We start from the raw sequence: 57671 nt of genomic DNA, 5'->3' as shown, positions 1-57671 counted from the left end.
CTGTAGTGGCAAATTGTTTTGGTCTTCCTGGAACATCAAGTCTGCCAACTTCTTTAATAAGATTTCTCTCTATAAGTTTCTGGACAGCTGATTCACTCTTTACTCCTCTTATTTCATCAATTTCTATTCTTGTTACAGGCTGTCTGTATGCAATAATGGCAAGACTTTCAAGCGATGCCTGTGAAAGTGTCTGCCTTACATTCTTCTTTAGAAGCTTCTGAATATAATCACTATTTTCAGGTTTAGTTACAAGCTGATAACAATTATTTAATGAAATAAGCTTTATTCCTCTATCTCTGTTATTGTAATCTTCTTTAAGTAATTCTATTACTATTTCAGTCTGACCTTCTGAAATATCAAGAATTCTTGATATTTCTTTAAGCGAAATAGGTTCTCCGCATACAAATAACAATGATTCTACTGCAGATTTATATTTACCTTTATTAGATACTTCTTCAAATTCAAACTGTGAAAATTTAATCTTGTCCATCTGTTTCTACTCTTTCTATAATAATATTTTCAAAATTTTCTGATTGTATAATTTCAATACTTCTCTGCTTAATAAGTTCAAGAAGTGCTAAGAATGTAACAATCACTTCCATCTTACATTCGCATTGTGACGCAAGTTCATAAAAAAAGAAATTTCTTTTTCTATGTAGCTTATTTAAAATAACATTGTACTTATCTTCTATCTTATACTTATCTACTGGAATTCTTTTCTCAATAACATTAGTTGTATTCTGTTTCTTTTTATACTCCTCTACCATTTTACAATAAAGTGAGTATAAGTCTAATATAGTCTTATCATTTATAAAATCTGATTTATTGTCAAACTTACTATCATCTATTACTTCCGGCTTTTTGGGATAAATTGTTCCCGCATAAAGACTCTGCTCTTCAAAATATCCTGCAGCTTCTTTAAATAGCTTATATTCTAATAGTCTTTCCACAAGGTCTTTTCTTGGATCTTCTTCAACTTCCTCAAGTTTTGGTTTAGGAAGAAGTGTTTTAGATTTTATTTCAAGTAGAGTTGCTGCAACTACTATAAATTCAGAAGCTATCTCCATATCAAATTCTTTCATCTTATTTATATAGTCTAAATATTGTTTAGTTATTTCATATATTTTTATATCATATATATCCATCTTATTCTGCTTAATTAAGTGGAGAAGCAGATCAAACGGTCCATCAAACTGTCCAATCTTAATATTTGGTAATGACAATGTTTTTTCCTCCAAACGAATTAAACTCTATACATAATAATATCAATATATGTTTGCAGTGTCAAAGTTCATTTTCGAATATATGTTTTATACATTAAAAAAGTTTCTCACTACTTTTCTATAGTGAAAAACTTCTTAAGTTGCAAGCATAATAATGCCTTGATATTCTGATATTATAGTATTGTAATATCAGAATATTATAATACTATAATGCTTTTATACTCCATTTTTAAATAGGTTTTTCAAATTAAATTTTATATTATCAAACAAGTTACCTCTTCGTACATCTCTATCTGAATATACCTTTACTTCTCCAAGTTTCTCATTATCAATATAAAATTCACATTTTCCTATTTCTTCACCTTGATTATATTTTTTCTTTTCTTCATTAAGAGTTATTCTTCTCTCAATTTCATCTTTAGAACCTCTTGGCATTACTATATTTAAATCATCCTTTGATTTTAATATAAAGAATTTTTCACCGTCTTTATCTAAATTAACTTTTGTAATATCTTCATCTTTTCCTATAATCTTTTTATTCTGAAATTTGGAAAATCCATAATTTAAAAGCATGCTTGCATCTCTATTTCTAATCTTATATGTAGGTGCGCCCATAATAACTGAAAGCATTCTTACACCATCTCTAACTGCAGTTGCAGATATACAGTATTTAGCTTCATTAGTAAAGCCTGTTTTTAAGCCATCACATCCCTTAAAGAAACGTACCAATTTATTATGATTAACAAGTTCGATAGGAGATTTTCTTCCCTCACTTATATTATCCATATATGTTCCTGTATATTTTAGTATGGTAGGATGCTTTAATAATTCCCTAGACATAATTGATATATCGTATGCACTAGTATAATGATTTTCCATTGGAAGTCCTGTACAGTCTCTAAAATTTGTATCATTCATCCCTAGTTCTTTTGCTCTCTTGTTCATCATTTCAACAAAAGCCTCTTCTGTTCCTCCAATATATTCTGCCATTGCAACTGCAGCATCATTACCTGATGCTATAGCAATACCTTTAAGTATTTCTTCAACAGTTCTTATTTCACCAGTATCAAGAAGCATTGTGCTTCCTCCCATTTTCTTAGCATTTTCACTGGCAGTTATTTTATCACTTAATGACATTTTGCCACTATCAACAGCTTCCATCGCAATCAGCATTGTCATTATTTTAGTGACTGATGCAGGGGCAAATTTTTCATGGGCATTTTTCTCATATACAATTTTTCCTGAAGAAGTTTCCATTAATATAGCTGATTTAGCTTCAACCTGTATTTCTTCGCTGCATTGTACCTCTTTTGGCAGACACATAATAGAAGTTGCTGCTATTAATATTTTTGCTACAATTCTTCTTAATCTTTTGTTCATAATGCATTTCCTCCTCTCGCATATATTTTGACCTTTTTTCTCTTTTATATCGCAAGAAAATATAATCTATAATTCTATAAAATTAAAAAGATAGAAAAATTTATTCCTACTATCTTTTTTATACAACAAGGGATATTAATTTATATATTAAGTTTTAATATAACCATTTTTAAAATATTAGGCAAAAGAAATGTCTCAAATATAATGGCTACAACAATAGGTACTGCAATAGATAACGATGCATTAACATATTCATTAATAAATTCAGTCTTGTTAATTTTCTGAAATTTATTTTTTAACTTATCATATGAATACGATGAGGCTATTGTTGCAAGCATAATAAAACATGGTAAATATATTAGATTCTGAGGTACTATACCCACAAGAGATACACACAACCCTTTGACGTTAAACATTTGAATAAACACAGTAAATGTGTAACCCATCATATATCCTTTAAAAAGCATAATTAAAAAAACAAAAGGTGATCCTAATGCCCAATTTCCTAAAATAAATATTATCATAAATATTGTCAAGTTAGATAAAATTGAACTTAACAACACTTCTTTATAAGATATATCCCTACTAGATATAAATGTAAATAACTCTTTAAAATACGAATTCAAATCAGATGTATTACCTTTAGTATACGCTACAGAATTAACTCCAAGTATAATTCCTGTCAAAAAAAATGCTATTGTTATTATCAAAAATACATTATTCATTCTGATGTTTCTAAATTTGTTTTTAAAATACATGTTCATCATAATACCTCCTAAAATAACTTAATAATATATATGAAAAATATTATGATGGTATACTAAAAACTTTATATTTCAAGATAACTTAACACAGCAATAGTTTTTGCATCAGTTATTTCTCCTCTTCTAATCATCTCTTTAAATTCTGTGATTTTTATTTTCTTTACATTAATAAATTCATCATCATCCCTATTTATCTGTCCTTTATATAAGCCTTCTGCCTTATAAAGATAAATATATTCATCACAAAAACCTGGAGAAATCGCTATCTTTCCTAAAAATTCAAACTTTTCAGCTTTCAGTCCCGTTTCTTCTTCTAATTCTCTTATACCACATATTTTAGGGTCCTCGCCGTTTTCTCTTTTTCCTGCTGGAAGTTCTAATGTTACTTTATCAATAGGCTTTCTATACTGTTCAACCAGAAGAATTGTATCATCGTCAAATAATGCTGCAACTGCAACTCCACCTGGATGTCTAACTATATCTCTTGTAGAAGTATTTCCATTTGGAAGTTTTACTACTTGTTTTATAACTTTTATAAATGAGCCTTCATACTTTAAATCTTCTTCTATAGTTTTCTCTTCTAAATTCATATATTCTCCTTTACCTTACCGTGAATTTTTTTATGTATTATATCACAAATTTATATAATACATAAAAATAAAGCACTATCTAATTTATTAATTTCCACTTTATGAAAATTAACACTATCAGTGCTTTTTTAAATAAATATTTATAATCTTAACAAGCGATGTTAATTAAAACTACTATTTATCTTAAGATAAATTATTATATAAGAATGGATTTATTTTAAAATTTAGCTTACTTTATTTTGTAGTCTAAGCTTGTCTGCTACCATAGCAATAAATTCTGAGTTAGTTGGCTTACCTTTATCATTGTGTACAGTATATCCAAATAACTTATTTATAGTTTCTACCTGTCCTCTGCCCCATGCAACTTCAATGGCATGTCTTATAGCTCTTTCAACTCTAGATGCAGTTGTATTATATTTCTTAGCTATTGATGGGTAAAGTTCTTTTGTAACTGCTGATAATAATTCAACGTCATTAACTACCATTGTAATTGCTTCTCTAAGATACATATAACCTTTAATATGTGCAGGAACACCTATCTCGTGAATAATATTTGTTATTTCACCTTCTAAATCAGCTGGATCCTTTGATACTTCGATTCTTGATGCTTCAGGCTGAACCATTTGAATAGTTCTGTTAGTATCTTCTATAGAACCATTTGAAAACATTTGTCTTATTCTCTTTGTAAGGACTTCCATATCAAATGGCTTAACAACATAATAGTCTGCACCTAATGTTATAGCATTCTGTGTAATTTTATCTTGTCCAACTGCAGATAACACAATTATTTTAGGTATTTTGTTTAATTTCATTGTACTAAGTCTTTCTAATACACCTAGCCCATCTAAATGAGGCATTATAATATCAAGCACGATTAAATCAGGATTTTTTTGCTGTATCAAGTCTAGCGCCTGAAGTCCATCGTTTGCAATACCAGTCACAACCATATCTTTTTGATTTAATAAATAATCATTTAAAATGTTACAAAATTCTTTATTATCATCTGCTATTAAAACTGAAATTTTTGAGTTTTCCATATATTTCTCTCCTTCTTGATTCCATTTACTTATAATATTTAATTCGACAGTCGCTTGTAAATTCCTTCCAGGTTTTAAATATTTTTTTATAAGAAGATGCCATTAGTGACACCTTCTTATATTATACCACAATATTCTAATTAATTATATGTGCTTCTTCAAGCATCCATTCAATATATATTCCATATCCTACATCTGCTCTGTTTACAAGCACATGTGTAACTGCTCCGACCAGCTTATCGTCTTGAATAATAGGACTTCCACTCATACCCTGAACAATTCCACCTGTTTTGTCAAGAAGTCTTTTATCAGTAACTTTTATAACCATGCTTTTTGTATCTGGAGAATCCTGATTATATACCTTAATTATCTCTGCATCATAAAGTCTTGGTCCGTTTTCGTCAATTGTAGTAAGAATCTTTGCTTTTCCTTCTTTAACTTGCTTTCTTTCCATAATCTGCATAGGTTGAGAAGAAAATTTAAACTTATTATCAGGATCAAGCTTTCCATAAATTCCCGCATAGGTATTAGCATCAATATTACCTCTTCTGTCATTTTCATTAATAAAAATACCTTTTAATTCACCCGGAGCACCTTTTGCACCTTTTTTTACTCCTATAATTGAAGAATCTAATACTTCACCGTTTCTTACCTTTAATACAGAATTAGTATCAGCATCTGTAATAGGATGGCCTAGCGCACCATAAATGTTACTTTCTTTATCATAAAATGTTAATGTTCCAACACCAGCTGTTGAATCTCTAACCCACAATCCTATTTTTTTTGAATTATCAACAGAAGATAATATAGTTTTAATATTTCGTTCTATTGTTTTGTCATCTCGTTTTATTTCTACTGTTAAATTATCTGACTTACATTCATTAACTACTTTCTGTAATTCTTTTGAATTTAAAACTCTTTTACCATCAATTTTTATAATTGTATCACCTATTTCTATTCCTGCCTTTCTTCCTGGACTTTCTAATCTTGTATCTTTAATCTCTATATCTGAAAAACCAACTACAAGAACTCCTTCTGTATTCATCCTTATACCTATTGGAAAACCGCCTACATATAATTTTATATCCTTATTTTTTGAAGCTTTAGTACTTGTAGGTATATAATCCATTAATATATTGTTTTTATTATTATTTTTTTCATTTAATGACGAATTTTTAAACTGCAAACTGGTAATTATACTATTAAAGGGTTTTATTTGATTAAAATTTATAGATGCTAAAGTAATTATTAGTATTAGAATAATAGGAGTTAAAAAATTTTTAAAATTGTGATGTTTATTCATTTTAATCTCCTCCTTTTCTTAATTTTAATTTGCCCTTCTTTCATTTTGAATATTCTATAGTAACCTTGTTATTATAGTCAAAATGATTAAAATTATACTAATAAATACTAAAAAAAAAGAGAATTGATTATTTATCAATTCCCTTAGTGTATTTACAACATATTTCTTTTTTTCTATCATTGGCATATTCAATCATCGATTTTGCGTTTTCTAAAGATGAGTGAAGCATTTTAGTACCTCCAAGCATTTTAGCAACTTCATTTATTTTTTGTGACTCATTTAATCTACTGATATTTGAATATGTCTTTTCATTTTTAAATGTTTTTTTAACAAGATAATGATTGTCTGAAAAACATGCAATCTGCGGAAGATGAGTTATACAAAAAACCTGATGTTTTACTGCAATCTCATACATTTTTTCACCAACACAGTGAGCAATTCTTCCACTTATACCTGTATCAATTTCATCGAAAATAACAGTTGGTACATTATCTTTATCAACAAAGACTGACTTAATTGCAAGCATTATTCTTGATAATTCTCCACCTGATGCTACTTTAGTAATTGGTTTAAATGGTTCTCCAGGATTTGTTGAAACAAAGAATTCACATTCATCTGTTCCATTACTTTTAATGGTATCAGTAGATATCATATCTATTTTAAATTTACATTTTTCAAGTCCAATATATTTTAAGTTATCATGTATAGCCTTTTCCAGACGGCTTGAATTTGCAACTCTCAAGTCGTGAATTTCTCGACCTATCTTAATCAATTCATCGCATAGCACTTTTTCTTTATTTTTTAATTCTTCAATCATAGCTTCAGAATTTTTCATTTCTTCAAATTGCTTAGTGATTTTATCTTTATATTCTAAAATTTCCTCAATAGAACTACCATACTTTTTCTTAAGGTCTGCTATCTGATATAGTCTGTCATTGATTATATCAAGTTCATTCTGATCAAAGACTATCTCATCACACATTTCTCTTAATTCTCTCGAAGACTCTTGAAGCGAATAATAAGCATTCATAATGTCATCATTAATCTTAGATAATTTCTTTGAATATTCCTGAACACCAGAAATTTCTCTACTTATTGTATACAGATTATCAATAACAGAAGAACTGTTATTTGAATCCCCAAGTAACGAATATGATGTACATACTGCTGTATTAATTTTCTGTGCATTTGATAAAAGCTTAAATTCTTCATTTAGATGATCCTCTTCATTCTTTTTTAATTTTGCTTTGTCAATTTCATTAATCTGAAATTCTAGAAAGGCCTGTACTTTATCATTACTTTCTGTTCCACTAATCCTCTCTATATCTTCTCTGATTTTTTTTAAGTTGTTATATTCCTCATGATACCTTGTAAGGATATTTCTAATTTTACCATAATCATATGAATCTACCATAGGAATATAGTTATCTTTATCAAAAAGCAGCATATTTTGATGTTGTCCATGAATATCTATTAGCTCTTTTGACAGATTTCTTACAGCTGATACTGTTGAAGCTCTTCCATTTATCTTTATGATACTTTTACCATTCTGGAAAATTTCTCTGCTAATACACAATGTATCATTATATTCTATATCAAGCTTTTCTGCTATTTCTTCATTTTTTTCTCTATTCAGTGCAAATACTGCCTCAACATAAGCTTTATTTTCGCCAGTTCTTATTATATCCTTACCAAAACGTCCACCTACTACAAAGTCAATTGCATCAATTAATATAGATTTACCAGCACCTGTCTCGCCATAAAGTACATTAAATCCATTAGAAAAGTCCACTTCTTCATTTTCAATTAATGCAAAATTTTTTATTGATAATTGTAAAATCATTGTATCACACCTTAACTTAAAAATACTTTTAAAGAATCAACAATCTTTTGGGCGTCTTCGTCAGTTCTAGAGAGAATAAAAATAGTATTATCACCAGCAATAGTACCCGCTACATTTGTAAAGTTTAATGTATCTATTGCTTCTCCAGCGGCTGAACCAGATCCAGAAAGAGTTTTAACTACAACAAATTTATCGACTCTTTCTACATCAAGAAGAGTATTGAAGAGTATCTGATTCATCTTATTTTCAACCTTATTTCCTTGATTAGATATAACTGCATACTTATATTTTCCTTTATCATCAAGAACTTTTGTTAGTTTTAAATTTTTAATATCTCTTGATATTGTTGCCTGAGTCACATCAAATCCTCTATCTTTTAAATTTTGTACAAGTTCTTCCTGTGTTTCTATACTCTTTTCTTTAATAATTTCTAAAATAGCATCCTGCCTTTTTTCCCTCAAATTCTATCACCTACTAATTTAAATGTTAATTATTTTGCTTTTTAGTACATCATAATAGTTTACTTCTTTTAGCATAATAAGATTGCAATCTCTTTCAGCTTTTCTTACAGTAAGATCAAAATCATTCTCAAGAAGATTAAACTTCTGTCCATCAGTTGAAGCATATAATATGCTGTCATTAGCTGATGCTGTTATAGTTATTTCGCTGTTTTCATCGATTATAATTGTCCTCAATGATGGAGAATGAGGACAAATCGGTGTAATGCTTATTTGTCTTAAAGTAGGATATACTATAGGTCCTCCTGCTGAAAATGAATAAGCAGTTGAACCAGTAGGGGTTGATATTATAACGCCATCTCCTTTAAACTCCATGCATTCATCACCATTTATCTTTATCTTATACTTTGCCATTCTTGACAAAGTACCTCTGCATACCACAAGGTCATTAAGCGAATAAAGAACAACATCACTACCTGAACCTTTAATATAGCTCTTAAGCATTAATCTTTTTTCGATTCTGAAATTATTTTTTAAAATTTTACTTATATTTTCTTTGAATTCATCATATTCAATTGTAGATAAAAAACCTAAATGTCCTATATTAATTCCTAGAATAGGAGTATCCTTATACTGTGAAAATTCACGTCCGGCTCTAAGAATTGTTCCATCACCACCAAAGACAAGTATCATATCAAGATCTTTATCAACGACATCTTCTCTTGTAGCAATTTTATATATTTCAATATTACTTGCATTTTCTTTTAAAGTTTTAACAGTTTCGTTGAAAATTATTCCATCCTTATCTTTAGATTCATTTATGTTAATTCCTACTTTTTTCATAAATCCTCCTAAAGTGATGAGTGTGACTTTGCTACTACCTCATCAATTTCTGAAATACTGAAATTGCTCTCTGCATTCTTATTTTTAGTAAGATAAATTAAATATTCAATATTGCCTTCTGGTCCCTTTATTGGCGAATATGTAAGTCCTAATATCCTAAGGCTGTATTCATCTGCTAACTTAACAATCTTCTCAATTACTTCCTTATGAGTTTCAGGATCTCTAACAACCCCTTTTTTACCTACCTTTTCTCTTCCAGCTTCGAACTGTGGCTTTATAAGTGCTGCAACTTCACCTTTTTCTGTTAATAAATCAAGAACTGGAGGAAGTACTGTTTTTAATGAAATAAAGGAAACATCTATTGAAGCAAAATCTGCATACTCTCCAAGTTGGTCATGTGTAACATATCTTACATTTGTTCTTTCCATACATACAACTCGTGGATCTATTCTAAGTTTCCATGCAAATTGTCCATATCCTACATCAATTGAGAATACTTTTTCTGCGCCATTTTGAAGCATGCAATCTGTAAATCCTCCTGTTGAAGCACCAATATCAAGACAACATTTACCTTCAACACTAAGTCCAAATGCTTTTATAGCTTTCTCTAACTTAAATCCACCTCTGCTTACATATGGCAAATCCTGTCCTTTAAATTCTATATTTGAACTTACTTTAACCTTAGTCCCACATTTGTCTACTCTAAAACCATCAACAAACACTTTTCCTTCCATTATAAATACTTTTGCTCTTTCCCTTGACTGAGCAATTCCTTTTTCAACAAGAAGTATATCTAATCTTTCTTTTTTATCACCCATTACTTTTCTCCCTCGTTATTCACATTTATAACCATATCTGCTATCTTTTCAGGGCTTAATCCGTAAATATCATATAAAGAATTAACATCACCTTGAGGAATTATCTTATCTTCATAACCTAAATTAACTATAGTGTTATTATACTTCTTCTGTGACATATATGATACTATTTCTCGTCCCATTCCTCCATCTAGAATATTATCTTCAACTGTTATAATCGTATAACCTTCTCTGCATATATTATCAATAGCATTATAATCAAGTGGTTTAATTATATTAGCATTAATTATCTTTATTGATATATCGTTATTTCTTTCCCTTATAATCTTGTCAGCTTTAACTGCATGCTGCACCATTCTACCAGTTGCAATTACAGCTATTTTTTGTCCATTCTTAACAGTTTCCCAATTTCCTTCAGATATTGATTCTGATTTAATCATTTCGATATCTTTAAGATCTCCTCCCCTGCTATATCTTATAGCTACAGGACAGTTTTGTTTTAATGCCCAATTTAAATACAGACCTACTTCACTCGTACATTTAGGGCTAGCAACTTTAATATTCGGCATGATATTTAGATATGATATATCAAAAATCCCTTGGTGTGTTTCACCATCAGAACCAACTATACCTGCTCTATCTATAGCAAATACTACAGGTATATTCTGCAAACACACATCATGTAGTACTTGATCAAATGCTCTCTGCAGAAATGTAGAATAGACTGCAAATACAGGTTTAAGTCCCGATTTTGCCATTCCTGCTGCTAAAGTAACAGCATGCTGCTCAGCAATTCCTACATCGAAAAATCTTTTTGGAAATTCAATTGCAAATTTGTTTAATCCAGTACCCTCAGGCATTGCAGCAGTAATAGCAACTACTCTGCTATCTTTCTTTGCACTTTCTATTATTGCTTTACCGAATTCATTAGAATATGTTACACTGCTACTTTTGCTTAAACTCTGTCCATTTACTGGATTAATAGGTGCTATACTATGGAATTTACTTGGATTCTGTTCTGCATATTTATACCCTCGTCCTTTTTGGGTTATAGTATGAATTATTACAGGTCCATCAACATTCCTTGCTCTGAATAAAACGTCGCAAAGATATTTTATATTGTGTCCATCAATTGGTCCAAAATATTTTAATCCCATATCTTCAAAAAGCATACTTGGCATAACAAGCTGTTTAATACTGTCTTTAAACCTATCAATTGAGTTAGCAACACCCTTACCAAAATTAGTCTGATTTAGAACTTCATTAACTTCTGTCTTTATTTTATTATAACCATTTCCCATTCTTAGTTTGCTTAAATATGTAGATAATCCTCCAACATTTTCAGATATAGACATTTCATTATCATTTAATATTATTATCATTTTAGTTTTGTTATATCCAACATCGTTAAGCGCCTCTAATGCCATTCCACCAGTAAGTGCACCATCACCAATGACAGCAATAATATTATTATTTTTTTTCAAGATATCTCTCGCTCTAGCCATACCAAGTGCTGCAGAAATCGATGTACTACTATGACCTGTATTAAAGAAATCATATCTACTTTCACAACATTTAGGAAATCCGCTTAATCCATTAAGCTGTCTTAAAGAATCAAATTCATCTTTTCTATCTGTGAGTAATTTATATACATATGACTGATGGCCTACATCCCAGATAATTTTATCTTCATCCATATTAAATACTTTTAATAAACTTATCGTAAGTTCAACAACTCCAAGATTAGATGCCAGATGACCACCTGTCTTAGAAACTTTATCAATTAAAAATTTTCTTATATCATCTGCTAATATTGTAAGTTCCACATTATTCAATCTTTTTAAATCATAGTAACTATTTAACCTGTCTAATATACTCTGTTCCATAAAACATCATTCCTTTATTAATTTTCTCTCATCAGAAGAAACTTAGTTAAATCCTGTAATTCAGTACTGTCTTTTTGAATATCACTCAACAGATTTATACAATCATTAGTTAAATCGCTACATATTTTTTTACACTTATCAATTCCATAGAAAGTGATATAATTATTTTTATCGTGTTCTGCATCAACATGAACTTTTTTACCAAGTTTTTTTTCATCTCCAACAACATCTAAAATATCATCTTTTATCTGAAATGCTAAACCAAGCTTTTCTCCAAATTCATCAAGTTTTCTAATATCGTCTTCAGAAGCTCCTCCTAAGACTGCTCCTGCAAGAATTGCAGCTTTAATTAATGCACCCGTCTTATTTTTATGCATATATTTTAATTCATCAAGAGTCATTTCTTTTCCTTCACCAAGTATATCTACTATCTGTCCTCCGATCATTCCTTCAGCACCAGCTGCATTAGAAATTAATTTTGCCGCTTTTACAGTTTCAGCCTTATTATGCTCAACAGCATAATCAAACATAACATTCATTGCTTCATTTAATAAAGAATCACCTGCAAGTATTGCAACTGCTTCTCCAAAGACTTTATGATTTGTAGGCTTTCCTCTTCTAAGATCATCATTATCCATTGCAGGAAGGTCATCATGTATAAGGGAATATGTATGTATCATTTCAATGGCACAGGCCATTGGGAGAATTGACATGCATTCATTTTTGTACATCTTATAAGTGAGCATCATTAATATCGGACGTATTCTTTTTCCTCCTACATTCACACTATATCCCATAGAGTCATAAATAGTCTTATTATAACTGCCCTTATTTAGGAAATACTCTTTTAGGTATTCATCAATTTTTGTTTTGAGTTCTTCTTTATACATAACCTACTCCTTAAAATCTATCTCACCATATTTATCATCTATAATTTTAACTTTTCCTTCGTATGCATTAAGTGTCTTATAGAGTTTATTCACAAGCTTAAGTCCTTGTTCATATTTTTTCATTGCTTCATCAAGATCAATTTCCTTGTTTTCAAAATCATCAACTATCTGTTGAAGATTTGCCATCATTTCTTCATAACTTTCTATTTTCTTAGGCATAATACACCTCTAATTTATCAATTTTTTATTAATTTCTCCATCGCTTAAGATAATACGTACTTCCCTGCCTTCTTTAAAGTCATCTACTTTATATAATGTTTTTCCTTCTTCATCTGTAATGATAGAATATCCTTTTCCAAGTACAGCATATGGATTATAAGCCTGAAGAAGAGTATTGCAATGATGAAATTTGTCTCTTTTTTCTTTAATAATATCATTTATATTCCTTTTAAGCATAGACTCTGCATCATTAATCATTTTTTTATCATTAACAATAGTCTTTAATGGACTATTATAATTTAAAATACTCTTATAAAGCTTTAATGAAGAATACTCATCAGCTATCATCTTATTTAATGATTTTTTAATCAGTGACATATACTTTTCTATTTTATCATTAATATCCTCAATATTAACTACACATACCTCCGCTGCTGCTGATGGTGTGGATGCTCTATAATCACTGACAAAATCTGCTATGGTAAAGTCAGTTTCGTGTCCAACTCCTGAGACTATTGGTATTTTCGAATCAAATATTGATCTAGCTACATTTTCTTCGTTAAAAGCCCACAATTCCTCTATTGAACCGCCTCCTCTGCACACTATAATAACATCTACTGAATTGTTGTTATTAAAATACTCAATACCTTTACATATGTTATCACTAGCTCCTTTGCCTTGAACAAGACTAGGATATATTATTAAATTAACATTAGTATTCCTTCTTTTAGATACTCTTATAACATCTCGCACTGCAGCACTTGTAGGCGATGTTACTATTCCGATATTTTTTGCTATATATGGAATTGGCTTCTTAAATTTATCATCAAAAAGCCCTTCATCTAAAAGTTTTGCTTTAAGCTTATTATACTTTTCATATAACAGACCTGCACCAGCCTTCTTTATTGAAATACAGTAAAGCTGGTATGATCCCTCCTTTAAATATATACCTATTTTACCCTTGACTTCAACACTTTCACCATCATATGGAATTGAGTCTAACATATTTACATTACTGCTGAACATCACACAACTTAATTTTGAATTTTCATCTTTTATTGAAAAATAAAGATGCCCACTAGAATGTAATTTTAAATTTGAAATCTCACCTTTTACGGTGAGATTATTTAAAATAAAATCCTTATCTGTGATTTTCTTAATATATTCATTTACTTCACTAACAGAGAGAGTTTTTAAATACATTTTTTCACTGCCTCACATAAATTTTTGAACAGCAAAGCTGTAGTTAGCGTTCCTACGCCTCCTGGCACAGTTGATATATAAGATACCTTATCAATTACATCATCGAAATCTACATCACCTGTTATTTTACCATTTAATGATGATGTTCCTACATCTATGACTACTGCACCTTTTTTTATAAAATTACTGTTTATATATTTTGGTTTTCCTATTGCACTTATTAATATATCTGCCCTTGATGCAATCCCTTCAAGATTTCTTGTTCTTGAATGACATAATGTAACCGTTGTATTCCTATCAAGCATCATCATTGCTGTAGGTTTCCCTACAATATTACTTCTTCCTATAATAACAGCTTCTTTTCCTTCAAGTTCAATACCAAGACTATCAATAATTGTAGCTACACTGTTAGCAGTACATGGGTAAAATATTTTATCACTTTTAAACAGTCTTCCCATACATATATCTGTAAGACAGTCAATATCTTTATTAGGATTTATAGCATTAAGAACTTTCTTTTTATTAATATTACCAGGAAATGGCAAAAGCACCATTATACCATGAATAAGTTTATCATCATTATATTTTCTAATGCATGAAAGAAGTTCTTCTTCTGTAACATTTTTATCAAAATTAGCTTTTATAAAGTTAATACCAAGCTCTCTTGCAGTTTTATCCTGCATATTATGATAATAAATTGATCCATAATCATTTCCTACCAGTATAGAAACAACTGTTGGTGTTATATTATTGTCCTGTTTAACTTTCTGTACTTCTTCTATAACTTCACTTTTTATCTTTAGAGATATCTGTTTACAATCTATAATCTTTCCCAACAGCATTCACCTCAAAATTATTTATTCTTAACTATATTATCTAAAATTGCATTAACAAATGATACTGATTTATCATCTGAATATTTTTTAGTTATTTCTAATGCTTCATTTATTGCCACTCTGTCAGGTACTTCATCTAAATAATTTATTTCATATACTGCAACTCTTAATATTGCAAGATTAACTTTCGATATTCTTTCTATCTTCCAGTTAACTAATGACTTTTCAATTATTATATCTATATCTTTTTCATTTTCCTTAATTCCACCAAGCACCTTAGTTATATATGTAAAATCACATTCGTTTAAACCATCATCCATGTTTTCCTTGAAGTTTTCTATTGTTTCTTCAATTGTATCCTTATTAATCATCATCTGATATGATAATTCCACTGCTATTTCTCTTGACTTAATTCTACTGCTCATTAGTTCCTCCTAAAATTTACACACTGATTATCAGTTACTATTCTTAACATTGAAACACCCTCTGATAAGCAGAGGGTGTAAATTATTCATTTACTTTTTCTTCATTAACCTTTGGTACTATAATGTTCTGTACCAAAACATTAACTGCTGCTACACTAAGTCCTGTTAAAGCTTCAACTGTGTTTTTTACATTTTCCTGAACTTTGTTCAATGCTTCTGGAATTTTTATTCCATACTCAACTCCAACAACAATTTCTATAACTGCTTTATTGTCTTCAACGCTTACCTTAACAGCTTTTCCTGAGTTCTTCTTATTAGTGAAAATCTGAGTAATACCACTAGCACCACCTTGAGATCCTTGTGCTACACCTTTAACTTCAGATGCAGCGATACCTGCAATAACACTTACGACTTCATCAGATATCTTAACAGTACCTATGTTATTTTCATTATTTTTTAACTCTTCCATTTGGTATCCCCTCCTGCTTCTATAAGCATTTCTAGTTTATCTTACGTTCATTATATCAAATTACTTTTTGTTTTACAATTACTATTGTTTACGTTCTATCATCACATTGCTCTTTCCTGTAATATTCTTGACAACATCCTGAATTTGTATACTTTGTTTTTCAGTAAGTTCATCTTTACTCTTTACAATTACTTTTACCTTATCCTTATCAATAAAGCATAAAGCATCATCAAATCCTTTAGCTTTAACTTCAAGTTCTATTTTTGTTTGATTATTTTTGGCAATAGTCATTTCAGTAAGCTGCTTTGAAGCATTTTCCTTGTTCTCTTTAGTAGCACTGTTGTCATTGCTTATCTGTTTTAATGTCTCCACAGTAGTTGCATTAGACTGTTCTCTTGAATTTCTAGCTTCATAGAAGTAATCATTTTTTGAATTGTTTTCACCCTTCTGAGCCTTATTCTGGTTAAACGCTATAGTTTCACTTAAGTTTCCAGTTCCATCATCAAGTTTACCATTAATTTTAGCTGATAGTAATGCTGCACTCACTATAAGTGCAAGTAATGTTAAAATTATGCCTGCCTGTTTTTTATTCATTTTATAACCCTCCCATTTCATTCTAATGAATTATATGCTATTTTTTCATAGGATATACATTGACTTTATCTAAAGAAAGTCCATATAAATTTGATACTGCTTGAGAAATCTCATACTTTATTTTACTATCATCTGCACCTTCAGCTACTACCATAACTCCAACTACCTTGGGTTTATAAGTTTTAACTATCAGTGGTGCACTTTGTCCATTTTTATTTTCCATAACTACCTGGCTGTTATCAGTCTGTTGATTTGTAGTTCTTTTTCCTCCCTGATTATCAGTTTCTTCAGTAACGCTTGTCTGTTTGTTTGAATCCATTGCTGGCACTTTGGTTTCATCACTTTCAAAACTCATCATCACCTCCACACTACCTATGCCATCAATTTTCTTTAGTATATTTTTTAGATCAGTTTTCTGCTGAGCTTCATAATTCTCAACAGTCTGATTTTTTCCATTCTGATTTTGCTCATTACTAACATTGGCAGATGCTTTCTTATTTAGTGTTAAATCATCTAAAAAGAAGCTGATACAAATATATATTAAAATTAATGCAAGAAGAGATATTACTAGTTTCCATCTATTTTCTTTTTTCATAATAGTATTAAAGAAATTCTTATCCATATTCTATATCTACTCCATTTCATATATTTTTATTCTGCTGTCATCTGTTTTTAATATTTCTTTTAAGTAATTTCTTACATCATTATAGTTGTCAACTTTTTTATCATTTTGTAAATCAATTTTGTCAATCTTCTTGATTGCATGATCTTTGATGCCTACTTTAACTTCTTTAGTAGTTAAAGTATATTTTTCTCTGTTAAAGCTACCTGTAAAATCAACTTTAAAATCCTTGTTGGTAAATCTTTGATTAAGAAGTCGCTGTACTGATATACTTATTTCCTTATTAGTATAATCATCTTTATTTACTTCTTTTTGTACTGTCTTATACGTATTATCTGCTGATATATATTTCTTTATCTGTTCTGTAAAATCATCAGATCCTTTGCTTATAAATCCAACGATTGGCTTTACTATAGCCACTGTCAAAATGATACTAAAAACGAACTGTGCATACTTTTTTAAGCTATTATTAGGAAGAATCATTTCTACAGCAGTTATAAAAATAATTATTGCCGAAATACATATTACCCACTCTTTTAATGCCGCCAAAATATCATCCCCCTATTATTAATTTACCAGTATTAGCCATGATGCATAAAAGTATGAAGAAAATTAAAGTAACACAGAATAGCATACTTGAAACAAGCACAAGCGAATCAGAAGCACTTGAAATACAGTTTACTATTCGCTTATCTACAATGGGCTCAATAATAGCTGCTGAAATCTTATATACAATTACTATGGAAATAATTTTTATTACCGGAAACAAAAGCATTAAAAGTATTATTATAAGTCCAAGAACACCAAAAGCATTTTTAAGCAGAAGTGCATAACCTGCTACAGTGGAAATAGAATCTGAAATTGCTTTTCCTACTATAGGAATAAAGTTATCTACAGCAAACTTTGCTGTCTTTAAAGTAACTGCATCAAATGTACTTGCTGTCATGCTCCTTATAGTGATAAGTCCTACAAATACTGTTAAAATAATTCCCTGAAGCCATAAGGTAATCTGTTTTATAAACTTTGCAAGCTGTTCTACTTTATGTTCGGTAGAGATATTGTTTACAAAACAGAGAACAAAACTCATTAAAATTAATGGGAGTATTATGTCCATATATATTCTTGGTGTTATAGTGACTGCAGCTGCTACTATAGGATCAAGTGTTGCTGCCTGAGATATTCCACCAGCTGTAGTAATAAGCAAAATTAACACAGGCATTATCGCTGACATAAAATCAGTTATATCCTTTATAGCACTTTTAGCTATATTTACACTAGAAACAAAGTTCTTAGTGAGAAGAAGTATTATAAGTACATAACAGCTATAAAATGCAATATTAGCTATTGAGCTTCCTGTAAAAGAATCTTCAATGTTTTTTAGCAGAGCACTTATTATTGCTATAACTATGATTGAAATCATTATTTTTACACATACATAAAGCTCTTTAAATAGATTTTTGCTTATAAGATCTATAATAGTACTGGCTGATATACTACTTTTGCCATCCTTTAAATACTTGTTTATGAATTCCCTTGGATTTAGTGATTTTAAAATTGATTGTTCTGATGAATCTTCTTCAATTTGTTTGTAAAAATTCTCTATAGTGATATTATTAAGCAGATCATCTGTATCGTTCTTTTTTTCTTCACAACAGGCATATGAAAAGCTGCATATGAAAAATATTAAAATGGTGACTATAAATAATACAACCTTTTTCATAAAAATCTCCTACAATATTTTAATTATAGCTTCAAGCAGAGCTCTCAATATAGGAATTGATAATCCAAGTATGAGGATTTTACCTGCAAACTCAACTCTTGAACCTATGTTCGCTGCTCCTGCATCTTTGCATATATCATTTGTTAAGGAACATAAAAATGCAATTGCTAAAATCTTAAGCACAATTCCTAAATATAAAGTATCAACTCTTGCTTCTTTTGATATTTCTCTGATAAAGGTAATAATGTCATTGAACTGAAAGATAATGATTCCTATAATAACTAAAGTGTATGCTACCGATATTAAGCTTGAAACTTCACTCTTTCGATCCTTAAAAAGCAGGTAAATAAACAGTGTCATCATTGCTATTGCAACTATTTTAAATATAACCATAAATATTTCCTCTTAACTCTTAGAAATAAAACATTGTTTTCACAGTGTCAAATAATTTAACAATCATAGTAACCACCATTCCTAGTATTATTACTATTCCTGCAATATTCACAACTGTAGCTATTTCTGACTTTCCACTGCTTTTAAGTATCATATCGATAATAATAATTATTATTCCTACAGCAGCAATTTTAAATATCATACTTAATTCAAACATATATTACCTCCTATATTAAAAATATTGCTATCATCAGACCTATACAAAGCCCCAATGTTCTATACATCTTTATATTTTTATCTGCTTTATCAGAAGCACTTTTTAGATTATTCTTTAAATTCTCTACTGCCATATCAAATATCTTCATCTGTCCATCTAAATCAGTTGTACCAAGAGATCTACTAAACTCTACTAAGATATCAAAATCTTCTTTTTCTAGAGAGAACTCGTTTTTATTCGTCTTTATTGCTTCTATGAATGCTTGTTTAATTTCATATATTCTTTCATCATTTAAGTTTATAGCTATATCATTAAACAAATCAGAGACTGGAGGATCTACCTTCTGTGATACTAGATTCATTGCTTCTGATAAAGGTGTTAGTCTATAAAATATTTCATTTTGGAGATATACAATGGAATTTAAAATACCTTTCAAATGCTTAACACGGTATTTTGCATTTTCAGAATATTGAAATCCTATAAGCGTTGAAAGAATAACTATCATTATAAGAATGAAAATCTTAATAATCATTGAATATATCCTCCTTTTTTCTAAAATCATAAATACTTCTCACGTGCCCAACTCCTTTTCTGTTATCTAAAACTATCGCTCTGTCTAGTATTCTGTTTTCAATTATTCTTTTAAAAACGCTTCTTCTATATATATCTTCAACGCTTTCTCCATGTATTGATGTGATAACACTAACTCCACAAAGAAAAGACTTTTCTACAGCTCTAATATCTTCTTCTGTACCTATTTCATCAGATATTATTACATCTGGCGACATACTTCTTACAGCCATTATCATTCCATCGCTTTTTAAACATCCATCATACACATCTGTTCTTACCCCCACATTCATCTGCGGTATACCAAGATAGGACCCTGCAATTTCACTTCGTTCATCAACTATAGTTACCTTTTTACCTTTCAAATTAACTTCCTGAAAACCATCGGATATATTCCTTGCTATATCTCTTATTAATGTGGTTTTTCCACACTTAGGTGGTGAAATCAAAATAGTGTTTAATACTCTACCCTCTCTCGTGATATACTTCATTATTCTATTAGAACAACCTATCTTTTCTTTCGCTATTCTTATGTTTAATGAATATATATTTTTTAATGATTTAATTATTCCATTATCCACTGAGTATTCTCCTGAAATGCCTATTCTGCAACCTCCGCTTACAGTAATATATCCTTGTTTAATCTGCTCATCATATGCATACACAGAATAATTACTTATTCTCTGAAGAATTTGTTTCATTTCTATAGGATGAATATTTTCTTTAATAATATATTCTGTATCATTAACATTTAGAATAACAGGCTTATTGATTTTCAGACGTACTTCCTGAAGTCTGCCGTCTTTATCAATGTTCCTTACTTTTTCTGCTATCCTAAGCGGAAGAAGTTTCAAAATTGTTTCCATGCCACCACCCCTTTATCTATCTATTTAAATATTATTAAGTTATTCAAATAAATATTCATAAAAAAACAAGCTGTGTAAAAATAATATAAAAATTATTTTTACACAGCTTTATAAAACATTTTATTTTTCTAAAAGGTTAGCACCACAATCGGGACATTTTATCACATCATTATTCTTAATGGCACTCATTTCAAGATACAGTTTTTTACCGCAGTTTTTACATTCAATTTCATCATAATTGTCTGAGATATCTTCAAGATCCTCTATGCTCACTTCTTCAAAAAGCTGATCCTGTAGTTCCGATACATCATCATTAAGAAAATTTACTGTTTCTTTAATTGAATCAATTGCTCTTTTCAGCTCACTAATTTCTTTAGATAAAATTTCCATAACCTCTGCTGCAGCTTTAAATACTTCAGTATTTTCATCCTTATGATTCTCAAGTATTTTATATAGAGTTTTTATTTTTTCGTTTATATTGTCCACTCTATCACTTCCTTTATATTAAATAAGCTAAGTTCAAAAGAACTTAGCTTTAAATATGAAGCTTAAACTCTTTCCATGTATTCGCCAGTTCTTGTATCGATTCTTACAACATCACCTTCATTTACGAATACTGGAACGTTAATTACAGCACCTGTTTCAACTGTAGCTGGCTTAGTTACGTTTGTTGCTGTATTTCCTTTAACTCCTGGTTCTGCATGAGTTATTAATAATTCAACAAAGTTTGGAGCTTCAACTGAGAAAGCCTCTCCCTTGTAGAACTTAATTACAGCAAGCATGTTTTCCTTTAAGAACTTTATAGCATCTTCAACTTTTTCATAATTTAAAGGAATTTGTTCAAATGTTTCCTGATCCATGAAATAGTAAAGTTCTCCATCTGAATATAAATACTGCATTTCTTTTCTTTCGATTACAGCTTCCTGGAATTTAGCAGTTGGGTTAAAAGTTCTTTCAGTAACTCCTCCTGCAATAACGTTTCTTAACTTAGTTCTAACAAAAGCAGCTCCCTTACCTGGTTTAACGTGTAGGAAGTCAACTACTGTAAACACTTGTCCATCTAATTCAAAAGTTGTACCTTTTCTTATATCTCCTGCTGATATCATAATAAATATCCCTCCAAAATTTTATAATTTCATTTATATTATAACCAACTATGATGCTTTAATTCTGTAATTAATGTATTTTATTATAAATATTAATTATAAATTCTTTAAGCTTATTGGTTAATTCCTTTGTTATTTCTATATTCACGTAGTCATAACAATGATATTTTATCAAATTGCTTTATTATTTGCAATTATTTTCACTAATTTATTTTATTCACCATAATCATGCCCTATTTTATTTTGAGCTCTATTTCAACATTAAGATTGTTATTATCTCCACTAATACTATAAATATCAAAGTTTTGCTGTTCCTTCTGCAGCAAATTAACAAATTGTTTTACACTACTGTATTTGCCATTTATACAGCCGACAACATCCCATGTACTATCTTTATATAACAATTTTTTTATTCTTAGGCCATATTTAGATGTTATTTTTATAATATCACAGTATTTAAATTTATTCGCATTAATATAAGTGTTTATTACATTTTGCTTTCTTACTACGTTCTCGTTTGTATCATTCTTGTTTATAAAACTCTTTACTCTAACTGTCACCAACAACAAAGTACATAACAGTATTATAGATATAATTAAATATGTATTTCTTTTTCTTATCACTTCAACACCAACTTTAACATAATCTTTGAAGAATCACCTTCAACTTCTTTCTGCTTAAAACATTTAGTATTATTGATTTTATTATAAAGTTCATCAAACATATCAGGATTGCACTCTAATTTTATACAATTGTTGCTATAGTCAATATGTCTGCATAACAGAAGTAAGTCGTCATTATTTATAAATTTAACTATTTGATTTTTTGCATTCATCTTATCTTGTGCTACTCTTTCTTCCTCTGTTCTCTTTTTATCACAAAAGCTGCTCTCTGCCATTTTCCTGTCATCATACTTTTTTTTCTCACTCCAATACAATGACATTAATACAAGATTTAATATAACTAAAAGTATAACTATTCTTAACAGTTCAGACGATTCTTTTTTTATCTTTCTACTGACCATTTCTTTTGTTCTAAAATTTTTATATTGATAAAGCATTTTTGTCCTCCTTAAGATACTTTGAAATAAATGGTTCCTTTTTCAAACTCTCTATATTACTGATAACATTAAACTTAAAATTTTCTTGTAAGTCCTTATTTATCATATCCATATCACTGTGTATTAGATGTTCAATACTATCGACAGCTTTATTATCAATCATTCTACTATAGATAATAGATTTTCTTCTTGTATATATTAGATATATTACTGACTCTATTCTATAAACAATACATAAAACATTATCTTTTGCTGTATTTATACCATACTTTTTATTAATAAAAAATTGTACTGGCATTATATCGCAGTTACTAGAAATTGCTGTATCTTCTAATTGTTGCTTTATACAATAGATAATCAGATGAATACTTGGTCCTACAACTATCTTGTAGTGAAAAAGCATATTTTTATCATCTGAAAATTGTTCTATAACACTGATGATTTTTTTCTTTAATCTAAGGCAGTCTCTTAATTTCAATTTTTCAGTTCTGCATAAAATATTTCTTGCGAGATAGTAACATTTATTCGACTTTCCTCTATGAACTTCCAGCATATTAGTAATATGATTAATAACAATTTTCATTCACTTACCTCCTCTTCTATATTTCTTTCTATCACTTTTCTTTCCAAATCTGCTTTTTCTACTTTATATAGAGATAACTTTAACAATATTGATGCTAAGAAAAGCACAAGAAAAAAGATCATTAACATTTCAATAGTTATAAAACCTTTTTGCTTTCCTACTGATTTACGTGAATACATTTTTTCATCATCTCGCCAGTTTTTAATTTTATATTTATATACAGAAGATTCCCTTTAATATTGCATTCAAAGCTTTTAACTTCAGCAATGTAGTATTCATTACGCATAAAATATGAAATTGCACCTCCAATATTAAATTTCAAAACTCCATCTTCTCTCTTTATTGAACAATATTTACTGTTTGACTTATTATTAAAACATAATAAGCCACCTGAAAAATGAACATCTCTTGCACTTCCAGCATTCACATACTTTTCTATAGTATTCATAGTTGAATACAGCTTATTTACTCTAAAAGATGTTTTATTTTCTTCATCTGCTCTCTTTACCATTGATGCCATTACAATAAGTGTGGAAAAAATAATAATTGCTGAAATTGATAAGTACATAACTGTTTCTAAAATTGTCATTCCTTTTGTTTTACCTAAATTTGACTTCTTCCACATCAGCATAATTTACTCCCATTTTATTATTAACATATTTTACATAGAGATTTTTATCGCCTTTTAATTCAATCTCAATATACATATTTTTATCATCGATATTATTTTCAATAATATCTGATAACTTTTTCTTCTCAATTGTATCTTTTTCAATCTCTTTTCTATTAATATACTTTTTGTCACTAAGGCTGTTTTTCTCAGACTCCTGCATTGAATACTTTATTTCCTTTGCAATACTCTCAATATAAAAATTCATTTCCTGTTTTTTCTTGGAAATAATCAGATTTTTCTCATATGCAACAATTAAGCTTATTGCAGCTATAGATAATATTGAAAACACAGCAATAGCAGCCACAAGATCAAGAGTCATAAAACCTTTTTTTTTAATGTATTTTCTCATCAGGATTTCCTACTCCAATCGCTATCTTATAATATTTTTTATTATTATCAATTAACACAATGGTTCCTGCTGTAGGAACACCTTGATTATTAATTTTTATTTCCCATTGTACCTGTTCACTAGTACAATAAAAATGAACATTTCCCATAAGCTTTTCTACTCTTATAGGTTTTGCATAACCTGTTTTGTTAAGATAGAATAAATACTTATCTGCTTTAGGTTCAATTAAGATTGTTCCTTCTTGATTGTTTTTCAAACAGTATAACCTTGCTGATGTCAGCATATCATCAATATTTCTAATACTCATTACAACATTCTGCTCATTCTCAATATTTTTAATAAACTTATACGATAATGCACTGGCACATAATATACATGATAAAATAGATAGAACAATTACTATTTCAATCAATGTAAAACCTTTCTTTTTCACCCTTGTATACCTCCATATATTGATCCGTAAACCATAATGAACATAACAAGAATTATAATACCTAAAAACAGTAGTGAAACTGGTTGGATAAGGCTAGTTATATGAAAAAGCTTCTCATAATACTTCTCTTCAAGACTTATACATATTGTATGGAGTTTTTCATCCAGCGTACCAGTATTTTCTCCCATTGCTATAAGCGAAGAAGTAATTTTTGAAAAATCAAAACATTGTCTTATTGATTCACTAAGCGTGTTACCTCTACTGAGAAATGTGTAGAACTTAGCTATTTCAGTATTAGATACTATACTGCTGTCAAATGAATTAAATTTTTGTATTCCCATGTTAATAGGTATACCGCTAATTGATAATAAGTACAAAAGACGTATAAAGAATAATTCCCTTTGAATTTTATATAAAGAAAAACTATGCTTAATCTTTGATATCTTATCTTTTATAAAAGATATAGTAGTAAAATAAAATATGCTAAGCAGAACTGCTATGAAAAGCGCTATTGAACTCAAAATATTTTTCCTCATAAAACTGCTTATGCTAAACAACAATGCTACTATGCCGCTTGGTTTTCTGTCCATACCAATATAAAACTGCTGTAAATTAGGAAGTAAAAATAACATATACATTATGAGAAATATGAACACTGCTGCAGCCACAATAACTGGATACAAGGCTGCACTCATACATTTTCCACGTTCTTTTTTTAGTTTTAAATAATAATCCGATAATTTTCCTAATATTGTATCAAACCTTCCTGTATACTCTCCTAAATCAATCATAATAAGAAACAAATCAGGATAGATGTCCTTATGCTGTGCAAAAGCAGCATACAGCGTGCTCCCTCCTGCAATATCCTCTTTAATGCTATAAATACTTTTCCTATATTTTTTATTGGACAGTTCTTCTGAAATTTCATCAAGAGCAATAGATATAGGAATACCGCTTTTAATAAAAACCCCCAAATTCTTTGAAATAAAAATTATACTGTTATAATCTATCACTTTATATTTACCCTTTCATCATATAACCTCATATACTCTACATAATCATCATATGATATATACCCTTTTTCAACATAATCATTTAAACATTCATGAAGATCAACAAAAGATTCTTCATCTTCTACAACACCGTTTTTTAATCCGTTCTTATTTTCAAAATTTACATACAACATTTCATAAATAACAATACGACCTAAGTATCCCTTATTACATTTTGTACATCCTTGGGCTCTATATGCTTTTTTGATACCATATTTGTCTTCATAGTCATATACCTCTTTTCTACAGTGTGGGCATAATTTCCTTACTAGACGCTGAGACACTACCCCCTTCAGGCAGTCCTTTAAAAGATACTCCTTTACACCCATATCTTTAAGTCTACTGTATACATTAAAAATACTGTCAGTATGTAGTGTTGTATATACCTTATGGCCTGTTATAGCTGCTCTTACGGTATTTTCTGCAGTATCTTCATCTCTTATCTCTCCCAACATAATAACATCGGGATCCTGCCTTAGGACATGCTTAAGCACCTTTGAGAATGTAAGTCCAATTTTTTCATTTATATTAATCTGATTAATATTATTCATCAGAAATTCAGCTGGATCTTCTATTGTTGTAATGTTTAATTGGTCCGATTTTTCCTTCTTTAACATTGCATATAAAGTTGTACTTTTACCACTTCCTGTTGGTCCACAGATTATTATCAGTCCTTCTTTAACTGCCAAAAAATTATTCATTAGTTTTTTCTGTTTTTCTGTATAACACATATTATAAAGTTCCATAAGTTCTTCATTTTTAAATAGTATTCTAATAACAAGCTTTTCTCCAGAAACTGTAGGAATGCTCGAAACCCTTAGATCTATCATATTTGAATCATCATATTTAAACTTTACCTTGCCATCCTGAGGCATCATCTTATCTGATATATCCATATTGGCAAGAAATTTTATCTGAATGCATAAAGAATCATACTGCAATCGCGACATTCTAAATTTTGAATACATAATACCATCTACCCTGAACCTTACTATGCACTCATTATCAAAAGATTCAAAATGTATATCACTTGCTCTTTCCCTTATGGCAAGCTTGATTATCTCCTCCGCAAGCTTATTTGATTTATCGCTTGAATTATACACAAAACTTTTATACTGATTACAGATACTATTTTTTATTTCATCGCTACTACACTCCAATACATCAATTTTTCTGCCATATACAGTCTCTAGATACTCAATTATCTCTTTATTGCATTCACATGCTTTTACTAAAACCTTATTATTCTGTAGCTTAATAGGTAACACCATATGATTAACTGCATATTCATATGACAGTTTACTTATAAGATCAATATCCACTATATCCAACTCTATCTCCTCCTATTGAAATTATGGTCATCAATAGAGAACTATATACATTTTTTGTAATAAAAAATCCCAGGAAAGAAAGCGTTTTAAAATTTACTTTCTTTCCTGGGAATATAAAATCATATTTTTTGTACACCACATCATTAATTGTTTTTAGCTATATGGTTTTTAGCTTCTAAAGGACTTTTCAGCTGTATTTCATTATCTGTACTTGAGAATAAGTATAATCCTTCGTTATTTTCTTCATCTAGACCTATAAAGTACACATCTTTATCTTTCAAATAAAGAAATGAATCTTGTCTAATATTTTTAGGAAAATCATAATTTACTTTTTCTATTTTGCCATTAGTTATAAAATATAAGTCAACTCTTTCACTATTACCTGCCATTATAAAAGCTGTATTATTGATACTCTTAATATCAAATACATTTTTATATGGTACCTCAATATTAAATGATGCAGATCTATCATCGCTTAGATTTATCATCCTACTGCTGCCGTCATACGAGTTTACAAGATAATATATGCTGCCGCCAATTACTTCCAAATAATTCACAAATCCATCATCTATCCTAGCAGCCATCTTTGCTTTTTTTGTATTAATATCGTAATAATATAAAGCAGCCTGATTATTAACTACACCATAAAACACAAGTGTACTGCTGTCTTTCCAATCAATGCAGTTTCCTGACAAAGTTATATCAACATTAATGTTCTTATGATCATCTATATTAATTACGCCATAAGAATACGAATCACCATCTGCAGACTTATAAAACACTCTGCTGCACTTATCATCTATCTTTATAAATTCAGTGTTATCCGGCATCTTAACATTCTTATCACCTTTTTGTATAAGTATACTGCCGCTATCGTTGTATTCAGTAGTATTAAACTTTTCGTTATAATATAAGAGATACTTATCTTTAACATTATTATCTGTAATTTTCTCATACTTATCATTTTTAAATGTATAATTTTCTATTTTATCATCTTCTGTTTTCTGAATTATAAACTGTTCCATTTGTACTAGCTTAATTTCCTTTGTAACTTTTTTAGTACATCCGCATATAAGCAAAACAGGAATAATACAGATTAATAATTTAAATACTCTTTTCATTAACTTACCACCATAACGTCTTTATTTTATTGTAACTTCTTTCAAATAAATGTTATACTATTTTTGAGAAAAAGGGAAGGTGATATATTATGGCATTTGACGGTATTTTTCTACACAAGGTAGTTCAATCTTTATCAAATGAACTCATAGGCAGAAAAATAGATAAAATTAATCAGCCTGAAAAAGATGAAATTCATATTTCTTTTAGAAATTTAAAAAAGATAAAATTACTTATTTCTGCAAGTTCTTCATATCCAAGAATACACATGACAAAACAGACAAAACCTAATCCAGATAAGGCACCGATGTTCTGTATGGTACTTAGAAAATACCTTATCGGCGGAAAGATTTTGAACATAAAACAGTATAATAGTGACAGATTTTTGTCAATGGATATTGAAACTACTGATGAAATGGGATTTAACAGTGTATATACACTTTATATCGAAATCATGGGCAGACATAGCAACATCACCCTTGTAAGATCCCGTGATAATAAAATAATGGACTGCATAAAACACATAACTCCAGAGATTAATACAGTAAGATTACTTCTTCCAAATGTAGAATATGTATTTCCACCATTGTCAGACAGAATAGATCCTTATGATACTACTTCATCCCCTGATAATATATTAGGAAATCCTATAGGAAATTCTTCATTCTACTCAAAAACATTTAACGGTATCGGCAAACAGTTCTCAAAAGAACTATATACTGAAAACATCAGTAAAGAAAATTTTGATAAAGTAATCTATGAGGATATTTTAAATAAATTATCTCAAATAGAAGATCAAAATGTTTCTTATATCTTTATGGATAATAACGGAAAAGTAATTGATTTTTACTGTTGCGATTTGCCATCCTTAAAATATACTTCAGCAAAGAAGTTTGAAAACATCAATGATCTTCTTGATGAATATTATGCTGTAAAGGATAAACAGGATAGACTTACATCAAAAGCTTGCAGTCTTACAAAGCTTGTGAAGAACAATATTGAAAGATGTGAAAAGAAGCAGAAAATTTTAAATAATGAATTAAGTGACTGCCTGAAGAAAGAAGATTATAAGATTAAAGGTGAACTGTTAACATCATATATTCATTCACTTAAGCAAGGCGAGAAAGAAGTAACTCTTCAAAATTACTATAGTGAAAATCTTGAAGAAATAAAAATTAAACTTGATCCATTAAAGACTCCTTCAGAAAATGTACAGTCTTACTTTAAAAAATATAATAAACTTAAGAAAACAGAATCTGCAGCCAATGAACAGCTTGAAAAGAACACCGAAGAACTTGATTATCTTAATTCAGTTCTTACTTCAATCATTAACGCTGAAGAATATACAGACATAGAAGATATCAGAAATGAACTCGTAGAATCTGGATATGTTCGCCACACAAGAAACAACGGCAAAAAAAAGGATAAATCAAAACCTATGCATTTTATATCATCAGACGGTATATCAATATATGTAGGTAAAAATAATATCCAGAATGATTATCTCACTTTAAAGTTTGCTGACAAACGTGATTTATGGCTTCACACAAAGAACATTCCTGGTTCACACGTTATAGTCAAAGCATTTGATGTTCCAGATACTACTCTTGCTGAAGCTGCAGCCCTTGCCGCATATTACAGCAAAGGCAAGAATTCTTCAAAGGTAGATGTTGATTATACTATTGTCAAGAACGTTAAGAAGCCTTCCGGTGCTAAACCTGGAATGGTTATTTACTATACTAACAGCACAATAGTTACAGAACCAAAAGAACCTGATATAGAGAAAGTTAGATAATAAAAAGCGTCATTATCACTAATCGATAATGACGCTTTTCTCTTATAAATTACTCTAGAAGAACTTTCTGTTTTTAGCATTCTTATTATCAAAATACTGATAATAATAGCACTTAATCTTTCCGTTATATAACTTTCTGTTCTTGTCAGATTTTCTGCCAAGATATCTTTCAAATTTTTCGTATGAAGTAAGTACGTATAAATCCCATGTATCAACACTTCTCTTTATATCTCCTAAGATCTTATAAAGTGACTGTACTTCTTTTTCATCAGACAATCTTTCGCCATAAGGTGGATTTGTAATCATTATTCCATACTTCTTGTTTGAACTAAAGTCTTTTACATCTCTTCTCTGGAAATGTATGCAGTCTTCTACTCCAGCTTTTTTTGCATTAACTCTTGCTGTAGCTAGAACTCTGCCATCAATATCATAGCCCATCATAGTAAGCTTAACATCATTTTTAATAACATTTCTAGCATTTTCCCTTACTTCGTCAAAAACTTCTTTACCTATTAGTGGCCATTCCTCACAGACAAACTTTCTATTTAGACCAGGTGCAATATTTTTTCCTATTAAGGCTGCCTCAATTAAAATTGTACCTGAACCACAAAATGGATCTTCAAGCACAAGATTGCTATCCCATTTTGATATAAGTACTAGTGCTGCTGCTAATGTTTCCTTAAGCGGTGCAGCCCCAGCATTAGCTCTATAGCCTCTTTTATGCAATCCAGGTCCTGATGTATCAATAGTTAATGTAACCACATCCTTAAGTATAGCTACTTCAACTTTATATTCAGGTCCATCTTCCTTTAGCCAGTCTACTTTATATTTTTCCTGCATACTCTTAACTATAGCCTTCTTAACAATAGACTGACAGTCTGGGACGCTGTGAAGTGTAGACTTTATTGATTTTCCAGTAACATGGATAAAGCCATTTTCAGGAATAAATTTCCACCAATCAACAGCTTTAGTTGCGTTAAATAATTCTTCAAAACTTGTTGCTTTAAATTCTTTTACTTTAATAAGTACTCTTTCCGCAGTTCTAAGCCATGTATTGGCAATGGCTACATCCATTTCGTCTCCTTCAAAAGTCACTTTACCATTTTCAACTTTAAGATCATCATATCCTAAAGCTCTCAGTTCTTTGGCTGTAATAGATTCTATACCAAATGTTGCCGTAGCTATTAGCTCAAACTGCATTATTTGTCACTCCTGTCTACTTCGTATATTTTAACAGAATCCTCTCCATCAATTTCTTTTATCTCAACAGATACTATTTCACTCTTTGCGGTAGGTATATTTTTACCTACATAATCTGCTCTTATAGGAAGTTCTTTATGTCCTCTATCTATAAGCACAGCCAGCTGTATTGAATTAGGTCTACCAATATCAACAATTGCATCAATAGCAGCTCTTACAGTTCTGCATGTATATAATACATCATCAACAAGAATCACCTTCTTGCCCATGACATCCATATTATGGACATTACTCCTTAGTTCAGGTTTTTCAGATAATGTGCTTAAATCATCTCTGTACAATGTAATATCAACGCTCTCTACAGGAACATCAACACCTTCGATTTTCTTAATATTTTCTGCAATCCTTTGAGCTAAAGGATACCCTCTTCTTTTTATACCAACTAAAACTATATTTTCTACTCCTCTGTTTTTTTCTACAATCTCATGAGAAATTCTCACAAGAGTTCTTTTAACAGACTTTTCGTCAAGTATATTGGCCTTAAGATTACCTGTTTCCATATTCTATACCCCCCTCAGTTTATCAAGCACCCGCTTGTAATAACTTGGAATTTCGGACACAAATTCCATATATTCATTAGTTCGTGGATGAATAAATCCAAGTTTTCTCGCATGAAGAAATTGTCCGTTGCTCTTAAATCTCTGTTTCTTATGTCCATAAACAGGATCACCGATTAAAGGATGATTTATATATGCCATATGTACTCTTATTTGATGTGTACGACCTGTTTCAAGTCTGCAAAGCACTAATGCCTCATCCTTAAAATTCTCAAGAAGTTTATAATGTGTTACAGCACGTTTTCCATCACTTACCACTGCAAACTTTAACCTGTCCTTTGGGTTTCTTCCTAAAGGTTTATCAATTGTTCCATATTCATTTTTAATTCTCCCCTCAACAAGAGCAACATATTCACGAGTTATTGAATGATCTTTAAACTGCTCCGCAAGTTTAATATGAGAATAATCGTTTTTTGCAATAACAAGAATTCCTGATGTATCCTTATCTATTCTATGAACAATACCAGGCCTTATTACTCCATTTATACCAGAGAGATCTTTACAATGATATAAAAGTGCATTTACAAGAGTACCACTGTAATTGCCTGGAGCAGGATGGACAACCATCCCCTGAATTTTATCTACAACAATAATATCGCTATCTTCATAAAGTATATTAATATCAATATCTTCAGGCTCAACAGTAAGGCTTACAGGTTCTGGTATTTCCACTCTTACTCTGTCGTTTATTTTTAACTTGTAATTAGACTTAATGTTTTTATCATTGACCTTAACACTGCCATTTTCAATAAGATTCTGCAGATGTGATCTTGAAACATCTTTAAACCTTACCGACAAAGCTTTATCTATTCTTATATTATTTTCATCTTCTAAAACTGTAAATTCAGTATTTTTCAATTTTTTTCACATCCAGCATATTTTCATTGCAGTAATTTAGATTACCGTTTTTTTATTATATCATATTAAAATATAAAGAAGAACATAAATTCAATTTAAAAGTGATTATTTAATCTTTCCATAATAAATAAAAAAAATAATCCTGAAATACAGGATTATTTTTTAGCAAAGAAACTTTTTATTTCATCTATTCCATCATCAAAATGTTCTTCATCTAAATTTTTTATTGTTTCTGTTGTATCATCAACAACTTCAATACCTTTATCATCTAGAGATGAATCATCAGCAGCCTGAGCAATGCTAAAATTCTTAACATAATCTTTTTCAAGTTCATTAAATGTATCAAGCTGTGTATTCATGAAGTTTCTATATTTAGTTCTAAACTTTGTGAATTCCTGCTTAACCTTATCATACTCATCATTTATCTGAAGAACATCACTGTGAGCCTTATCCAATATCTTCTGAGCAGTATCATTAGCATTCTTAATAATAAGTTCAGATTCCTTTTTTGCAGTAAGCTTTGACTGTTCTGCTGTGTTCTGAGCTAAAACAAGAGTATTCTGGATTGTATTTTCAATCTTTGAATAATGCTCAATTTTTTCATTAAGACCAGATAGTTTTTCTTTAAGTGATGTATTTTCCTTAAATAGGCTTTCATAATCTTCAACTATCTTATCTAGAAATTCATCAACTTCTTGAACGCTATAGCCTCTTATTCCTCTTTTAAATTCTTTATTACTTATTTCCATAGGAGTAAGTTTCATTTTTCTATTCACCTCAATTATGTAAATTTTTTTGTGACTACTCTTAATCTACCACTCTTGCTATTTCCTAGTGTCACATCAACTATAAATTTTCCATACTTTCTGATTGTTAATATATCGCCCTTATTAATTAATTTACTTTTATCCTTAGACACAATGTAATTCAATGACACACTACCAGATAATATTAGTTTTTCAGCTTTTGCTCTTGATAACCTTGTAAGCTCTGATACAAAATTATCAAGTCTCATACTGGCTACAAGCACAACACTTTCTATAAACTCACACTCAGGAATATCATTGTCATCATAAACTACTTCAATATCTACTGGAGAATTACCAACATTAATTAAATTTTCTTTCAAAAATATTTCTATGTCATTGCAAATCATAGCATAACATGAACCATCCTTCACAACAAGATCACCCAGTCTGTTTCTTTCAAGTCCAAGATTCAAAATACATCCAAGGTAATCTTTATGAAGCAACTCCCTAAATCTGTTACTACTAGTTATCTTAATCATTGAAACATTGCATTTTTCAACATCCATATCATTAAAAACAATAATTCCCCGCTCAAAAAAATCAAATCTGCTATATAACTTACACTCTATACCTTCGGAAGTGCATATATGTTTAATAATATTATAAACACTTACAGTATAAAACTTCTTTGTACAGACTTTAACACCATTTGAAGCTAATTTATAAATATCATAAAGCTGCGCTATTTCGAACTTATTCTCACTGGAATCAAAAAAGCTTGTAAATGTCTTTTTATCCAAAGAATTATTTACTCCAGTTAAATAAGCCTTTATTGCTTAATTCTGATTTTAATTCATTAGTAACTTCTACATTAGATGGTGAAAGAAGATAAACTCCCTTTTCAACTTCTTGTAGCGTAGCATCAAGTACATAACATGCACCACTTATTGAATCTAACACTCTTTGTGCAACTTGTTTATCTAATGCTGTTGTATTCACAACAACAATCTTTCTATTTTTAACTGCATCACTAATTTCAGAAGCATCCTCAATACATGTAGGTTTTGTTATCATAACTTTTGCAGATATTGCAGTGTGAATATTAACAACCTTATTATTCTTTCTTATAAATGGTGTTTCAACAACATTTTCTTCTTCTTGTTCTTCAAGTAATTCATCATCTTCAAAATCCTCATCTTCGTAATCAAACCCAATTATTTTGCCTAATTTATTAAATACATTTGACATAAAAAAACCTCCAAACTATATATCATAATCTCTTTTTCCAAATATTCCTTCACCAATTCTAATCATATTTGAACCACACTTCACAGCTATCTTATAGTCATGTGTCATCCCCATAGATAAAACTTTCATTGAAATATTTTTATATTGTTTATTTTTTAATTCATTCCAGATTGCGAAAACCTGTCTAAAATAAATTTCGTTTTCTTTTTCGCTACCTTTAGGAATTATAGCCATTATACCATGAATTTTTACTTTTGAACACTCTTCAACAGCTTTTATAAGTTCTGGTAAGTTTTCTTCCAAAACTCCATACTTTTGTTCTTCACGTCCAATGTTAATCTGTATCAGTGCATCTGCTGTAAGATTTCTCTTAGAATATTGTTTTTCAATTTCATCAAGAAGTCTCACGCTATCAAGAGAATGAATAAGATGCACCTTTCCTACAATATACTTCACTTTATTTCTCTGAAGATGTCCTAGAAGATGCCATCTAATATCATCCTGAAGTTTATCATGTTTATCTACAAGTTCTTGTACTTTATTTTCTCCAAAATCACGTATGCCACACATATATGCAGTTTTAATATCTTCAAGCGGCTTTGTCTTAGAAACAGCTATAATTTTAACACTGTCAGGAACATTGCTACGCAATTCTTTTATATTATCAGCTATATCCAACATATACCCTCCCCATGAAATTATATATTAGAATATATTCTTCATTTTTTGATAAAATCCTTCTTTTATTTAAGATTTATATAATATTATTTTAAGTTATTAAAGCTTTCATCTCCTGAGTATCCGTTTATGTGAAGCTCACCTTCTTTATGAATACTAACACTGATATCCCTGTTTCTAAGAGTCTTCACATAACTATCGTTTCTTTCAAGTACTGAACATAACACATCTTTATCTCCTATAGCATCAACTGTAAATGGACCTGGTGTCTTTACTCCATTTATATTAAGGAATGCCCAGCCACATAATATTTCTGAATTAGGCAGTACTCTCTGACCATTAATCGCAATTGCCTGAGCTCCTGCAAGTTTTAACTCATTAATTAATTTCATCATATCATTATCATGAAGCGTTTTAACATAAAGCAGTGTATCATCCTTAGGTTTCTCAGTAAGCGTATCTACTCCGTCAGATAATAAAATCTTAACGCCAGGGCCTTTTACTGCAGCAAAACCGATGCTCATTTTATTGTAGTCAATTTCCTGTTTCATATCCTCGAGAATCTTCTCATCCTGTTTGCCACCATAAGTATAATTATTAATCTTATTTTTTATTTCATCATTGGAGTGCTTCAATTTTGAAATAGTACTTAATAACTGATTTCTCTCAGCATATGCCTGCTGATATTCTTTTGTACTAAGTTGTACATACTTAGTGTCATTATTAATATTAATATTTCCTACAACTAACAACCCAATAATAACAGACATCAAAAAAGTCATTACTTTTAAATTTCTGCCTTTCATATATATACACCTCAGTTATTTTTTCTTCTTTTTTCAAGCAACAGACGTCTTATAATAGCAAAGTTATCAAATATTCTACCACCGAATACAATTACAGCTGCAATATATATTGGTATACCAAGCTTATCTCCCAAATATGCTAAAAGAGCAGCTAGTATTGCGTTTCCGAAGAAACCAGAAATAAATATATCTGCTTGAAAGTTCTTTGATAACCCCCCTTTAATAGCACCAAATACCGAATCCAGACACGCTAGTATTGCTACTGACATGTATGGAGAAAATTGTTCAGGTATATTTATATTTAATTTTAATCCTAAAATAATTCCTATAAGCAATCCAATAACTGCTATCATCATATCACCCCTATTTATTATCTATTGTCATATTATCAGTACTCATTTTCTGAGTAGATTTCGATATTGATATTTCTGATGAAGGAGATATCTTTTTATCATAGCTTCTCCCAAGTGCGCCATAATCTAATGCTCCTATAAAGTTAAGTCCACCCTCAAGGTTTGTTTTATCACCAATAACTTTTATTGTAATTTTATCTTTAGGAGAAACCCTATCGTTATTGCCTATCCATATATAATTGCTTGCAAATTTTATCCCTGTCTGAGGAGTAATTCTAATGTCATTAACTGCAATTGCTTCTGCTCCGGAATAATTTAACAAATTCACTACATGAATTAATTCTTCATCAGTAATATAGTCAGAATCACTTGCTGAAAAAACAGTGGACTTTGGTGTAAGGTATAATATAACTCCTGGTCCTTTTACATCAGAAGATCCTATTATCATTCTTGATTTTTCAAGCTGATTCTTCATTTCCTTTGTGATGTTACCACCCTTAGCTGCTTCTTCTTCTATACCCTTTAAGTCATCGAATAACTTACTATTCTGTTTTTGAAGTTCATCTTTTTCTTTCTTAAGACTTTCTATTTCAGCCAAAACATCTGCACTATTTTTATTTTTATCTACCGAGTTTTTATCTTTTATAGATAAAAGCTTAAATTGATATGCTAAAAAAAATCCAAGTAGTGCACAAACAAATGCCACAAAAATTTGCGAATATATTTTTTTCTTCAACTACATATACCTCCTGAACACTTCTATTTAGTCACCGTATTCCTCTTTATTTTCTTGTCCATTAACTATACTGTCAATCGTCTCTTTTTGTTTCTTGTCATCATGCTCTTCAGCCGGATGTTCTTCATCCATCACCACAACCCTATCAGTTGACTGAACGTTTATATACCCTTTTTTCAAGTTAACTTTAGAATCATTTAAAATATTGATTGCCCTATTAACCTTCTTTTCAAATTCTTCATCTGAGCCTAATAGAATCTTAACATCATTATGATACAGGATAAGATTATTTCTAGTTGATACATCAGCTTTGCTGAATGATACTTTTGATGTATTTCTACCTAAAAGTTCAGCCAGTTTAGATGCACTTTCAACTACTGATGTTTTTGAGGTAATCTTTTGACCTACATTTCTATTATCAATTTTAATGTTTTGCATTTCAATCAGTTTTAATCCTGATATCTTATTTTTAACTTCTAAAATCGATAAGTCATCTGCAAGTATATAATAGTCTGATTTTTCCTTTACATAATAACATGCATTTTTTTCAATTATTTTTACAGTCAGTTCATTAGGATAATGCTTCTCAAAGCTTATTGATTCCACATAAGGATTTTCTTTAATATTTGTTTCTGCCTTTTTTGTATTAATAAAAATCATATTCTGCCCTATAGGGTTATATAACTTATACAGTTCTTCATCATCTATTATCTTATTATTCTTATACTGTACTACTTTAATATTAAATATAGGCGCCTTCGCAAAAAATAAAAATAGCAACAATAAGAAAAACAAAATGAACATAATCATTTTCTTTATTTTCTTCTTTTTCTTTTTGGTTTTAATAAAATTATTTATTCCCTGTTCCATGCTCTACATAATTCCTTTTTAAATTTTTAGATTATTTATACTTAGCACCACATATTGTGCCCTTTAACACAGTAACCCTTAAATATATACTACCATTAAACACATTACATTGCATTATTTTTTTATAAGAAAAGCACTGCAAAATTTTGCAGTGCTTTCATAATACTATTATTTTGTCTGTCTAGATATATTCAGTAGTACTCCCATAGCTCCCATATTAACTATAAGCGATGTACCTCCATAACTTATAAATGGTAGCGGTACTCCTGTAACTGGCATAGATCCAGTTACAACAGCTATATTTATTATCGCCTGAATAGCAATTACCGATGTAATACCAATTGCTACCAAAGAGCCTAACGTATCTTTAGCCTTCATTGATATAAGTATACCTCTGTATATCAATACTATAAATAAAATAATCAGAATTATGCAACCAATCAATCCAAGTTCCTCACCAATTATTGAAAAGATAAAATCATTATGAGGTTCCGGCATGTATAATGTTTTCTGTCTAGACTGTCCAAGACCAAGACCAGTTATACCTCCTGCTCCTAATGCATAAAATGACTGAATTAACTGATATCCATCACCTGATGGATCTTGAAATGGATGAAGAAAAGTTAAGAACCTCTTTAATCTATATGATTCTAAAGCTATACCCAGTCCTCCAAAGATTGCGCCACATCCTAAAAGCGTGTAGAAAAACTTTTTAGGAATACCTGCTACATAAAGTATAATTAGTGTAACCATTAATATAACAGATGCAATACTTAGGTTCTTTTCCATAAGTACAAGGCCTGAGAAAAGACCTGAAATAAGCAGAAGCCTAAATATAACAAACTTTGGCTCTGAGATTTTATTTATATTCTTTTCTATTACAACAGCAAGGAAAATAACAATTGCATATTTAGCAAGCTCTGACGGCTGGAATTGCTGTCCCGCAATTCTAATCCATCTTTTAGCTCCTTTTACTTCTACACCTACAATAAGAACTAAAATCAGGCATGCAAAGGTAGCAAGCATTATCCATCCACACCATTTTCTAAAAATATGATAATCTATTTTAATTGCAAAGAACATTATTAAAGCACCTATCAGAGCACATAATGCCTGTTTCTTCAAAAACAATGTACTATCATGAGATGCCTGATTTACTAAAGCAGTATAAGAACTGGCGCTGTAAACCATAACTACACCTATAGCAACAAGTAAAAAAATTGTATAAAAAAGTATATAATCAATTTCACCTGCTTTACTTTTCTTAACTTTCATATAATATCCTCCATAATTAATTGCTTACAAAGACAAGAAACCAATTAAACACAATGCAACTGTTATAATACAGAATACAGTTACTATTTTCACCTCACTCCATCCAAGCTGTTCAAAGTGATGGTGAATTGGAGCCATCTTAAAGACTCTTTTTCCAGTAAGTTTAAATGAAGTAACCTGAATAACAACTGATAAAGTTTCTATTACATATATTGCACCTACGATGCATAGTAAAAGTTCACCTTTTAGGAACATAGCAGAAGCTGCAACAGCACCGCCAAGTGCAAGTGAACCTGTATCACCCATAAAGACTTTAGCTGGATAAGCATTGAATCTTAAGAAACCAAGTAATGCTCCTATAAGCGCCACAAGGAATACAGTGATATAAAAGTTGCCATTCTTGTAACATGCAATTGCAAGAAATGCTGATACTAATATTGTTACTGAAGTACATAATCCATCAAGACCATCTGTGAGATTAACAGCATTAGTAAATCCAAGAAAGTATATCATAATCATTGGAATGAACAGCCATTCAAGGTTCCACTCATATTTAGTAAATGGCACGATAACAGATGTACCAAAATTTTTGTATGCAAAATAAGCTAATACTATTGTTACTACAAAAAGGAGAACCATCTTCTGCCATGCTCTAAGTCCAAGATTTTTCTTATGTACGATTTTTAATATATCATCTAAAAATCCTACAAAACCATATGAGATAAACGCAAATAGAACAACCATTGCTTCTTTCTTATTCGGTGCAAAAATCAATACAGTTATAGTAGTTGCTAAAATAAAAATAATACCTCCAATGGTAGGAGTACCTGCTTTTTTTAAATGACTTCTAGGACCATCCTCTCTTATATTTTGTCCGAACTTTAACTTATGAAGTATTGGTATCACAAAAGGTGCTATTATATTCGCGATAAGACAGCTTATTACTGCTGCTAAAATTATTACTAGTGTTTTATCCATGTCATATGCCACTGCCATTTTGCAGTGAACACACCTCCCCCATTTTTATTCTTTGTTCAAAGCACTTACAATTCTTTCGAACTTCATACTTCTCGATGCCTTAACTAAAATAGCATCTCCTTTTTTAATCTTATTCTTTAAATCAACTATTAATTCCTCAACAGAATCATAAATAAAAACATTTTTTAAATTATACCCTTCTTTAATCTTGTCTGTATATTCTCCAGTAAGAAGAAGAAGATCAATATTACTTTCCTTGGCATATTTTCCAACTTCAAAGTGTGCATTTTCTGATTCATCTCCAAGTTCCTTCATAGTACCAAGTATTGCTACTTTTCTTAGAGAATTTATATTACTTTCAACTTCAAATGCAGCTTTTATAGAAGACGGACTTGAATTATAACAGTCATTGATTATTGTATAATTATCTTTTTTTATGATATCAAGTCTCATTGAGGTAGCTTCAAGATTACCCATACCTTTCTGCATTTCGCTAACTGTTACATTTAATAGATTTCCAACGCATAATGCAAGAAGTGTATTGTATACATTATGAGTACCTAAAAGTGGTATATCAAAATTGTACTTTTTATGATCTATCATAGTAGTGAATGTTGTAGAATTTTCGTTAAACTTAATGTTTTCTGCACAAAAAGCCGCATTATCAATTCCCACTTTAATAATATTAAGTCTGTCGCTTTTAATACCAATAAGTTTATCATCAGCACCGTTGACAACAAGATCTGATCCATCCTTTAAAAAATCGGTTATTTCCATCTTTGCTTTTAAGATATTATCTCTTGTCTTTAATGTTTCGATATGAGACATTCCTATGTTAGTTATTACTCCGATATCAGGTCTTGCAGCCTTAGATAGTCTATGAATTTCACCAAAAGCACTCATTCCCATTTCAATTACTGCTATATCATATGAATCATCAAGCTGGAAAATCATTAAAGGAACTCCTATTTCATTATTGAAGTTTCCTTTAGTCTTAAAGACTTTATATTTTTCACTTAAGACTGCAGCTATTAAATCTTTTGTTGAAGTCTTACCATTAGATCCTGTTATGCCTATAACTTTTATATCGAGTTTCTTTCTGTAATATTCAGCAATATCAAGCAGAGCCTGCTTGGTATCAGTAACTTTAATTATACTTGTACTGCCTATAGTCTTTTCATCATAGCATAAATCATCAACTATACATATAGAAGCTCCTTTTTTAGCAGCATCATTAACAAAAAGATTACCATTAAAATTTTCTCCATGCAAAGCAATAAATAAACTGCCTTCTTTTATCTTTCTTGTATCTGTTGAAATTTCATTAAACTCTCTGTTTCCTTCATTAACTACTTTACCATTAGCAGCTAATAATATTTCTTCAAAATTCAAATTCATCATTATACCTCATCTCTACTTAAAAGTATTTGTTCAACAACTTCTTTATCGTCAAAATGAATAGTTTCATCCTTTAATATTTGATAATTTTCATGGCCTTTTCCTGCTATGACAACAGAGTCACCTTTTTCTGCAATTGAGATAGCTTTCTTAATTGCATCGTATCTGCTTTCTATTGTTACACAGTTTTCTTTATTATCTATACCAGCCATTATGTCTTCAATAATCTTTGAAGGTTCTTCTTTTCTTGGATTATCAGATGTTACTACTACAAAATCCGATAAATCTGATGCGATTTTTCCCATCTGAGGTCTCTTTACAGTATCTCTGTTACCACCACAGCCAAATACAGTTATAAGTCTTCCTTTTGTAACCTGTTTAACTGTTGATAGTATATTTTCTAAACCGTCAGGTGTATGTGCATAATCTACTATTATTGAAAAATCTATATTATGCTTCTTTCCTACTCTCTGACATCTACCTGGAACACTTACTTCAGATAGTCCAGCTTCAATCTTTTCATAAGGAAGATTAATAAGATTGCATACTGCTATACATCCTAAAGCATTATAAACATTATAAAGACCTGGTATATCAATGCTATATTTCTTATTATTGACAACAAATTCAGATTCTATTGCCTCAAGGTTAATTTTTTCAGCTTTATAGTCTGCCTCATCTTTAGTTGAGAAAGTAATTATATTCTTATTAAGATTTTCCTTCTTAAGATCGTCCACTACTCTTCTTCCGTATTCGCTATCTATATTGACAATACAGTTCTTAGCCATTCTGAACAGCTTAAACTTTGCTTCATAATATGCCTCAAATGTTTTATGCATATCAAGATGGTCCCTTGTAAGATTAGTGAATACAGCTTCATCAAAATCTATGCCATAAACACGGTCAAGCGCAAGTGCATGTGATGAAACTTCCATAACACAATACTCTACTCCCCTGTCTACCATCTTAGCAAATAGCTCCTGCAGTTCTAATGATTCAGGAGTAGTTCTTTCTGTTTTAAATTTCTCATCATTAATATAATTTGCTATAGTGCCAATAAGACCAACTTTGTGACCAGCCTTAGTAAGAACATCCCTGATTATCATAGTTGAAGTCGTTTTTCCATTTGTACCTGTTACTCCAATCATTCTAAGTTTCTTAGAAGGATTGCCATAATACTGAGCTCCCATAACAGCAAGGGCTTTTCTTGTGTCTTCTACTTTGATGATTGTAACATCATTAGCAATACCATCTATATCATCTTCGCATATTACTGCAGATGCACCGCTTTGTACAGCACTTAAAGCATACTTATGCCCGTCAGTAGCAAAACCTTTAATACAAACAAATATATCGTTTTTTTCTATCTTTCTATTGTCATAACATATCTTATTTATCTCTGTAGAAACACTACCGTTTACTACTTCATATTTCAAGTCTTTTAATAAATCTTGAAGTAACATAAAAAAATCAACTCCTTAAATATTATGCAGATAATTTTAAAAAATTACCATAATCAAAATTCTAGCATGTGAAAAATTCACATGCTAGAATAATTAATCTCCTAAGTCATCATCCATCTCTAAAGTACAAACTACCTTTGAGCCCTTCTTTACAGTATCGCCTGCCTGTACTGAAGTTTCACCAACAAGACCATTGCCTTTGAATTCAGCAGTAAGTCCAACTGAATTGAATACTTGCTGTGCCTGTGGCTTAGTATAACCTGTAACATCAGGGACAACTACATCTTTATTATAATTAGATGAGCCTCCAAGTGCAACATCAATCTTAGTACCTTCTGAAACTGCATAACCAGGTAAAGGACTTAAATTAGTAATATAATCACCATCTCCAGTAATATTAATATCGAGATTTAAATCTTTAAGTTTCTTTTTACCCTCTTCAACTTTCATGCCTCTTACGTCCGGTATTATTATAGTTTTCTTTAGTGATGCATAATCATCATGTTTAATTTTAGTTCCTAAATAATTAAATATTTGACTGAATAATATATGACCAATTGGTGTCGCTATCTGTCCTGCATAATAAACACCTGTACTTGGCTCATCGATAGTAATAAATATAGCTATTTCAGGATCATCAATTGGTGCCATAGCAGCAAATGATGATATATACTTTTTATTTTCAAAGTATCTGCCTGTTTCAGGATTAACTTTTTCAGCAGTACCTGTTTTACCACCTATACGATATCCTTCTACTTGAGCTTGCTTTGCAGATCCTTTTGTTACAACAAGTTCAAGCGCCTGTCTTATCTGCTTAGCAGTAGATTCACTAACAACTCTTTTTGTCTTTGGTTCAAAAGTTTTATCTATAACTTTATTGCCATCTGCATCAATATGTGATATTTCTTTCATTATATGAGGCTGAGTCCAGACACCGTTATTTCCTACAGCACAAAATGCTGCCATATATTGAGTTGGATTTACTGCATCAGTCTGACCAAATGCAATAGTAGCTAAATCCACATCTGTAATCTTATCTGTCGCCTTAACTATACCTTTTGCTTCACCAGGAAGATCAATTCCTGACTTCTTTCCAAAACCAAAATCTTCAATGTACTTATTAAGTTTTTCTTTACCAATTGCCTTACCTAACTGAATGAAACCTACATTACATGAATTCTGAAGTATTTCAGGGAAAGTTTGAGTCCCATGCCCACCATGTTTCCAACAATGTATAGTAGTTCCAAGAACATTAGCAGCTCCATTACAACTGTAAGTCTCTCCTTTATTAGCAACTCCAAGTTCAACACCTGCTGAAGCAGTAATAACTTTAAATATAGATCCACATTCAAAAGCATCACTTACTAAATGATTTCGCCACATTTTTTGTACTTTATCGCTAGCAGTCTTACCGTCAAACTTATCCGCACCCTCATATGGTGTATTAGGGTTAAAGTCTGGTTTGTTAGTCATTGCAAGTATTTCACCTGTCTTCACACTCATAATCATTACACTTGCAGACTTTGCTTTATTATTATCAAGTGCTATCTGAGCTGCCTGCTCAGCAAATTCCTGCATCTTTTCATCAATAGTTAGTGTCACGTTACTTCCATCAACGGGATCTGTAAAACTTGAAACTGTATAAGGAAGTTCTGAGTTTTTATAACCATTAAGTTCAGCAATTCTAACTCCAGGCACACCTGAAAGTTCCTTGTTGTATTGAAGTTCTATACCTCCAAGACCTTTTCCATCTACATTTGTTGTACCAATAACATGTGCCAGGAAATTATTATTTGGATAATATCTTTTTGTATCAGCTGATACTATTACGCCTTTAATGTTTAAGTCCTTTACCTTATCAGCCTGTTCTTTTTCAATTCTTCTGACAAGAGTTGAACTTCCTGCTTCTCGTCCACTCGGAAGTTTATATCTTAGTTTTTTTAAAACTGTTTCTTCATCTATACCTGAAGCATCTGCAATCTGTTTTGATATTGCTTCAAATTTATGTTTATCCTTATATTTTTCATCTAGATAATTTCTAATAGCATTTAAATCGAAATCTATTCTATACACATTTGCACTTACAGCAAGTTCAACACCATTAGTATCAAGAATCTTACCTCTTTTAGCTGCTATAGAGATTTCACTTGTCCATTGTTCAACAGCTTTTGCAGAATATTCTGGTGCTTTAATAATCATTATATATGCAAGTCTTCCTATTAGTAAAAAGAAAAGCACCGCAATAAATATCATTACAATATTCATACGCTTTCGCATGATGCCCTTATCTGTAAACTTCTTATTTTTCACATTCATACCTCCACAAAAACACTTGTGAATAGCATAACAATGCTAGAAGAATAACCTTTTAATTTTAGCTAATATTCCGTCATTTTTGTTTATGCTATTTTCACTTACAATTTTAAAATTATTCTTTTCTAGATCTATACTAACAACATCATTTTGAGTTGGAGATACCATTTTTAGCTTATTTTCAGCCGCACTTCTAATATCTGATATAGAAGATGATTTTAATATATCAACCTTAAGTGCTTCATTTTCATTTTCTATAGTGGAAATAGATCTTTTTAAAGTATTAAGCTGACTCTGCGCTTTATATATTCTATTGTCGCCGTAAATTACTATCATACCAACTACAAATGTCATTATAATAATCTGTGTATATGATTTTTTTATCTCTTTTTTTCTTAGTTTTTTTCTTAGTTTCCTATCTCTCTTTGCCTTCTTAAGTCTCTCATATTCTCTTTCAGCATCCGGGTTCATATGTGTTTTTTCCGGACTTACAACAGTATTACCTCTTATATACTCTATTTCCTTCTGTAACAATTTATTCACATCCCCACTATATTATTCATATTATATTTTTTCAACTATTCTAAGCTTTGCACTTCTACTTCTCGGATTAAATTCCAATTCTTCTTCTGTTGCTTCCATAGGTTTTCTTGTAAGTATCTTAACTTTAGGCACTTTATGACATATACACACTGGAAATTCCTTTGGGCATGTACATGGATGCTCAAGTTTCTTATATGTATTTTTAACAATCCTGTCTTCTAATGAATGAAATGTTATAATATCCATTCTTCCGCCTATATTTAATTTGTCAACGCCATCAAGTATTGTCTGTTCAATTATTCTTAACTCTCCATTAACTTCAATTCTGATAGCTTGAAAAGTTCTTTTTGCAGGATGTGGTCCTTCTCTTCTCGCCTTTGCAGGAATGGCTCTCTTAATTATATCGACCAATTCGAATGTAGTTTTAATTTTTTTATCTTCTCGTGCTTTTACAATGAAGTTAGCGATACGTTTTGCCCATTTTTCTTCCCCATATTCTTTAATTACTCTATTAAGTTCTTCTTCACTATAATCATTTACTACATCGTAAGCTGAAAAAGGAGATTCTCTGTCCATTCTCATATCTAACGGTGCATCATGCATATAGCTGAAGCCTCTTTCAGGATTATCAAGCTGATAAGAAGAGACTCCTAAATCTGCAAGTATTCCATCAACCTTATCTATTTTAAGATCATCAAGTATAGATTTAATATTATGAAAATTGTTATGTACCAGTATTTTATTATCATAATTCTTAAGTCTTTCGCTGGCGGCTTTTAAAGCATCTTCATCTTGGTCTATTCCAATTAACAGTCCTTTGTTTGATAATCGCTTAATAATTTCAGATGAATGTCCTGCTCCGCCTAAAGTACAATCAACATATATGCCATCTGGTTTTATATCCAGACCATTTATACATTCGTCCAGCAATACTGAAACGTGTTTAAATTCCATAGTCATTCTCCTTTGTTAAATTCCTAAATTGCTCATTTCTTCAGCTATTGAATCATAGTCAATATTGGACTCATTATATTCATTCCACTTTTCTTTACTCCAGATTTCAATTCTGCTTGAAACTCCAATACTTACTATTTCCTTTTTTACATCTGCATATTCCTTTAAATTTTGTGGTATAAGAGCTCTTCCCTGCTTATCAATCTCTATTTCAGATGCACCTGAGAAAAAGAATCTTACAAAAGCTCGTGCATCTTTATTCGTTAAAGGAAGAGAACTTAGTTTCTGTTCTAGTTTCTTCCACTCATTCATTGTATAAACATAGAGACATCCATCAAGACCTTTTGTCATAATAAACTTTCCGTCAAGTTCTTCTCTGAATTTAGAAGGTATGCTTATTCTGTTTTTAGCATCTACAGAATGGTTATATTGACCTATAAACATTTAATCCCCTTCTCTCCACATTTATTCCAACTTCAATCCACTTTGCTCCACTCTTCTCCACTATTATTTTTATTCTATAACAAATACCAATTCCCTTCAATAATAAATTGATAATATAATGCTTTTTATAAAATTTTTTCTGTGATTGTTACATCAAAAGTAATTGCACCAAGAAAAAGCGTATAAAAAAACTGATGCAAAATAAAAATTATTTTGCATCAGTTAACATTCTAAGATTAGATTTTATACGTTGAATCTAAATTCAACAACATCTCCATCTTTCATTATATAATCTTTTCCTTCAAGTCTAAATAGCCCTTTTTCTTTAGCAGCAGCTTCTGAACCACATGATACTAAATCATCATAGCCTACAACTTCAGCTCTGATAAATCCTCTTTCTATATCACTATGTATCTTACCTGCAGCTTGTGGAGCTTTTGTTCCTTTTCTAATTGTCCATGCTCTAACTTCCTGAACACCAGCAGTAAGGAAACTAATTAATCCTAAAAGTTTATAGCTTGCTTTGATAAGTTTGTCAAGTCCTGATTCTTTAAGACCATATTCAGCAAGCATTTCCTGCTTTTCTTCATCTTCTAAAGTTGAAAGGTCTTCTTCAAGTTTTGCACACATTACGACTGTTCCTGAATTTTCAGCAGCAGCATATTCCTGAACTTTTTTAACATACTCATTTTCAAGATTTCCAGATGTAATGTCATCTTCTGACACATTACATACATAAAGCACTGGCTTTGCTGTTATCATGAATAATGATTTAACAAACTCAGCCTCTTCATCAGCAAGCTCCATTGTTCTTATTGGCTTGTTATTTTCAAGATGAGCTTTAATTTTCTCCATTACTTCATATTCAAATTTGGCTCTTTTATCTCCTGATCTTACCTGTCTTATTGTTTTATCCATTCTTCTGTCTAATACTTCAAGATCAGAGAATATAAGTTCAAGATTAATTGTTTCAATATCTCTTATCGGATCTACTGAACCATCAACATGAACAACATTAGGATCATTGAAGCATCTTACTACGTGAACAATTGATGTAACTTCTCTAATATTTGCAAGGAATTTGTTTCCTAAACCTTCTCCTTTGCTTGCTCCTTTAACTAATCCTGCTATGTCATAAAATTCTATTGCTGTATAAACTTTCTTTTTAGTATTATACATTTTTTCCAGCACATCAAGTCTTTCATCAGGCACGCTTACAACACCAACATTTGGCTCAATAGTACAGAATGGATAATTAGCTGATTCTGCTCCTGCTTTTGTTATTGCATTAAATAAAGTACTCTTACCTACGTTAGGCAAACCTACTATTCCTACATTCATTTTATGTACATTCCTTTCTCCGATTCTTATTCTCAATAAATTATACTTCAAAAGCTTTCATATTTCAACATTCCATCTATTTCATATCATATTTTTATCAAATTATGCAACAAATAATTATGAGGTGATTTTTATGAAAATAAGCAGTCTTATTTCGATATGTTTAGCATCAATTTTGACTTTTTCGAATCTTAACACGAAAGAATTAAACTGGTACTTTGTTCAGAATGGTAATACAGTTTCACCACCAAAAGAATCAGCTTCCTTCATTGACAAATATGATACATATTATATTGGTGATCCTGAAAAGAAAATAATTTATCTTACTTTTGACGAAGGTTATGAAAATGGATATACAGGCAAAATTCTGGACATTCTTAAAGACAATAATGTTCCTGCAGCTTTTTTTGTGGTAAAACCATATATTGTTTCAAATCCAGATATTATTAAAAGAATGGATGCTGAAGGACATCTTGTTTGCAATCACTCAACGCATCATCCCTCTATGGCTAAAATAACTGATATAAATAAGTTCAATGCAGAGTTTGATGATGTAAATACGGAATATAAAAATCTTACAGGCAAAGATATGCCAAAATTCTTCAGACCCCCAATGGGAAAATATTCAGAACAATCATTAAGCAATACAAAAAACAAAGGTTATAAAACAATTTTCTGGAGTTTTGCCTATAAAGATTGGATAACAAACGAACAACCTACACACGAATATGCAAAGAAAAAAATAATCGGAAAGGCTCATAATGGAGAGATAATGCTACTACATGCAGTATCAAAGACAAATACAGAAATACTTGATGAAGTCTTAAAAGAATTAAAATCTCAGGGATATGAATTTAAATCTTTAACTGAACTTCCATCTAGATAAAGTAGTGATGGAATTATATTATACCATTATTTTGATTTGACTATAAATCTTCTATGCTTAATATCTTACATCATTGTGATTTTCTCTTTTTGAATGTAATTCCTAATACTATAAAAATTAAGCTGTTGCACAATATATAATATTAATGCAACAGCTTAATTCTATTTCAGAAAATCTATTGAATTTAAAATTTCATTTTTCATTATTAAAGACTTTTCGTAATATTTATGTGTTTTTTCTTCAATAAACTTAAATTCTCCATTTTTGTTTAAAGAACGCAAGTTAACCTTGACGTTTACTATCGATGATTCAACAGCAGCATTCATCATAACTGCAGCTACTGCTACATCAGCTATAAGATTCTTATTGCCAAACTTTAAGGCAGTTTCAATTTCTTCATAAAATTCGCATGCAGTTTTCGCAAGTTCAAAAGGTATTAACATAGCCTGTTCCAGTGCCCGATCTATTGTTTGTTTTCTTATTCTGACTTCATCATCAGTATCTTTTTTCATCTTATAAGCATTTATTACGCCTAAATAGGCTTCTTTGTCTCTTTCAATATATTCAAGAAATAGTCCTGATAACTCTTTTGATTTTTCATAACTTGTTAGAACTATTTTTTTGTCATTATCACTTAGATTATTAAATGCTTTCTTATTAACAGTAAGACTATATACCATTGAATTTAATGATGATGCTAATGCTGCTGATAGAGCTGCTACCCCGCCACCTCCTGGGGCAGGTTCTTCAGATGACAATTTGTTAATAAATTCTTCTACAGATAATTTTTTCAGCATGAGTCCACCTCTTATTTTAAATCTACCATGTATTCATTAAGATGCTTTATTATACTATCCCAATCAAACTTTTGTCTGCACTTATTGTGTGTCTTTTCTGACATTTCCTTCAAATCTTTGTTCATGTAATTCTCAAAAGTTCTTGTTAATGCTTCTGTGTCACCACAGTTAACAAGTGCTCCATTGTTTTCATCAACAAGCTCACTTGCAATGCCCACATCTGTGCTAATAATAATGTCACCAAATGCAGCAGCTTCGATTAAGGCAATAGCAAAACTTTCGAAATCGCTTGTCAAGGCAAAAATCTTAGCTCTACAGTAAAGACTGTATAGTTCTTTTCTGCTCTTAATATTTCCTAACATCTCAACTTTATTTTTCATTAAAGGATTTTCTGCAAAATATTTATCTATATAATCTTTAAACTCTTCTTCAATTGGTCCAGCAAGTACAAGCTTCCAATCACTCTTTTCAATATCTTTTATATTCTTAAAAGCTTCTAAAAGCATAGGAGTATTCTTTTCTTCAGCACCAATTCTTGCAGCATGCAGTATAATATTTTCTTTTGCATCATAATCATAATGCAGTCCCATTTTACATATTGCCTTAAAATCCACACCATTAGGTATTATCTTAAACTTATCCTTAATATATGGAATTCTCTTTAATATAGGATCATATAATCTTTCCTCTTCAATAGTAATAAGATTCACTTTATCAAGCATTGATTTAAGAAATTTGTGTCCTATCTTTGACAGCCTGTCAAGTCTCTCTGGCAACTTAAAGCTGGAATCTAGCTTTAAGTATATCTTCCCATTAGGATTTGTTTTTTTATACGTAAATACATAAACAAAACTACTTAATGTAACATGAAATATCTGCAGCATATCGATCCTCTTACTGTTTATTAAAAGGTACAACGCTCCATCTAATGTATAGCTATGAAATATCTTCTTTACGAACTCCATCTTTAATCCTTTAACTTCAGTATTAAGGTAGTCATACTCACCATTTTTGAATGTAACAACAGTTGATTCATAACCATATAATTCATGTAATTTATATGGTATCATCCCCATATCCTTTACAAGATTCACATTTTCAGTTTTTAAATACTGCATAAAATATCTCATAATTAATACTCCTATTCTAAGACTTTCTTTATATCTTGTATCGTAATAACTTTAAACAAAACAATAAACACCGCATATACAGCAACAGCTGCTAATATTGTCACCACAACATTAATACTAAAATATTTAAATATCAAAATAACATAACCCATTATTATACTAGGTACTACTGCCTTTAGTAACCCTTTATACATACTAATATGCGTCACCTTTGAAGCCTCTGCTTTCATAGCAAATAAATTTATAAACTCAGTTACAAGTGTTATCATAGCAGCACATAAGTAACCATATCTAGGTGTTAATATTATATTGAGAATTAAATTAGCTATCGATGAAACTAAAACTATCCTCATATATTTTTTTTCTTTTCCCCAAGCATTAAGCCCATATGCATATAATTCTCTCACAAAAAGAATACTTACATAAAGCATTAATATAATAAATGGTTTGTATGCATCGTAATATTCGTTTTTATAAAACAATAAGATTATTTCCCGCGATAAAAGTGCACCACCCACGAACATAGGTACTGAAATAACAGCTATTATCTTAGCAACCTCATTGCATAACACATTAAGTTTTTCTTTGTCCTTATTATAATAGTATAAAGACATTGAAGGAAAGACTGCTGTAAATAATAGTCCTATTATACTTATTATAAAGCTAATAAACACATAAGCAGACTGATAAATGCCAAGTCCATGATCATTGCCACATAGTCCAAGTATAATCTTATCAGCATTATTGTTCACCATGCTAAGCATACTTGAAAAAAGAAATGGTGATCCTATTATACATAGTTTTTTAACCTCATCAAAAGTAATCTTAAATTTAAATTTTACATTAAATTTATATTTTGCGATTGCTACCTGATATAAAAATCCAAGAACACCACCGATAAATGTTGCTACTGGTATAACCATATAGTTTTTATATAGTCCTATTACAACATATATTACAACTGCAGGAAGTACGTTCTTAAATATAAGGAATATACTATTATGCTTCATTGCTTCAAACGCATTAAATAGCCAGTCTATATTAACAGCTATAGGGAAAATAGTGCATCCAAATATTATCAGCATTTTGTTAAAGTCACTGCCCCTTTTCATAAATAATGTAATAAAGCAGATTATAGCAAAAGATAATGTTGCTACCAGCAGTCTGAAGAGAACTATTTTTCCAACTGTCTCATTAACTTTATTCTTATTCTTAACAAGATATCTTGTAGCATACGTCTGTATCCCAAAAAGAGTAAATGTAGCAAAATAAAGGACTATCTGTTGGGCAAGCGTTATCTCACCAAACACTTCTACACCAAGTATTTTTGCATAGTAGCTTACGCATAAGAAAGAAACAAGCTGACTCATTACACTTGCAAGTCCCAGTGATAAGAAATTTTTAAATATTTTTTTCAAATTTTACACCTCATATTTCTTATTCTCTATACGATTATTATCTCATTCCTTCTTTATACATTATACCATCAAGCATAGCAACCATTATCCATACATATGTAGCAAGTTTTGGCACAAAGAACAGATTATCTATACAGTTCATAACAAGGAATACAATAAATGATATCAAAAATCCCTTAGCAATGCTTTTTATTATATCATCTTTGCATATATTTATTGATTTTTTTATTTTTATTAATGCACTTATTAGTATCACTGCAAAACTTACTCCTCCAAAAATACCAAGTTCACATAAAACCTTAAGATATGAATTGTGAGTAGGATAAGTTACTGCCCAATCAGCAGCAAGCTGTTTATAGTTATGCTTCAATAATGGATAATTCTCAACGAAATTACCATTTCCAATTCCCTTAATAGGATTCTTTTTAAATAAGTCAAGTGCCATGTTCCAAACACCTAACCTTGAATTATTCTGTGTTTTATCAAATATAGCTAATATTCTTACTCTTACTGATGGCACTATGAAGGCAGCTACTACTGCAGGAATTAGAATTAATATATATTTTAAGCTGTATATTGCTATTAAAGCTATTATTCCAGCAAACAAACCAAGCATTGCATTTCTTGACATTGTCATTCCTATATTAATAATTATTGCTATAAGAGTGACTACTAAAAATATCTTTTTATCTTTTTCCCTACAGTTCATTAAAAGCAGGATTATTGGAAAAATTACGATATTTAAAAACCCACCATAAGCGTTTGGATTATCAATTGTTGACTCAACTCTTATAAACTTATATCCTCCTAATGTAACGCTTGCCCCTATACCTGTAAAGAACTGCACTATGCCAAATACAAGAATAATACTAATACTCACCATAAATACTTTAATTACATTCTTATACTCTATATCCTCAAACTTTACAATAAAATAAATAAATATGTAAGATGCAAATCTAATTGTCTCCTTTATTCCTAGTTTAACATTTATGCCTCCAAATGATGTCATAAGCATTATTACACACAAGATAACCATAAAAGTTGTCAGAGGATCTGTAAAAAATGTTTTCAGATACTTTATGAAATCTTTTCTAAAAATAAAGCTCTTTACTATATATACAACAATCAGCACCCCCAAACATACCTGTGTAACAAAAGTCATATTATGTCCATTAATTACATCTGGAATCAATGGCAGTATAAATATATATAGTAGTAACAAATAATTGACCAACTTTTTCATTATTTTTTCTCCAATCTATCATTCGTTATATATACTTTCAATTGCGTCAGCAAACTTTTCAAACGAAAAATGTTCCTTAACATACTGCTCCCCTTTAATGCCAGCTTTAAGCGAATCAGGGTTTGCAATAATATATTTTATTTTGTCATAAAGCTGTTCTGATGACTGAGCTTCAACAAGATATCCATTATCGCCATCAGAAATTATATCTGGAAGAGCACCAACTCTTGTACAAAGAGCTGTTTTACCTAAATTCATAGCCTCAAGTATAACATACGGCATTCCTTCCTTCACTGAAGGTAGTACAAATAAATCTAAGCAGTTCATGATATCATAATTATCTGTTCTATATCCTAAAAACTTTATGTTATCGTAATCTTTACACTTTTCCTTCATTTCTTCTAAGTTCTTGCCTTCACCAGCAAAAATAGCATTAAACTTAAATCCTTCATCACTAAGCTTAATTAATGCATCAATTAGATATTTATGTCCTTTTGTATCATAGAAATTAGATACATTACCAAGTACAAAAGAATCATTATCTATTCCAAGTTCAGAAAGCATTTCTTTTCTTGGCTTTAATACAGCTTTATCTATATCCTTAATGGCATTAGGTATAAAGACTGTATTTTTACTATTAGATATCTTATATTTTAATGCACTATCATAATCCTTTTTAGATACAGCAATAATCTTATCTCCACATCTTGCTCCAATGAATTCACATATAATATATATTATCTTCTTTATTTTGCTCATAGGCTCATTAAATACGAAACCATGTGCAGTATAAATAATCTTAGGCACATGTGCCCTTTTAGCTGCTATTCTTGCTATAAGGCCTGCTTTAGAGCTATGGCACTGCACTATATCATACTTTTTATCATAAAATAATTTTTTAAGATATTTAAGATTTTTTCTATCTTTACCTATGCTTATCTCTCTGACCATATATGGATCTTCGATATATCCAACACCAATATCATTAGCCATTTTTTTAAGTGGTCCGTCACCACCTGCAATTATATCAATTTCATACCCTCTAGCTTTAAACTCTTTAGCTAATAGAATAACATGCTTCTGAGCTCCGCCCATTTCAGACTGCGTTATTACCTGAGCCATTTTTTTCATAATCAATCATACCTTTCTATATATAGGCTTTATTTGTATTTAAAAATCACTTTTACTATTCTTACACTAGTTAAATTTCTCATAAACATTCTTCTAGGTTCCTTACACAATCTATAAAGCCACTCAAGACCTGCTTTCTGCATAAATCTAGGAGCTCTTTTCTTGTTTCCTGCTTCAAAATCAATACTCGCTCCAATTGCTAATGATACCGGCACATTAAGTTGATCTTTATACTTGTAAATAAATTTTTCCTGTTTAGGCGAACCAAGCCCAACTGCAAGTACATCTGGCTTTGTTTCGTTTATCATTTTAATAATTTTATTAATTTCATCTTCTTTTTCTTCGAAACCAAAACTTGGAGAATAAGTTCCAGCTATTTTTAATCCATGATATTTGTTCTGAAGATTTTCTGCTGCTTTTGCTGCAACACCTTCTGCTGCTCCAAGCAAGAATACACTGTATCCTTTTTTTGCTGCCAATTCACATACTCTAGGGAACATATCTGATCCTGATACCTTTTCCTTTATCGGTGTATGCTTCATTTTAGATATCCATACTAAAGGCATTCCATCAGTTAGTCTTAAAGAAGCATTTTTATATATTTCAGCAAATTCCTTATCATCCTCAAGCCTTAAAATATGATCCACATTCGGAGTAACGACATAGCTGTTTTCTTTCTTAATAATAAGTTCATCTATAGCCTCCACAGCTTCATCCATATTTAAGTTATCAATTTCCGTATTTAAAAATTTCATTCTGCTCATTTTTACCTCCGCTATTATCAGCATAATATAAAAAAGTGGATACATTAACTATACAAACTATAGTATAACATATCCACCATATTTATTTCTATTTTTCCACTAAATCTATGGTTACCTCTGAGTACTCTTCTCTCATTAACTCATTAAAATCAATATCTTCTTTTACACCTTCTGAACTTTCCTTCATAAACATAATCTTTATTGTCTGAAGAATCAATTTTAAGTCTAAGAATATAGAATAATTTCTTACATATAATATATCATATCTGACTTTATCTTCAGGTGTAGTAGTGTATTTTCCAAGTACCTGTGCAAGTCCCGTAAGACCTGCCTTTACAATAGTTCTATATTTATAGTCAGGAATTTCTTCTTTAAACTGTTCAACAAAAAATGGTCTTTCTGGTCTTGGACCAACTACACTCATTGTGCCAAATAGTATATTGAAGAATTGAGGAAGCTCATCTATTCTTGTTGCTCTTAATATTCTTCCCACCTTAGTAATACGTGGATCACTTTCACCAGCAAGTACTGGGCCAGTAAGACCTTCAGCATTCATAACCATGGTTCTGAATTTAAGCACATTAAACTTCTTATCATTTATTGTGACTCTTTCCTGCTTATAAAATATATCCCCACCATCTGTACATTTTATTGCTATTACAACAATAAGCATAATTGGACTTGTTATTATTATTCCAATTAATGACACCAATATATCAAGAAGTCTCTTAAAGAACTTTTGTTCAATTGTAAGTCCGAGCTTTTTAACTTTAAATATTGGAATATCATCAGCTCTGCTAAGTTT

At 30.4% G+C, this 57671-nt stretch carries 67 protein-coding genes (2 of these 67 only partly in view); 2 read left to right on the top strand and 65 right to left on the bottom strand.

Going from position 1 to position 57671, the window contains the following annotated elements; translation table 11 throughout:
- The 38 genes from scpB to FYJ33_RS01000 all read right to left on the bottom strand — a co-directional run.
- On the bottom strand, nucleotides 1-490 hold the 5' portion of the coding sequence (scpB, locus tag FYJ33_RS01180) for an SMC-Scp complex subunit ScpB (protein WP_154529935.1). 125 nt of this gene lie to the left of the window's left edge; only the first 490 of its 615 coding nucleotides appear in the window; its start codon is at nucleotides 488-490; the stop codon falls past the left edge of the window.
- Nucleotides 477-1223, bottom strand: a complete 747-nt coding sequence (locus FYJ33_RS01175) for a segregation/condensation protein A (RefSeq protein WP_154529934.1) — start codon at nucleotides 1221-1223, stop codon at nucleotides 477-479. The genes scpB and FYJ33_RS01175 overlap by 14 nt, the downstream gene beginning before the upstream one ends.
- A gap of 216 nt (nucleotides 1224-1439) precedes the next feature.
- Nucleotides 1440-2603 carry a D-alanyl-D-alanine carboxypeptidase family protein gene (locus FYJ33_RS01170; RefSeq protein ID WP_154529933.1) on the bottom strand — a complete coding sequence of 388 codons (1164 nt, stop codon included), beginning with the start codon at nucleotides 2601-2603 and terminating at the stop codon, nucleotides 1440-1442.
- Nucleotides 2604-2743: 140 nt separating this feature from the next.
- On the bottom strand, nucleotides 2744-3370 hold the full coding sequence (gene spoIIM, locus FYJ33_RS01165; RefSeq protein ID WP_154529932.1) for a stage II sporulation protein M: 627 nt from the start codon (nucleotides 3368-3370) through the stop codon (nucleotides 2744-2746).
- Nucleotides 3371-3432: 62 nt separating this feature from the next.
- Complete coding sequence (locus tag FYJ33_RS01160; RefSeq protein ID WP_154529931.1) at nucleotides 3433-3957, bottom strand: NUDIX domain-containing protein; 525 nt, start codon at nucleotides 3955-3957, stop codon at nucleotides 3433-3435.
- Nucleotides 3958-4181: 224 nt separating this feature from the next.
- Nucleotides 4182-4994 (bottom strand): sporulation transcription factor Spo0A, encoded by an 813-nt coding sequence (spo0A, locus tag FYJ33_RS01155; protein WP_154529930.1) that lies wholly within the window; start codon nucleotides 4992-4994, stop codon nucleotides 4182-4184.
- Nucleotides 4995-5130: 136 nt separating this feature from the next.
- Entirely contained in the window at nucleotides 5131-6297 is a 1167-nt protein-coding gene (gene spoIVB, locus FYJ33_RS01150; protein ID WP_154529929.1) for a SpoIVB peptidase, read from the bottom strand.
- 127 nt (nucleotides 6298-6424) lie between these two features.
- Nucleotides 6425-8140, bottom strand: coding sequence for a DNA repair protein RecN (gene recN, locus FYJ33_RS01145; RefSeq protein ID WP_154529928.1), 1716 nt, complete (start codon nucleotides 8138-8140; stop codon nucleotides 6425-6427).
- A gap of 11 nt (nucleotides 8141-8151) precedes the next feature.
- Entirely contained in the window at nucleotides 8152-8601 is a 450-nt protein-coding gene (locus FYJ33_RS01140; protein WP_154529927.1) for an arginine repressor, read from the bottom strand.
- A gap of 18 nt (nucleotides 8602-8619) precedes the next feature.
- Nucleotides 8620-9441, bottom strand: a complete 822-nt coding sequence (locus tag FYJ33_RS01135; RefSeq protein WP_154529926.1) for an NAD(+)/NADH kinase — start codon at nucleotides 9439-9441, stop codon at nucleotides 8620-8622.
- 8 nt (nucleotides 9442-9449) lie between these two features.
- Nucleotides 9450-10259, bottom strand: coding sequence for a TlyA family RNA methyltransferase (locus tag FYJ33_RS01130; protein WP_154529925.1), 810 nt, complete (start codon nucleotides 10257-10259; stop codon nucleotides 9450-9452).
- Nucleotides 10259-12145 (bottom strand): 1-deoxy-D-xylulose-5-phosphate synthase, encoded by a 1887-nt coding sequence (gene dxs, locus FYJ33_RS01125; protein ID WP_154529924.1) that lies wholly within the window; start codon nucleotides 12143-12145, stop codon nucleotides 10259-10261. Before dxs ends, FYJ33_RS01130 begins: the two co-directional genes overlap by 1 nt.
- Before the next feature lie 17 nt (nucleotides 12146-12162).
- On the bottom strand, nucleotides 12163-13035 hold the full coding sequence (locus tag FYJ33_RS01120; protein ID WP_154529923.1) for a polyprenyl synthetase family protein: 873 nt from the start codon (nucleotides 13033-13035) through the stop codon (nucleotides 12163-12165).
- 3 nt (nucleotides 13036-13038) lie between these two features.
- Entirely contained in the window at nucleotides 13039-13254 is a 216-nt protein-coding gene (gene xseB / locus FYJ33_RS01115; RefSeq protein WP_154529922.1) for an exodeoxyribonuclease VII small subunit, read from the bottom strand.
- Nucleotides 13255-13263: 9 nt separating this feature from the next.
- The gene (gene xseA / locus FYJ33_RS01110; protein WP_154529921.1) at nucleotides 13264-14457 is read right to left on the bottom strand and encodes an exodeoxyribonuclease VII large subunit; all 1194 of its coding nucleotides are present in this window, start codon (nucleotides 14455-14457) and stop codon (nucleotides 13264-13266) included.
- On the bottom strand, nucleotides 14448-15293 hold the full coding sequence (locus tag FYJ33_RS01105; protein WP_154529920.1) for a bifunctional 5,10-methylenetetrahydrofolate dehydrogenase/5,10-methenyltetrahydrofolate cyclohydrolase: 846 nt from the start codon (nucleotides 15291-15293) through the stop codon (nucleotides 14448-14450). The genes xseA and FYJ33_RS01105 overlap by 10 nt, the downstream gene beginning before the upstream one ends.
- 17 nt (nucleotides 15294-15310) lie before the next feature.
- Entirely contained in the window at nucleotides 15311-15718 is a 408-nt protein-coding gene (nusB, locus tag FYJ33_RS01100) for a transcription antitermination factor NusB (RefSeq protein ID WP_154529919.1), read from the bottom strand.
- Between the two features lie 82 nt (nucleotides 15719-15800).
- Nucleotides 15801-16187, bottom strand: coding sequence for an Asp23/Gls24 family envelope stress response protein (locus tag FYJ33_RS01095; protein ID WP_154529918.1), 387 nt, complete (start codon nucleotides 16185-16187; stop codon nucleotides 15801-15803).
- Nucleotides 16188-16268: 81 nt separating this feature from the next.
- Nucleotides 16269-16781 carry a SpoIIIAH-like family protein gene (locus tag FYJ33_RS01090; RefSeq protein ID WP_206046582.1) on the bottom strand — a complete coding sequence of 171 codons (513 nt, stop codon included), beginning with the start codon at nucleotides 16779-16781 and terminating at the stop codon, nucleotides 16269-16271.
- Between the two features lie 37 nt (nucleotides 16782-16818).
- On the bottom strand, nucleotides 16819-17403 hold the full coding sequence (gene spoIIIAG / locus FYJ33_RS01085) for a stage III sporulation protein AG (RefSeq protein WP_154529916.1): 585 nt from the start codon (nucleotides 17401-17403) through the stop codon (nucleotides 16819-16821).
- A gap of 9 nt (nucleotides 17404-17412) precedes the next feature.
- Nucleotides 17413-17952: a stage III sporulation protein AF gene (gene spoIIIAF, locus FYJ33_RS01080; protein ID WP_154529915.1), complete on the bottom strand. Its 540-nt coding sequence runs from the start codon at nucleotides 17950-17952 to the stop codon at nucleotides 17413-17415.
- 4 nt (nucleotides 17953-17956) lie between these two features.
- Nucleotides 17957-19123, bottom strand: coding sequence for a stage III sporulation protein AE (spoIIIAE, locus tag FYJ33_RS01075; protein ID WP_206046581.1), 1167 nt, complete (start codon nucleotides 19121-19123; stop codon nucleotides 17957-17959).
- 9 nt (nucleotides 19124-19132) lie between these two features.
- A complete protein-coding gene (spoIIIAD, locus tag FYJ33_RS16010; protein ID WP_206046580.1) occupies nucleotides 19133-19516 on the bottom strand; it encodes a stage III sporulation protein AD in 384 nt (127 codons plus the stop codon).
- A gap of 19 nt (nucleotides 19517-19535) precedes the next feature.
- On the bottom strand, nucleotides 19536-19733 hold the full coding sequence (spoIIIAC, locus tag FYJ33_RS01070; protein ID WP_154529914.1) for a stage III sporulation protein AC: 198 nt from the start codon (nucleotides 19731-19733) through the stop codon (nucleotides 19536-19538).
- 10 nt (nucleotides 19734-19743) lie between these two features.
- Nucleotides 19744-20265 carry a stage III sporulation protein SpoIIIAB gene (gene spoIIIAB / locus FYJ33_RS01065; protein WP_206046579.1) on the bottom strand — a complete coding sequence of 174 codons (522 nt, stop codon included), beginning with the start codon at nucleotides 20263-20265 and terminating at the stop codon, nucleotides 19744-19746.
- The gene (gene spoIIIAA / locus FYJ33_RS01060; RefSeq protein WP_154529912.1) at nucleotides 20255-21169 is read right to left on the bottom strand and encodes a stage III sporulation protein AA; all 915 of its coding nucleotides are present in this window, start codon (nucleotides 21167-21169) and stop codon (nucleotides 20255-20257) included. Before spoIIIAA ends, spoIIIAB begins: the two co-directional genes overlap by 11 nt.
- Nucleotides 21170-21289: 120 nt before the next feature.
- The gene (locus FYJ33_RS01055) at nucleotides 21290-21655 is read right to left on the bottom strand and encodes a CD1247 N-terminal domain-containing protein (protein WP_154529911.1); all 366 of its coding nucleotides are present in this window, start codon (nucleotides 21653-21655) and stop codon (nucleotides 21290-21292) included.
- Between the two features lie 62 nt (nucleotides 21656-21717).
- Complete coding sequence (efp, locus tag FYJ33_RS01050; RefSeq protein ID WP_154529910.1) at nucleotides 21718-22275, bottom strand: elongation factor P; 558 nt, start codon at nucleotides 22273-22275, stop codon at nucleotides 21718-21720.
- A gap of 233 nt (nucleotides 22276-22508) precedes the next feature.
- Nucleotides 22509-22898, bottom strand: coding sequence for a hypothetical protein (locus FYJ33_RS01045; protein WP_154529909.1), 390 nt, complete (start codon nucleotides 22896-22898; stop codon nucleotides 22509-22511).
- Nucleotides 22895-23335 carry a hypothetical protein gene (locus FYJ33_RS01040; RefSeq protein ID WP_154529908.1) on the bottom strand — a complete coding sequence of 147 codons (441 nt, stop codon included), beginning with the start codon at nucleotides 23333-23335 and terminating at the stop codon, nucleotides 22895-22897. The genes FYJ33_RS01045 and FYJ33_RS01040 overlap by 4 nt, the downstream gene beginning before the upstream one ends.
- On the bottom strand, nucleotides 23319-23918 hold the full coding sequence (locus tag FYJ33_RS01035; RefSeq protein WP_154529907.1) for a hypothetical protein: 600 nt from the start codon (nucleotides 23916-23918) through the stop codon (nucleotides 23319-23321). Before FYJ33_RS01035 ends, FYJ33_RS01040 begins: the two co-directional genes overlap by 17 nt.
- A complete protein-coding gene (locus tag FYJ33_RS01030) occupies nucleotides 23915-24097 on the bottom strand; it encodes a hypothetical protein (RefSeq protein ID WP_154529906.1) in 183 nt (60 codons plus the stop codon). Before FYJ33_RS01030 ends, FYJ33_RS01035 begins: the two co-directional genes overlap by 4 nt.
- Nucleotides 24076-24543, bottom strand: coding sequence for a hypothetical protein (locus FYJ33_RS01025; RefSeq protein WP_154529905.1), 468 nt, complete (start codon nucleotides 24541-24543; stop codon nucleotides 24076-24078). The genes FYJ33_RS01030 and FYJ33_RS01025 overlap by 22 nt, the downstream gene beginning before the upstream one ends.
- Nucleotides 24518-24940, bottom strand: coding sequence for a type II secretion system protein (locus FYJ33_RS01020; RefSeq protein ID WP_154529904.1), 423 nt, complete (start codon nucleotides 24938-24940; stop codon nucleotides 24518-24520). Before FYJ33_RS01020 ends, FYJ33_RS01025 begins: the two co-directional genes overlap by 26 nt.
- On the bottom strand, nucleotides 24924-25373 hold the full coding sequence (locus FYJ33_RS01015; RefSeq protein ID WP_154529903.1) for a prepilin-type N-terminal cleavage/methylation domain-containing protein: 450 nt from the start codon (nucleotides 25371-25373) through the stop codon (nucleotides 24924-24926). Before FYJ33_RS01015 ends, FYJ33_RS01020 begins: the two co-directional genes overlap by 17 nt.
- The gene (locus FYJ33_RS01010) at nucleotides 25370-26386 is read right to left on the bottom strand and encodes a type II secretion system F family protein (protein WP_154529902.1); all 1017 of its coding nucleotides are present in this window, start codon (nucleotides 26384-26386) and stop codon (nucleotides 25370-25372) included. Before FYJ33_RS01010 ends, FYJ33_RS01015 begins: the two co-directional genes overlap by 4 nt.
- Complete coding sequence (locus FYJ33_RS01005) at nucleotides 26383-27747, bottom strand: GspE/PulE family protein (protein ID WP_277644354.1); 1365 nt, start codon at nucleotides 27745-27747, stop codon at nucleotides 26383-26385. Before FYJ33_RS01005 ends, FYJ33_RS01010 begins: the two co-directional genes overlap by 4 nt.
- A 152-nt stretch (nucleotides 27748-27899) precedes the next feature.
- Nucleotides 27900-28877, bottom strand: a complete 978-nt coding sequence (locus FYJ33_RS01000; RefSeq protein ID WP_154529900.1) for a hypothetical protein — start codon at nucleotides 28875-28877, stop codon at nucleotides 27900-27902.
- 89 nt (nucleotides 28878-28966) lie between these two features.
- Here FYJ33_RS01000 and FYJ33_RS00995 point away from each other — a divergent pair, with 89 nt between their 5' ends.
- Complete coding sequence (locus FYJ33_RS00995) at nucleotides 28967-30670, top strand: Rqc2 family fibronectin-binding protein (protein WP_154529899.1); 1704 nt, start codon at nucleotides 28967-28969, stop codon at nucleotides 30668-30670.
- A 54-nt stretch (nucleotides 30671-30724) separates the two neighbouring features.
- On the opposite strand, the gene FYJ33_RS00990 is transcribed toward FYJ33_RS00995, so the two are convergent.
- The 20 genes from FYJ33_RS00990 to ychF all read right to left on the bottom strand — a co-directional run bounded on the left by FYJ33_RS00990 (nucleotide 30725) and on the right by ychF (nucleotide 49494).
- Nucleotides 30725-31870: a THUMP domain-containing class I SAM-dependent RNA methyltransferase gene (locus FYJ33_RS00990; RefSeq protein ID WP_154529898.1), complete on the bottom strand. Its 1146-nt coding sequence runs from the start codon at nucleotides 31868-31870 to the stop codon at nucleotides 30725-30727.
- Nucleotides 31870-32430, bottom strand: a complete 561-nt coding sequence (gene pyrR / locus FYJ33_RS00985; protein WP_154529897.1) for a bifunctional pyr operon transcriptional regulator/uracil phosphoribosyltransferase PyrR — start codon at nucleotides 32428-32430, stop codon at nucleotides 31870-31872. Before pyrR ends, FYJ33_RS00990 begins: the two co-directional genes overlap by 1 nt.
- Before the next feature lie 3 nt (nucleotides 32431-32433).
- A complete protein-coding gene (locus FYJ33_RS00980) occupies nucleotides 32434-33345 on the bottom strand; it encodes an RluA family pseudouridine synthase (RefSeq protein WP_154529896.1) in 912 nt (303 codons plus the stop codon).
- A gap of 155 nt (nucleotides 33346-33500) precedes the next feature.
- Entirely contained in the window at nucleotides 33501-34109 is a 609-nt protein-coding gene (locus tag FYJ33_RS00975) for a DivIVA domain-containing protein (RefSeq protein WP_154529895.1), read from the bottom strand.
- 17 nt (nucleotides 34110-34126) lie between these two features.
- The gene (locus FYJ33_RS00970) at nucleotides 34127-34894 is read right to left on the bottom strand and encodes a YlmH/Sll1252 family protein (protein ID WP_154529894.1); all 768 of its coding nucleotides are present in this window, start codon (nucleotides 34892-34894) and stop codon (nucleotides 34127-34129) included.
- Nucleotides 34895-34898: 4 nt separating this feature from the next.
- Nucleotides 34899-35342: a cell division protein SepF gene (locus tag FYJ33_RS00965; protein WP_154529893.1), complete on the bottom strand. Its 444-nt coding sequence runs from the start codon at nucleotides 35340-35342 to the stop codon at nucleotides 34899-34901.
- Nucleotides 35343-35357: 15 nt separating this feature from the next.
- Nucleotides 35358-36020 (bottom strand): YggS family pyridoxal phosphate-dependent enzyme, encoded by a 663-nt coding sequence (locus tag FYJ33_RS00960; protein ID WP_154530147.1) that lies wholly within the window; start codon nucleotides 36018-36020, stop codon nucleotides 35358-35360.
- Between the two features lie 86 nt (nucleotides 36021-36106).
- The gene (locus FYJ33_RS00955) at nucleotides 36107-36826 is read right to left on the bottom strand and encodes a DUF881 domain-containing protein (RefSeq protein ID WP_154529892.1); all 720 of its coding nucleotides are present in this window, start codon (nucleotides 36824-36826) and stop codon (nucleotides 36107-36109) included.
- 11 nt (nucleotides 36827-36837) lie between these two features.
- On the bottom strand, nucleotides 36838-37179 hold the full coding sequence (locus tag FYJ33_RS00950) for a small basic family protein (protein WP_154530146.1): 342 nt from the start codon (nucleotides 37177-37179) through the stop codon (nucleotides 36838-36840).
- Between the two features lie 10 nt (nucleotides 37180-37189).
- Nucleotides 37190-37915, bottom strand: a complete 726-nt coding sequence (locus tag FYJ33_RS00945; RefSeq protein WP_154529891.1) for a DUF881 domain-containing protein — start codon at nucleotides 37913-37915, stop codon at nucleotides 37190-37192.
- 27 nt (nucleotides 37916-37942) lie between these two features.
- On the bottom strand, nucleotides 37943-38785 hold the full coding sequence (locus FYJ33_RS00940; RefSeq protein WP_154529890.1) for a cell division protein FtsQ/DivIB: 843 nt from the start codon (nucleotides 38783-38785) through the stop codon (nucleotides 37943-37945).
- Between the two features lie 168 nt (nucleotides 38786-38953).
- Complete coding sequence (gene ftsW / locus FYJ33_RS00935) at nucleotides 38954-40060, bottom strand: putative lipid II flippase FtsW (RefSeq protein ID WP_154529889.1); 1107 nt, start codon at nucleotides 40058-40060, stop codon at nucleotides 38954-38956.
- A gap of 24 nt (nucleotides 40061-40084) precedes the next feature.
- Nucleotides 40085-41056, bottom strand: coding sequence for a phospho-N-acetylmuramoyl-pentapeptide-transferase (mraY, locus tag FYJ33_RS00930; RefSeq protein ID WP_407928851.1), 972 nt, complete (start codon nucleotides 41054-41056; stop codon nucleotides 40085-40087).
- Nucleotides 41057-41083: 27 nt separating this feature from the next.
- Nucleotides 41084-42439, bottom strand: a complete 1356-nt coding sequence (locus FYJ33_RS00925; protein WP_154529888.1) for a UDP-N-acetylmuramoyl-tripeptide--D-alanyl-D-alanine ligase — start codon at nucleotides 42437-42439, stop codon at nucleotides 41084-41086.
- On the bottom strand, nucleotides 42439-43899 hold the full coding sequence (locus tag FYJ33_RS00920) for a UDP-N-acetylmuramoyl-L-alanyl-D-glutamate--2,6-diaminopimelate ligase (protein ID WP_154529887.1): 1461 nt from the start codon (nucleotides 43897-43899) through the stop codon (nucleotides 42439-42441). Before FYJ33_RS00920 ends, FYJ33_RS00925 begins: the two co-directional genes overlap by 1 nt.
- Nucleotides 43900-43992: 93 nt before the next feature.
- The gene (locus FYJ33_RS00915; protein ID WP_277644346.1) at nucleotides 43993-46209 is read right to left on the bottom strand and encodes a stage V sporulation protein D; all 2217 of its coding nucleotides are present in this window, start codon (nucleotides 46207-46209) and stop codon (nucleotides 43993-43995) included.
- 42 nt (nucleotides 46210-46251) lie between these two features.
- Complete coding sequence (locus FYJ33_RS00910; protein WP_154529885.1) at nucleotides 46252-46755, bottom strand: FtsB/FtsL family cell division protein; 504 nt, start codon at nucleotides 46753-46755, stop codon at nucleotides 46252-46254.
- Between the two features lie 21 nt (nucleotides 46756-46776).
- Nucleotides 46777-47709, bottom strand: coding sequence for a 16S rRNA (cytosine(1402)-N(4))-methyltransferase RsmH (gene rsmH, locus FYJ33_RS00905; protein ID WP_154529884.1), 933 nt, complete (start codon nucleotides 47707-47709; stop codon nucleotides 46777-46779).
- A gap of 15 nt (nucleotides 47710-47724) precedes the next feature.
- Nucleotides 47725-48153: a division/cell wall cluster transcriptional repressor MraZ gene (gene mraZ / locus FYJ33_RS00900; protein ID WP_154529883.1), complete on the bottom strand. Its 429-nt coding sequence runs from the start codon at nucleotides 48151-48153 to the stop codon at nucleotides 47725-47727.
- A 243-nt stretch (nucleotides 48154-48396) separates the two neighbouring features.
- On the bottom strand, nucleotides 48397-49494 hold the full coding sequence (gene ychF / locus FYJ33_RS00895; RefSeq protein ID WP_154530144.1) for a redox-regulated ATPase YchF: 1098 nt from the start codon (nucleotides 49492-49494) through the stop codon (nucleotides 48397-48399).
- A gap of 133 nt (nucleotides 49495-49627) precedes the next feature.
- Here ychF and pdaA point away from each other — a divergent pair, with 133 nt between their 5' ends.
- Nucleotides 49628-50380: a delta-lactam-biosynthetic de-N-acetylase gene (gene pdaA / locus FYJ33_RS00890; RefSeq protein ID WP_154529882.1), complete on the top strand. Its 753-nt coding sequence runs from the start codon at nucleotides 49628-49630 to the stop codon at nucleotides 50378-50380.
- 161 nt (nucleotides 50381-50541) lie between these two features.
- Here the strand turns inward: pdaA and FYJ33_RS00885 are convergent, their stop codons facing one another.
- The 7 genes from FYJ33_RS00885 to FYJ33_RS00855 form a co-directional block, all read right to left on the bottom strand.
- Nucleotides 50542-51177 carry a cyclodeaminase/cyclohydrolase family protein gene (locus FYJ33_RS00885; protein WP_154529881.1) on the bottom strand — a complete coding sequence of 212 codons (636 nt, stop codon included), beginning with the start codon at nucleotides 51175-51177 and terminating at the stop codon, nucleotides 50542-50544.
- Between the two features lie 11 nt (nucleotides 51178-51188).
- On the bottom strand, nucleotides 51189-52307 hold the full coding sequence (locus FYJ33_RS00880) for a glycosyltransferase family 4 protein (protein WP_154529880.1): 1119 nt from the start codon (nucleotides 52305-52307) through the stop codon (nucleotides 51189-51191).
- Between the two features lie 11 nt (nucleotides 52308-52318).
- Nucleotides 52319-53725 carry a flippase gene (locus FYJ33_RS00875; RefSeq protein ID WP_154529879.1) on the bottom strand — a complete coding sequence of 469 codons (1407 nt, stop codon included), beginning with the start codon at nucleotides 53723-53725 and terminating at the stop codon, nucleotides 52319-52321.
- A 37-nt stretch (nucleotides 53726-53762) separates the two neighbouring features.
- On the bottom strand, nucleotides 53763-54971 hold the full coding sequence (locus FYJ33_RS00870; protein WP_154529878.1) for an O-antigen ligase family protein: 1209 nt from the start codon (nucleotides 54969-54971) through the stop codon (nucleotides 53763-53765).
- A gap of 18 nt (nucleotides 54972-54989) precedes the next feature.
- Complete coding sequence (locus FYJ33_RS00865; protein ID WP_154529877.1) at nucleotides 54990-56102, bottom strand: glycosyltransferase family 4 protein; 1113 nt, start codon at nucleotides 56100-56102, stop codon at nucleotides 54990-54992.
- A 29-nt stretch (nucleotides 56103-56131) separates the two neighbouring features.
- Nucleotides 56132-56866: a WecB/TagA/CpsF family glycosyltransferase gene (locus tag FYJ33_RS00860; protein ID WP_154529876.1), complete on the bottom strand. Its 735-nt coding sequence runs from the start codon at nucleotides 56864-56866 to the stop codon at nucleotides 56132-56134.
- An 88-nt stretch (nucleotides 56867-56954) separates the two neighbouring features.
- Nucleotides 56955-57671, bottom strand: partial view of a sugar transferase gene (locus tag FYJ33_RS00855; protein ID WP_154529875.1) — the 3' portion only. It continues 678 nt past the right edge of the window; the window shows 717 of its 1395 coding nt (coding positions 679-1395); the start codon falls outside the window, past its right edge; it ends in the stop codon at nucleotides 56955-56957.

Origin of the sequence: Inconstantimicrobium porci (assembly GCF_009696465.1) — a bacterium.
Classification (GTDB): domain Bacteria; phylum Bacillota; class Clostridia; order Clostridiales; family Clostridiaceae; genus Inconstantimicrobium; species Inconstantimicrobium porci.
The sequence above is the reverse complement of the archived record's forward strand: the minus strand, read 5'-3'. Positions and strand labels throughout refer to the sequence as shown.

Excerpts from the sequence above, each read along its gene's own strand:
- FYJ33_RS01170 (WP_154529933.1), bottom strand. The coding sequence starts at position 2,603 with ATGAACAAAAGATTAAGAAGAATTGTAGCAAAAATATTAATAGCAGCA.
- spoIIM (WP_154529932.1), bottom strand. The coding sequence starts at position 3,370 with ATGATGAACATGTATTTTAAAAACAAATTTAGAAACATCAGAATGAAT.
- FYJ33_RS01160 (WP_154529931.1), bottom strand. The coding sequence starts at position 3,957 with ATGAATTTAGAAGAGAAAACTATAGAAGAAGATTTAAAGTATGAAGGC.
- spo0A (WP_154529930.1), bottom strand. The coding sequence starts at position 4,994 with ATGGAAAACTCAAAAATTTCAGTTTTAATAGCAGATGATAATAAAGAA.
- spoIVB (WP_154529929.1), bottom strand. The coding sequence starts at position 6,297 with ATGAATAAACATCACAATTTTAAAAATTTTTTAACTCCTATTATTCTA.
- recN (WP_154529928.1), bottom strand. The coding sequence starts at position 8,140 with ATGATTTTACAATTATCAATAAAAAATTTTGCATTAATTGAAAATGAA.
- FYJ33_RS01135 (WP_154529926.1), bottom strand. The coding sequence starts at position 9,441 with ATGAAAAAAGTAGGAATTAACATAAATGAATCTAAAGATAAGGATGGA.
- FYJ33_RS01130 (WP_154529925.1), bottom strand. The coding sequence starts at position 10,259 with ATGGGTGATAAAAAAGAAAGATTAGATATACTTCTTGTTGAAAAAGGA.
- dxs (WP_154529924.1), bottom strand. The coding sequence starts at position 12,145 with ATGGAACAGAGTATATTAGACAGGTTAAATAGTTACTATGATTTAAAA.
- FYJ33_RS01120 (WP_154529923.1), bottom strand. The coding sequence starts at position 13,035 with ATGTATAAAGAAGAACTCAAAACAAAAATTGATGAATACCTAAAAGAG.
- xseB (WP_154529922.1), bottom strand. The coding sequence starts at position 13,254 with ATGCCTAAGAAAATAGAAAGTTATGAAGAAATGATGGCAAATCTTCAA.
- xseA (WP_154529921.1), bottom strand. The coding sequence starts at position 14,457 with ATGTATTTAAAAACTCTCTCTGTTAGTGAAGTAAATGAATATATTAAG.
- nusB (WP_154529919.1), bottom strand. The coding sequence starts at position 15,718 with ATGAGCAGTAGAATTAAGTCAAGAGAAATAGCAGTGGAATTATCATAT.
- FYJ33_RS01095 (WP_154529918.1), bottom strand. The coding sequence starts at position 16,187 with ATGGAAGAGTTAAAAAATAATGAAAATAACATAGGTACTGTTAAGATA.
- FYJ33_RS01090 (WP_206046582.1), bottom strand. The coding sequence starts at position 16,781 with ATGAATAAAAAACAGGCAGGCATAATTTTAACATTACTTGCACTTATA.
- spoIIIAG (WP_154529916.1), bottom strand. The coding sequence starts at position 17,403 with ATGGATAAGAATTTCTTTAATACTATTATGAAAAAAGAAAATAGATGG.
- spoIIIAE (WP_206046581.1), bottom strand. The coding sequence starts at position 19,123 with ATGAAAAAGGTTGTATTATTTATAGTCACCATTTTAATATTTTTCATA.
- spoIIIAD (WP_206046580.1), bottom strand. The coding sequence starts at position 19,516 with ATGGTTATATTTAAAATAGTTGCAATAGCAATGATGACACTGTTTATT.
- spoIIIAC (WP_154529914.1), bottom strand. The coding sequence starts at position 19,733 with ATGTTTGAATTAAGTATGATATTTAAAATTGCTGCTGTAGGAATAATA.
- spoIIIAB (WP_206046579.1), bottom strand. The coding sequence starts at position 20,265 with ATGATTATTAAGATTTTCATTCTTATAATGATAGTTATTCTTTCAACG.
- spoIIIAA (WP_154529912.1), bottom strand. The coding sequence starts at position 21,169 with ATGGAAACAATTTTGAAACTTCTTCCGCTTAGGATAGCAGAAAAAGTA.
- efp (WP_154529910.1), bottom strand. The coding sequence starts at position 22,275 with ATGATATCAGCAGGAGATATAAGAAAAGGTACAACTTTTGAATTAGAT.
- FYJ33_RS01040 (WP_154529908.1), bottom strand. The coding sequence starts at position 23,335 with ATGCTTTATCAATATAAAAATTTTAGAACAAAAGAAATGGTCAGTAGA.
- FYJ33_RS01035 (WP_154529907.1), bottom strand. The coding sequence starts at position 23,918 with ATGAAAATTGTTATTAATCATATTACTAATATGCTGGAAGTTCATAGA.
- FYJ33_RS01030 (WP_154529906.1), bottom strand. The coding sequence starts at position 24,097 with ATGTATTCACGTAAATCAGTAGGAAAGCAAAAAGGTTTTATAACTATT.
- FYJ33_RS01025 (WP_154529905.1), bottom strand. The coding sequence starts at position 24,543 with ATGTGGAAGAAGTCAAATTTAGGTAAAACAAAAGGAATGACAATTTTA.
- FYJ33_RS01020 (WP_154529904.1), bottom strand. The coding sequence starts at position 24,940 with ATGAGAAAATACATTAAAAAAAAAGGTTTTATGACTCTTGATCTTGTG.
- FYJ33_RS01000 (WP_154529900.1), bottom strand. The coding sequence starts at position 28,877 with ATGAAAAGAGTATTTAAATTATTAATCTGTATTATTCCTGTTTTGCTT.
- FYJ33_RS00995 (WP_154529899.1), top strand. The coding sequence starts at position 28,967 with ATGGCATTTGACGGTATTTTTCTACACAAGGTAGTTCAATCTTTATCA.
- FYJ33_RS00990 (WP_154529898.1), bottom strand. The coding sequence starts at position 31,870 with ATGCAGTTTGAGCTAATAGCTACGGCAACATTTGGTATAGAATCTATT.
- pyrR (WP_154529897.1), bottom strand. The coding sequence starts at position 32,430 with ATGGAAACAGGTAATCTTAAGGCCAATATACTTGACGAAAAGTCTGTT.
- FYJ33_RS00975 (WP_154529895.1), bottom strand. The coding sequence starts at position 34,109 with ATGAAACTTACTCCTATGGAAATAAGTAATAAAGAATTTAAAAGAGGA.
- FYJ33_RS00965 (WP_154529893.1), bottom strand. The coding sequence starts at position 35,342 with ATGTCAAATGTATTTAATAAATTAGGCAAAATAATTGGGTTTGATTAC.
- FYJ33_RS00955 (WP_154529892.1), bottom strand. The coding sequence starts at position 36,826 with ATGAAAGGCAGAAATTTAAAAGTAATGACTTTTTTGATGTCTGTTATT.
- FYJ33_RS00950 (WP_154530146.1), bottom strand. The coding sequence starts at position 37,179 with ATGATAGCAGTTATTGGATTGCTTATAGGAATTATTTTAGGATTAAAA.
- FYJ33_RS00940 (WP_154529890.1), bottom strand. The coding sequence starts at position 38,785 with ATGGAACAGGGAATAAATAATTTTATTAAAACCAAAAAGAAAAAGAAG.
- ftsW (WP_154529889.1), bottom strand. The coding sequence starts at position 40,060 with ATGAAAGTTAAGAAAAGTAAAGCAGGTGAAATTGATTATATACTTTTT.
- mraY (WP_407928851.1), bottom strand. The coding sequence starts at position 41,056 with ATGGCAGTGGCATATGACATGGATAAAACACTAGTAATAATTTTAGCA.
- FYJ33_RS00925 (WP_154529888.1), bottom strand. The coding sequence starts at position 42,439 with ATGATGAATTTGAATTTTGAAGAAATATTATTAGCTGCTAATGGTAAA.
- FYJ33_RS00920 (WP_154529887.1), bottom strand. The coding sequence starts at position 43,899 with ATGTTACTTCAAGATTTATTAAAAGACTTGAAATATGAAGTAGTAAAC.
- rsmH (WP_154529884.1), bottom strand. The coding sequence starts at position 47,709 with ATGGAATTTAAACACGTTTCAGTATTGCTGGACGAATGTATAAATGGT.
- mraZ (WP_154529883.1), bottom strand. The coding sequence starts at position 48,153 with ATGTTTATAGGTCAATATAACCATTCTGTAGATGCTAAAAACAGAATA.
- ychF (WP_154530144.1), bottom strand. The coding sequence starts at position 49,494 with ATGAATGTAGGAATAGTAGGTTTGCCTAACGTAGGTAAGAGTACTTTA.
- pdaA (WP_154529882.1), top strand. The coding sequence starts at position 49,628 with ATGAAAATAAGCAGTCTTATTTCGATATGTTTAGCATCAATTTTGACT.
- FYJ33_RS00885 (WP_154529881.1), bottom strand. The coding sequence starts at position 51,177 with ATGCTGAAAAAATTATCTGTAGAAGAATTTATTAACAAATTGTCATCT.
- FYJ33_RS00880 (WP_154529880.1), bottom strand. The coding sequence starts at position 52,307 with ATGAGATATTTTATGCAGTATTTAAAAACTGAAAATGTGAATCTTGTA.
- FYJ33_RS00870 (WP_154529878.1), bottom strand. The coding sequence starts at position 54,971 with ATGAAAAAGTTGGTCAATTATTTGTTACTACTATATATATTTATACTG.
- FYJ33_RS00865 (WP_154529877.1), bottom strand. The coding sequence starts at position 56,102 with ATGAAAAAAATGGCTCAGGTAATAACGCAGTCTGAAATGGGCGGAGCT.
- FYJ33_RS00860 (WP_154529876.1), bottom strand. The coding sequence starts at position 56,866 with ATGAGCAGAATGAAATTTTTAAATACGGAAATTGATAACTTAAATATG.